Source organism: Brevibacillus fulvus, assembly GCF_016908525.1.
GTDB lineage: Bacteria > Bacillota > Bacilli > Brevibacillales > Brevibacillaceae > Brevibacillus_G > Brevibacillus_G fulvus.
Map to the genome: position 1 here is coordinate 1 of NZ_JAFBEB010000014.1, position 57,535 is coordinate 57,535.

Consider the following 57,535-nt stretch of genomic DNA (forward strand, 5'->3'; position numbering starts at 1 on the left):
TGGCAAGGGAGCGAATGCGAGGCAGGAGCGCCAGCGGGAAGCACCCTTTCAGGGCACTGCAGATCTGGCTTGGCAAGGGAGCGAATGCGAGGCAGAAGCGCCAGCGGGAAGCACCCTTTCAGGGCACTGCAGATCTGGCTTGGCAAGGGAGCGAATGCGAGGCAGAAGCGCCAGCGGGAAGGAGGGACGGTATGCTTGGAGCCAATCAGGAGCGGAAAGTGTATGAAGGAATTTTGTTGCAAATCAACGAAATCGTAAGTCAGCAAAATTTGCGTGCAGGTGATAAATTGCCTTCGGAACGAGAACTGTCTGAACAACTCGGTGTTGGCCGTTCCTCCGTCCGGGAGGCGTTGCGGGCATTGGAACTTCTCGGATTGATCGAGACGCGGCGGGGGGAAGGGACCTTTCTCAAACATTACCGGCATAATCGGCTGATCGATATTCTTGGCTATTTCCTTTTGCGAGATTTCAAAACAAAAAAAGATGTGCTGGAGATGCGCAAAATTTTGGAACTGGAGGCCGTACGCCTGGCCTGCAAACGTGCGACCCCGAAATATTTGGAAGAAATGGAGCGGAATTTGCAGCAAACGGCAGAACGGCTTAACCGCGGAGAGTATCCGTGGGAAGAAGATTACCAGTTCCATCGAATCGTTTGTCGAGCCAGCCGCAACTCCATTTTGCACAGAATTTGGACTCCGCTCATGGAGTTTGGCGAAGGAGTTCGCAAAGAAATTGGCGAAGAAGCAGAGCAAGGCCGAAAGCTGTTGGCGGAGCACACGAAAATTGCTGAGGCGATTATCAGCAAAAATGAGATCGCTGCTGTCGAATATATGAAAAACCATCTGGAAAATAGCAACGATTAACGGTTTGCGGCGGTCGATAGGGCTGTGGTATGATGATGCAGGTTAGATACCGTGTGTGAGGTAAGGAGGAAACAGCATGTGGACCGTCATCTACATCGCTCCTAGTGCAAGAATCGCCGAACGGATACAGCAACGATTAACAGAAGAAGGATTTCTTGTCAAAGTTCGTGAGGCTAGGGTGTCAAAGCAATACGAAATCCTTGTGCCGGAAAGCGAGCTAAGCGAGGTGCAGGAGGTACTTAGCACGATCCTTCACTGAATGAATTGTGAGGTGTTACTGTGCTTAAAGATCTATTTGGCAAAAAGCGGAAGTTTGCAACCGTCCCGACGACTTCGATTGAACGGACACAAACGACTGAGCCAAAGGAAGTTCCCGAGGGATTGATGCATAAATGTCCGCATTGCGGAACGATCCAGTATTCCAAGGAATTGGAGAAGAATCTGCGGGTATGCAAAGGCTGTCAGTATCATTTTACAATGTCAGCCCCCGAACGATTGGTTTCCATTTTGGATGACATTGACCAGTTTGAAGAGTTCGACAAAGACTTGATCTCGGTCAATCCGCTGGAGTTCCCCGGCTATATGGAAAAGTTGGACAAAGACAAACAAAATACCAATCTGAACGAAGCGGTCGTTACCGGCCAGGGAACCTTGTCCGGAAATCCGATTGTTATCGGTGTGATGGACTCGCGCTTCCGAATGGGCAGCATGGGCTCAGTGGTTGGGGAAAAAATCACCAGGGCAATCGAACGAGCAATCGAACGGAGATTGCCATTTATTCTGTTTTCCGCTTCCGGTGGAGCGCGGATGCAGGAGGGCGTGCTCAGTTTGATGCAAATGGCCAAAACGAGTGCGGCTTTGGCGCGTTTGGCTAACGAGCGCTTGCTCTTTATCTCCGTCTTTACCAATCCGACGACGGGCGGTGTCTCGGCCAGTTTCGCTTCACTCGGAGATTACAATATTGCCGAACCGGGAGCGCTGATTGGCTTTGCCGGACGTCGTGTAATTGAGCAAACGATCAGGCAAGAACTCCCCAAAGACTTCCAGACTGCCGAGTTTCTGTTGGAACATGGTCAACTGGACATGGTCGTGCATCGCAAGGATATGCGCCAGACACTTGCCAAGCTGGTTGAGATGCACACGATTCAGGAGGGAGTGTAACGATGGCAAGTGATTTATCTTTTGAAAAACCGTTGGTGGAACTGCAGGATAAGATCAAGGAACTTCGCAAGTTTACCGAAGAAAAAGGGATTGATTTTTCCGATGAAGTGAGCCGGCTGGAACAAAAAGCGCGGGATCTGGCTCAACAAATTTACGGGAATTTGACTCCCTGGCAGCGGGTACAGTTGGCTCGCCATGCGGAGAGACCGACAACGCTTGATTTTATTCAACACATATTTAGCGATTTCCTGGAAGTGCACGGCGACCGCCTCTTTGGCGATGACCTGTCGATTGTCGGGGGAATTGCCAAATTGGACGGGCGACCGGTAACGGTGCTCGGACATCAAAAAGGAAAAGATACAAAAGAGAACATCAAACGGAATTTTGGGATGGCTCATCCGGAAGGCTACCGGAAAGCGCTCCGCATCATGCAGCAGGCTGACAAGTTTCGCCGCCCGATTATTTGCTTTATCAATACGGCCGGCGCTTATCCCGGAAAGGCAGCGGAAGAGCGCGGACAAAGTGAAGCAATCGCTCGCAATCTGCGGGAAATGGCCGGTTTTGGCGTGCCGATCATTTGCATCGTCATCGGCGAAGGCGGAAGCGGCGGGGCCTTGGCGATCGGTGTGGGCAACCGCGTTTACATGCTGGAAAACACCTATTATTCTGTGATCGCTCCGGAAAGCGCCGCGGCGATCCTGTGGAAAGATTCCAGCCTGGGGATGCGAGCCGCGGAATCCATGAAGATCACTGCTCCTGACTTGCTGCGCCTTGGTGTGATTGACGGGATTATCGAAGAACCGTTTGGCGGTGCTCATCGGGACATCACGGCTCAAGTGCAGTTGGTGAAAAATCAGATTGTCGAAGGATTGCGGGAACTTGATTCCTTGACTCCGGAACAACTGATACAGGATCGTTATGAAAAATTTAAACAGATTGGAAAATACACCTCCCTTTCATAAAGGGGGTGTTTTTTTTCGCTTTTTTGATCCCTTGAAATCTGCTACAATTTGATTGATTCGAGGGAATTCCTAAGATTTGTAAAAAGTATGACAGAAAAAGTAAAAGTGTATAACAGAATGAGGATTTAAAGTATAACAGCATGTATTAAAACTGGTTTGATACATACTGATCAGTTTCGCAGACATGCTAGTAAGTGGAAGAATGGAGTGTGGACCAGAGCGATGAAAAAAATTGCAGTGTTAACCAGCGGCGGAGACGCGCCGGGAATGAATGCGGCCATTCGGGCAGCAGTCCGGCGGGCAGTTTATCATGGAATGCAAATTTTTGGCGTTTATCACGGCTATGACGGTTTAATCCAGGGTGACATTCAGGAGATGAGCCTCGGCTCAGTCGGTGATATTATCCATCGTGGCGGCACCATTCTTTATTCCGCGCGCAGCCAGGAGTTTCGTACCGATGAAGGGCAGCAAAAAGCGGTAGAACAACTGCGCAAGCACGGAATTGAGGGATTGATTGTCATCGGTGGCGACGGTTCGTTTCGCGGCGCCCAAAAGCTGACGCAAAAAGGATTTCCAACCATTGGCATTCCCGGCACGATTGATAACGATATTCCTTGCACCGATTTTACGATTGGCTTTGATACCGCGTTGAATACGATTGTGGAGGCGATCGATAAAATTCGCGATACGGCCACCTCGCATGAACGGACTTATATTATTGAGGTAATGGGCCGAGATGCCGGAGATCTCGCATTGTGGGCAGGACTCGCCGCAGGTGCCGAATCAATCATTATTCCGGAAGAAGAACAAGATATGGATGATATTATCGAACGGTTGCATGCGGGGTACCGCCGGGGCAAAAAACATTCTATTATTATTGTGGCAGAAGGTGTGGGAAGCGCTTCCGTCTATGCGGATAAAATTAAAGAACGGACCGGCTGGGAGACGAGAGTGACGGTACTGGGTCACATCCAGCGCGGCGGATCGCCCACGGCATTTGACCGTATGCTGGCCAGCAGGATGGGGGCGGCAGCTGTCGATCTGTTATTGGAAGGAAAGGCGGATCGAATGGTAGGCATCCAGAATAACCAGATCGTTGATATCGATTTTGACGAGGCGTTGTCGCAAAAACATCAGCTCGATCTTTCTATCTATCAGTTGGCACGTTCGCTTTCCATTTAAAGCAAAGCGATAGATTTTTATAAATCACGGGAGGAATCACCCATGTTACGCAAAGCCAAAATCATTTGTACCATTGGACCGGCCAGCGAGTCGGTCGAAACGTTGAAGAAATTAATCGAAGCTGGCATGAATGTAGCGCGGCTTAACTTTTCCCATGGTTCCCATGAGGAACATGAAGCCAGAATCAAAAATATTCGCCAGGCTGCACGGGAAACAGGCAAACAGGTTGCCATCCTCCTCGATACAAAAGGACCGGAGATCCGGACAGGAACGTTGGCCGTGGATGCTGTGGAATTGGTAGAAGGCAACCGCATTACTTTGACGACCGAGGAAGTAGCGGGAACAGCAGAACGGGTATCCATCACATACGAAAATTTGCCGGAAGATGTCGAGATTGGCAGCACGATCTTGATTGATGATGGATTGATCGGGCTGACCGTTGAAGAGATTCGCGGCAGCGAGATTGTTTGTTTGATTAAAAACGGAGGCGTTCTAAAAAGCAAGAAAGGTGTTAACGTACCAGGCGTGAAAATCAAGCTGCCGGGAATTACAGCCAAGGATGCGCAGGATATCGAATTTGGCATTCGGCAAAACGTCGATTTTATCGCCGCCTCGTTTGTACGGAAAGCGTCAGACATCTTGGAGATTCGCGAGATCTTGGAACGTCACGAAGCGGTAATCGATATTATCGCCAAGATTGAAAACCAGGAAGGCGTGGACAATGTCGATGAAATTTTGGCCGTCGCCGATGGCATCATGGTCGCGCGTGGCGATTTGGGAGTGGAAATTCCGGCGGAAGAAGTTCCGCTCGTTCAAAAAATGCTGATCAAAAAATGCAACGAATTGGGAAAACCGGTCATCACAGCGACGCAAATGCTCGACTCCATGCAGCGTAATCCTCGTCCGACCCGGGCCGAAGCAAGCGATGTAGCCAATGCGATTTTTGACGGTTCCGATGCGATTATGTTGTCAGGGGAAACGGCGGCGGGAAAATATCCGGTCGAATCGGTGGAGACAATGAACCGCATTGCGCTGCGGACCGAAGCAGAGCTGAATTACCGGGAGATCCTGCATCAGCAGTCTTTTAAGAAACAAGTGACGATTACCGATGCTTTGAGCCAGGCAGTGGCCAATGCGGCTCTTGACTTGTCGGCAGCGGCAATTATTACGGCGACAGAGAGCGGCCATACCGCTCGGATGGTCTCCAAATACCGGCCGAAAGCGCCGATTGTGGCCGTAACACCCAATGAAGGAGTCGTGCGCCGCTTGTCTATTGTCAATGGTGTCTATCCGTTGCTGGGCGAGGTCGTCAACACAACGGATGAGATGCTGGAGCTATCTGTCAGCAAGGCGTTGGAAGCGGAATATGTCCGCCATGGCGACTTGGTGGTGATTACGGCCGGCGTTCCTGTGCGTGAGGTGGGGACAACCAATTTGATGAAAATCCATGTCATTGGCGATATTATCGCCAAAGGGCAAGGCATCGGGCGCAAAGTGGTCACCGGAAAAGTCATAATCGCCAACAGCGCGCAGGAAGCAGCGCAAAAAATGGAGGATGGCGCCATTTTGGTGACAATCGGCACCGATTCCGATATGATCGAGACGTTCAAACGGGCGACCGCCGTAATTACGACCGAAGGCGGATTGACGTCTCATGCGGCGATCGTCGGACTCAATCTGAACGTGCCGGTGATTGTCGGTGTGCAAAATGCGATGGAAGTATTGCATGATGGCAAAATTGTTACGGTCGATTCCGGTCGCGGCCATATTTATACCGGTCAAGCACGCATTTTGTAGGGGAATGAGAGGGAGGGGGATGTTCTGATGAACGGGACATCCCCTTGTTCGCGTTGAATTATCTGACGTATGGGAGATAACTGTGCGCCGCCAATGCAAGCGGTCTCTTTCGTCTTGGCGGAAAAGATGAGGAAAGCTGTTTTTGCCAATTTTCCTGCGCTATAATTGAAGAGAGAACTTCTTGAAGGGAAAAAGGGAGCTGAGCATTGTGGACAATTTGAAGTATCGAACGGCACAAATTCGGGTGAGATACAGTGAGACCGACCAGATGGGCGTCGTTTATCATGCCAATTATTTGAGCTGGTTTGAGGTGGGGAGGACCGACTTTCTTCGCGCTTCCGGGTTAAGCTATTTTGAACTGGAGCAAAAAGGGGTGCTCTTGCCGGTGATTGATGCCGAACTCAGTTTCAAAAAACCGGCCAAATATGATGATGTGGTGGAGATTCGTACAAGCATTGCCGAACTGACGCCGGTTCGCCTCCAGTTTCGCTATGAGATTTACCGGGCGGCCGACGAAACGCTGCTGGTTACCGGTATCACCAAACATGTATTTGCCAACCGTGAGTTTAAACCGCTCCGCTTGCCCAAGCTGCTCCCCGAAGTATATCAGTGGCTTGAGGAACAGCTGAGCATCTGACCAAGAAAGGAATGTGATCGATGCTGTTTCGCATTCTCGTAACGTTGTTTATCGTCCTGCCGTTGATCGAAATCGCCGGTCTGTTCTTCATTGGCAGCAAGATCGGCGGTTGGACGACGGTCGGCCTGGTGCTTTTGACGGGAATTCTCGGGGCATGGTTGGCCAAACGGGAAGGACTGCAAGTATTGCGGCTTGTTCAATTGCAGTTGTCCCGCGGCCAAATGCCAACGGATGCTTTGATCGATGGCTTGCTTGTCTTGATAGGAGGGATTTTGCTGTTGGCCCCGGGATTTATCACCGACCTGCTCGGCATCGTTCTGCTGATTCCTTATACCCGAGGCATCATTCGCTATTTGCTGAAAAAATGGCTGCTCATGATGATTTCATCCGGACGAATCCATCTCATTTTCCGACGGTAGTCGGTTTTCCTTTGATATAGAGCCAAATATCGCGGAGGACGTCTGCCCTGATCAACGCATTGATAATGACAAGGCTGACCGGTCCGATGATCAGGCCGAGTACGCCAAACAGCTTCAAGCCGACGAACAGTGCAACGAGCGTAAGCAGAGGATCGAGGCCTACGTTTTCCGCAACTACCTTTGGTTCGATAATCTGCCGGAAGATGACGACGACCCCGTACAGGATAGCCAAACCGATTACCAGCCCATAATTGCCTTTGACATACATGTAAATGATCCAGGGGATAAAAACTGTCCCTGTTCCCAGGTATGGCAAAAGATCAACCAGTCCGGTCAAAAGTCCGATGGTGATCGCATACTCGACTCGCAAGATCAAAAGCCCGATGATGACCAGCGCTGCGGTTAAGGAGATCAGGGTGAGCTGTGCTTTCAGGAAGCCGAACAGGGCATGGCGCAAATCGAGCAAGATTTGGTCCAGGCGGCGGTTGACACCTTTGGGCAAGAGGCGGCGAAAGCGGTCCTCCCAGCGATGAAACTCGTTGGTGATAAAGAAGGCTCCCAGCAAAGAAATAACCAGTACGGTGGCGAGATTGGGCAGGGAAAGCAGGAAGTTCTTTAGTCCGTTCAGCGTATTGAGGAGAAAGACCTGAACAGCGGTGGAAAACGTCGTTACCGCCTTGCCGACCGTCGAATCGATATTTTGCTGATAACTGGGATCAAGCTGAGAATATAAAAAGGCGAAACGTTCATACAGGCTGCGCAAAAAATCTTCCGAAATAACGGTTTGCAAATAGAGCGTCGCTTCGGTAATCAGCGGGGGCAGCTTCGTGATCAAATCTCCGAGTTCCATTACCGTTTGGGTGATGATCAGCGTGACAAGCCCGGACAGCACGAGCAATAACAGCAGCATGACCAGCAAGACCGACAGCCAGCGGGGCAATCTGGCTTTTTTGCTTAGAAAGGCCACGGGCCGTTTGATCACCAGTGCAATGAGTAAGGAGATTAAAAAAGGGTAAAGTAATGGTGTTGCAAATACTATTATCTTATAAGTGATGTAAATAACCAGGCATACCCATACGAGACGGATGATTTGGAACAATCTTGTTACCCAATTTTCCAGTGTCAAGGTCATACTCCTTTCACATAGCCCTATGTCCATATTATGCAGTAGGTCTGCGCCAACTAGCAAGTTTTCCCACATTTTAAACAGATTTATGAACACTTTGTACTTTTCTCATTCACAAACTTGGAAATAAGTTTTATAATGTTGTCGAAATTAGACAATTGAATAGTAACCATTTTGACGAGAAAAGGAGAGAAATTTCATGACAGCTACTACAAGAGGTCTGGAAGGAGTTGTGGCAGCACAATCGTCGATCTGTTCGATTGTAGACGGTGTACTTAGCTATGCTGGCATCAATATTGACGAATTGGCTGAAAACGCTATCTTTGAAGAAGTTGTATATTTGCTCTGGCATGGAGCGTTACCGAAGCGCGATCAGCTGGAAGCTTTACAAAAGCAATTAGGCGAAAATGCAGCTATCCCGCAAGAAGTAATCGATAGCATTCGTTCTTATCCGAAGGGCGTTCATCCGATGGCCGCATTGCGCACAGCTGTCTCTTCGCTAGCGCTCTACGATGAAGAAGCACAAGATATGTCTCCTGAAGCAAATTACCGGAAATCGATTCGTCTAATGGCTCAAACACCAACGATCATTGCAGCCTTTGCCCGGATTCGGCAGGGATTGGAACCGATTTCACCCAACCCTTCCTATGGCTTGGCGAAAAACTTTTTATACATGCTGACCGGCAAAGAGCCGAGCGAAACCGCTGTCAAGGCTTTTGACGTCGCGCTGATTTTGCATGCTGACCATGAATTTAACGCTTCCACGTTCGCTGCTCGCGTCACGGTGGCAACGCTGACCGATATATATTCCGGAATCGTCTCCGCAATCGGCACCTTGAAAGGTCCGCTGCATGGCGGCGCAAACGAACAAGTAGCTGCCATGCTTACGGAAGTTGGCAGCCTTGATAACGTGGAGCCTTATATTCGCAAGGCATTGGACAACAAGCAAAAAATCATGGGCTTTGGCCATCGCGTCTACAAAAACGGCGATCCGCGCGCCAAATGGCTGCGTCAAATGTCCAAAGAATTGACCGCACAAATCGGACGTCCTGAACTATACGAAATGTCGGTGAAAATCGAAGAGATGGTCACTTCGGAAAAAGGCTTGAAGCCAAACGTAGATTTCTATTCCGCTTCCGTCTACATTTCGCTTGGCTTGGAAACCGACCTGTTTACCCCGATCTTTGCGATCAGCCGGATGTCTGGTTGGACTGCGCACATCATGGAACAATATGAGAACAACCGCCTGATCCGTCCGCGCGCCGATTACACAGGCCCAGTCAATCAGCACTATGTACCAATCGATCAACGTTAAATTTTTTATTTGAGAAACAGGTGCTGCAAGAAGTACAATACAACTATGAAGTTTGTGGAGAGCTTGCCACTATTTGCAAGGGCGGCGATCCACGCTTACATTTTTATAGTTCATTTGAATGGATGATAAACGGAGGGGATTTTTGTGTTTAAAAACCTGTCTCAGCCCACAGCTGGCGAAAAGATCACGGTTGATAACGGAAAACTGGTTGTGCCAAATAATCCGATCGTTCCTTTTATTGAGGGTGACGGTACAGGTCGAGATATTTGGAAGGCGTCTGTCCGCGTTTTGGATGCCGCTGTAGAGAAAGCTTACAACGGCGAGAAAAAAATTGCCTGGTTTGAAGTGTACGCTGGTGAAAAAGCGTTTAACAAATTTGGCGAATGGTTGCCTGAGGATACGTTGACCGCGATCCGCGAGTATCTGATTGCGATCAAGGGCCCTTTGACCACTCCGGTTGGCGGCGGCATCCGCTCCATCAACGTGGCGCTGCGCCAGGAGCTTGATCTGTACGCATGCGTTCGTCCTGTACAATATTTTGACGGCGTACCTTCTCCGGTTAAACGTCCGGAACTGACCAATATGGTGATCTTCCGTGAAAACACCGAAGACATTTATGCCGGTGTGGAATGGGCGGAAGGAACTCCGGAAGTGAAAAAAGTAATCGAGTTCTTGCAAAAAGAGATGGGCGTGAAAAAAATCCGTTTCCCGGAAACGTCGGCAATCGGGATCAAACCGGTTTCCAAAGAGGGAACAGAACGTCTCGTTCGCGCTGCGATCAACTATGCGCTGGCTAACAACCGCAAATCGGTTACCTTGGTACACAAAGGCAATATCATGAAATTTACCGAAGGCGCCTTTAAAAACTGGGGTTATGAATTGGCGGAAGCTGAATTCGGCGACAAAGTATTTACATGGGCACAGTATGATCGTATCAAGGCTGAAGGCGGCGACGCAGACAAGGCTCAAAAAGAAGCGGAAGCAGCTGGCAAATTGATTATCAAAGACGTGATTGCTGACGCCTTCTTGCAACAAATTTTGACGCGCCCGGCTGAATATGACGTGGTTGCTACGCTGAACCTGAACGGCGACTACATATCGGACGCATTGGCAGCGCAAGTAGGCGGGATTGGAATCGCGCCGGGAGCCAACATCAACTACCTGACCGGGCATGCCGTATTTGAGGCGACCCACGGTACTGCTCCGAAATACGCCGACCTTGACAAAGTGAATCCTTCGTCCGTCATTCTTTCCGGCGAAATGATGCTTCGCCATCTCGGCTGGAACGAAGCCGCTGATTTGTTAATCAAATCGATGGAAAAAACGATTTCGGCCAAAACGGTAACCTATGACTTCGCTCGTTTGATGGAAGGCGCAACCGAGCTGAAATGCTCCGAGTTTGGTGACGCTTTGATCAAAAACATGTAAAAAACGATCAACCATAACTCTTACAAATACTTTGGAGGGGACCTGCTATGGGATTCCAACGTAAAAAAATTGCTGTCATCGGTAGCGGATTTACTGGTGCCACAACCGCTTTCATCCTTGGGCAAAAGGAATTGGGCGATGTGGTGCTGGTTGATATTCCACAACTGGAAAACCCGACGAAAGGGAAAGCCCTGGATATGATGGAATCTTCTCCGGTACTTGGTTTTGATGCAAACATTACCGGTACGGCCGACTATGCCGATATTCAAGATGCCGATCTGGTTATCATTACGGCTGGAATCGCCCGCAAGCCAGGAATGTCTCGCGATGATCTGGTCAATACAAATGCCGGAATCATGCGTTCGGTAGCGGAACAAGTCAAAACGTATGCACCAAATGCGGTCGTCATCGTATTGTCCAACCCGGTTGATGCGATGACCTACACGTTCTACAAAACTTCCGGTTTTCCGAAAGAGCGCGTCATCGGACAATCCGGAGTGCTTGACAGCGCCCGTTTCCGGACATTTGTTGCCCAGGAACTGAATGTGTCGGTGGAAGATGTAAACGGATTTGTGCTGGGCGGTCACGGTGACGATATGGTGCCGCTCGTCCGCTACTCCTATGCCGGTGGCATTCCGCTGGAAAAATTGCTTCCACAAGATCGGCTGGATGCGATTGTCGAACGTACCCGCAAAGGCGGCGGCGAGATCGTCAACTTGCTGGGCAATGGGTCCGCCTATTATGCACCTGCGGCGTCGCTGGTGCAAATGGCTGAAGCGATCATTAAAGACAAAAAACGCATCTTGCCGTCGATTGCTTACCTCCAAGGTGAATATGGCTATCACGATCTGTACCTCGGTGTGCCGACTTTGCTGGGCGGCTCCGGTATCGAAAAGATATTTGAACTGGAATTGACTGCTGAAGAAAAGGCCGCTTTGGACAAATCGGCCGACTCTGTACGCAATGTCTTGAAAGTATTGGCGTAACAGACTGTTCCTGTCTAAATCTCCCGCAGGAGATCGAACAAAACGCTTCCGTTTGCTCTGTGAACGGAAGCGTTTCTTTTTTGGGAGGTCTTGGCACGGCTGATCCTCATTACTCAATCTTTACATAAAAATTACTTGTTTAAGCGAAAGCTATCTGGCAGACTGAAAAAGTAGCACGTTAGGGGGGGAACCAGGTGACAAAAGTATTGGTCGTCGACGACGAAGTATCGATCGTAAAGTTGTTGCAATTTAACCTGGAGAAAGCAGGATTTGACGTGGTCACAGCTTATGATGGGCTCCAGGCATTGGAAATGGCCCATACGGAGCAGCCTGATTTTATGATTCTCGATTTGATGCTGCCCAAGCTGGATGGAATGGATGTGTGCAAAACTCTGCGCCAAGAGCGAAATAATACACCGATTTTAATTCTTACGGCAAAGGACGATGAATTGGACAAGATTCTCGGTCTGGAACTGGGAGCGGATGATTATTTGACGAAACCGTTCAGTCCGCGCGAAGTAATTGCTCGGGTAAAAGCGATCATGCGCCGTTCCCAAACAACTAAGGATGCGGTCAGCGGCAAGGACGAGGTGGTGTTACGTTTTGGCGATATCGCCATCTACCCGGAAAAATATGAGGTATATCGAAAAGCAGAAAAGGTGGAGTTAACCCCGAAAGAATTTGAACTGCTGCATTATCTGGCCAGTCATCAAGGGCGCGTATTGACTCGGGACCAGTTGCTGAATGCAGTTTGGAACTATGACTTTATCGGGGATTCCCGCATTGTCGACGTACATGTCAGTCATTTGCGAGAGAAGCTGGAGGAGGACACGAAGAGCCCGCGGTATATCAAAACCGTGCGCGGATTAGGTTACAAATTGGAAGGTTAGCGGGAGGAGAGTAGCCGTGACGCGTTTTCGCCTGAAACTGAGCATGACGATTCTCGTACTGATCTCGATCGTTTTGGTCATGCTTGGCACCTATTTTGCAAAGGTACTGGAGCAATCGTATATGGAAACGCTGCACGATCTGTTGCAAAGGGAGTCGCGACTGATCGCCCAGGCAGTCCATCTTCCGGAAATATTGAACTCTCCCCGTGCGCTTGCGGATGTGGTCAATGATTTTGCTCCCGAGACGGATGTGCGCGTCACAGTGATTGATGGGAACGGTACCGTTCTTTTCGATTCGGAATCGGAACCGGCTCAGATGGAAAATCATTTGCACCGGCCGGAATTTCAGCAGGCATTGCAGGGAAAGTTGGGATTATCGACACGGTTCAGCGAAACGCTTGGTTTTGACATGGTCTATGTCGCGGTTCCGATCGTCCAGAATGAACAGACGATCGGCGCGGTTCGTTCAGCGATGTCGATGGAACAGATTCACCAGACGATCCACAATATGTGGTACAGCTTATTGACTGGCTTGTTGGTTACTCTGCTGATCGGTTTTTTCGTTGTTTCCCGAATTTCGCAAAATATTACCAAGCCGATCGAAGAGATTACCCGCGTGGCACGCAATATTACACAAAGGGAATATGAAAGCAGGGTCAGGATTAAGGCACAAGACGAGATCGGCCAATTGGCGGGAGCGATTAACTTCATGGCCTCAAGCCTGGAGCAGCAGATGTACGAGATATCGGAAAACCAGCAGCGCTTAATGGGCGTTCTGACCAATATGACGAGCGGGGTCATGTTTGTCACCGAAAACCGGCGAATTATGCTGGTCAATCCGGCTGTCGAAAAAATGCTGGGGATGTCCAGCAGAGAATTGGTGGGCAAATTGCACATCGAGGCGAGTAAAAACTTTGGCTTGAGTCAGTATATCGATCGCTGTATCGACACGAAACAGAAATTCCGTCAAGAGGTGCATACGTATTATCCGGATGAACGGATTTTGGATGTCAATTTTGCGCCCTACATCAATTTTAAAGGCGAAGCGCGCGGCGTGGTGGTCGTGCTCCACGACATTACGGAGATTCGCCGTCTGGAAAAAATGCGCAGCGAATTTGTCGCCAACGTGTCACACGAGCTGCGCACGCCGATTACTTCCATTAAAGGCTTTACGGAAACGTTGCTCGATGGCGCCTTGCAAGACGAAGAAGTATGCCGCAACTTCCTGCAAATCATCTATGAAGAAAGCGAACGCCTGAACCGGATGATTCATGAAATTCTGGACCTGTCGAAAATTGAACAGAAGCGGATCACGCTTTCGCTGGAACGGCATAACGTCGGCGATTTAATCGGCAATACGATCTCCGTGCTGCAAGAACAGTTGCTCCGCAAACAACTAAGCTTGCAGGTAGAGATCGAGGAAGAGATTTGGCTAACGACTGACAAAGACTGCTTCCATCAGATTTTATTAAATCTCGTAAGCAATGCGATTGCCTATACCCCCGAGGGAGGCTCTATAACGATCGGCGCCAAGCGAGCGAAAAACATGCTGGCCATTCAGGTCGCGGATTCCGGAATTGGCATACCGGAAAAAGATATCCCGCGCATTTTTGAGAGATTCTACCGAGTTGACAAGGCAAGATCGAGAGATTCAGGCGGGACCGGTCTTGGTTTGGCGATTGTCAAACATTTGGTGGAAAATTTGGGCGGGGATATTCAGGTGAACAGTCGGGAAGGTGTGGGCACAACCTTTACCGTTTGCCTCCCGTTCCAATTCCACACGCCAACGGCAAACGCACCCCAGAAAAATTAACAAAAAAAATACGCTTTATTCATCGGCGCTCTACATGTACTGCTTACGATTATCCTGTCAAAGCTGGGGGAGGCGAACGGAATGTCCAGACAAAATTTCGAAGAACAATTGGATGGTTTGCATCGGCAATTAATGTCAATGGGAACTCTGGTGGAAGAAGCGATTCATAAGGCGATCAAAAGTCTGGTTGAACGCGATCGGGAACTGGCGATGGAAGTGATGAAAAATGATCAGCTGATCAATCAAATGGAACATGAGATTGAGAGTGGTTGTTTTCGGACGATCGCGCTGCAGCAACCGGTTGGCGGGGACTTGCGCCGGTTGGGTACGATGTTGAAAATTGTCACCGATTTGGAACGAATGGGCGATCATGCGGTGGCCATTGCCAAAACAACCACCCGACTGATGGCAGAACCATATGTAAAGCCGCTGATTGATATTCCGCTGATGGCCGATCACGTGAAAGCGATGGTCCGCGACTCATTGAATGCCTATATTGCCAAAGATGATCAGGCGGCCGGGCGCATCGCCGCTCAGGACGATGTCGTTGATAAGCTGTATGCCAAAATCTTTCGCGACTTGATCGAAGTGATGTCCAAGCAGGAGCATACGATCAATCAGGGTACCCATTTGTTGCTGGTGGCGCAATACTTGGAGAGGATTGCCGATCATGTGACGAATATTTGTGAATGGGTCATTTACATGACATCGGGACAAAAAACCGATTTGAACAAGTAAGGCGGTATGAAAAATCAGTTGTTACTCTTTTGCGGCGGGGACGTTTCCCGCCTTTTTGCGTTCTGCCAAAAATGTAATCGTTTCCATAATTTGATTTGCTTTTTAACGGTGTTTTCTAAAAGAACTTTTTTGAAAAAAAATATTTTAATTTGTTTTTAATCGTGATATTATTTGTTTCGTGTACAAATATTTCGCAGACGAAACAAATGAGGAAGGAGGGCAAGATGGATAAATCGCTGATAATCCGGGATCTGCTGAGGAGATTAAATAAAAGGATATCAACGAACATGACCAAGGAATTAGCTACATATGGAATCACGATACCACAGTGGATGGTAATCAAGCAAATTTCCGAGGAACCCAAGTCCATTGGTCAGATTAGCAAATGCATCAACTTGTCTTACTCGACGATATCCGGCATAATAGACCGTCTCGAACGTGAACAGTATGTTGAACGAATTCGCGATCAAACCGATCGCCGTGTCATTTGGATCAAAGGAACACCTCAACTAGAACAGTTTTTGCAAAACACCGAAATCACATCTGGCCGTTTTTACAGTCAGCTATTTGCAGGGTTATCGGAAGAAAACTTAGATGGCATTATTCATTCATTACAAATGCTAATCAATAAAATTGAAGAAAAGGTTGAGGAGAAACCATGAAGAAAAAGTTTATTTTGTATTTAATTATTCTTCTGATCGTTGTTGCTGGTGGCGGGATCGGCTACTGGTACTGGTATCAGAGTGAACATTATGTAACTTCTGAAGATGCCCGGCTGAGTGCAGACATTTATCGCGTCATGCCAAGAATTACCGCCAAGCTTACCTCCTTGCAAATCAAGGAAGGGGACAGCGTGGTCGCCGATCAAGTCGTTGGTCTGCAAGACACGGCCAATTTGAGCAACAATTTGCTGGACAACGCGGCCTTGCGTGCGCCAATTACGGGAACCGTGATTAAAACTTTGGCCAAAGAAGGTGAGGTTGTCACCACCGGTCAGGCTGTAGCGCAAATTATTGATGAAAGCAAATTGTACGTTTCCGCCAATATTGAAGAAACCGATATCGGAAAAGTAAAATTGGGGCAAAAAGTGGAATTCACCATTGATGCGTTCCCAGGCAAGACCTTTACGGGGAAAGTCTTTGAAATTGGTGAAGCGACAAACTCAACATTTTCCTTGTTGCCTGCTACAAATACCAGCGGGAACTTTACCAAAGTGACCCAACGGATTCCAATTAAAATTTCCATTGATGATATGCAAGGCTTGAAATTGTCCGCAGGGCTGAACACATACATCAAAATTTTTGTGAAATAGGGTGAGCAGGATGATAAAAGGAAAATTGCAAATAAAGATGATTTCCCTCGTTTCGGTATTGGCATTACTGGCGGTTGGCTGCAGCAATGCGGAGTCTTCGACGACTGCAAGCAGCGTTCCGGTGGTAAAAGTCATCAAGATTGGCCAATCAGCCAAGACTGGCTTGTTAGCCAGCGGGAAAGTGGCTGCAGACCAAGAAGTGCAGGTCGTTTCCAAATTTTCCGGAAAAGTGGCCAGAGTGAATGCGGATGAAGGCTCCGTCGTAAAGCAAGGCGATGTGCTCGTTCAATTGGATTCCACTGATTACCTGCAACAAGTAAGACAATCGGAGTCTGCTTTACGCACGGCTGAAGCCAAACTGGCGGATACAAAAGCCGGAGCCAGATCGCAAGAAGTCGAACAGTTGGAAAGCAGTTTGGAGCAAATGAAAGTGCTTTACGATCAAAAGCAAACCAACTACAACCGGATTAAACAACTGTTTGAAACCGGTGCGGTCGCAAAGGCAGAGCTGGACAATGCGACGGCTGATTTGAACGTAGCGCGGACCAATTATGAAAAAGTGAAGGCGCAGCTCGATTTGACCAAAGCGGGTGCGACAACCAATACGTTGGCCGCTCTGCAAGCAGAAGTCGATCGCTTGAGAGCGTCGCTCGATTTGGCGAAAAGCAATCTGGAAAATGTAAATGTCACGGCGCCAATTTCCGGGGTCATTTCTTCTCGCAATATCGATCCGGGTGAAATGGCGCAAGCCGGGGCTTCCTTGTTGACCGTTGTCAAAATGGATGAAGTGAAAGTGGAAGCAAGCGTGTCGCAAGATCAGATCAACCAAATCAAAGTAGGGCAACCAATTGAGGTGCATGTTCAAGGGATCGCCGACAAAACGTTCAACGGTACTGTTGAATTTGTCAGCCCTGTATCCGACGCAACCAGCAGCACGTTCCCAATCAAAGTAAAAGTCGACAACAAAGAGGGATTGCTGCGTGCCGGGATGCTGGCGGAATTGTATTTGAGCGGGCAAACGAGCAGTGAAATCCAAGTGCCGACATCCGCTGTCTTGCATAAAGACGATAAAATGTACGTGTATAAAGTAGATGGCGATGTGGTGCATCAAGTTGAAATTACCGGAAGCGAGAAAGACAGCAATTGGATTATTGTCAGCAACGGAGTTTCGGAAAATGAGCAAATCGTCTTGAACCCAAGCGATGCATTGACGGATGGCAGCAAGGTTCAGGTTGACTAGGAGGGGATTCCGTGGCTGAGACAGTTGAACAGGCCCCGAAGAAGAGGGAGGACGGTGCCGGCAATGCCTGGATCGCATTGATCGCCATCGTTCTCGGGACATTCGTAACCGTATTGAACAACAGTTTTATTAACGTCGCGTTGCCGAAGCTGGTGAACATCTTCGGCTCAACAACGCAGGATATGCAATGGGTATTGACCGGTTATATGCTCGCTTCCGCGGTAGTCATCCCGATGAGCGGGACGATTGGCGATAAATTTGGCTACAAAAAAACATTCGTGATCGCTTTGTCGTTCTTTACCATCATGTCGCTGTTATGCGGGTTGGCATGGGGAACATCCAGTCTGATCGCCTTCCGGATTTTTCAAGGGGTCAGCGGCGGGTTCATCATGCCGGTCGGGATGTCGATGATTTATATGATTATGCCGCGTGAGAAAATCGGGATGGCGCTCGGGCTGTGGGGGGTAGCGGCAATGGCTGCACCGGCGGTCGGTCCAACCTTGAGCGGTTATTTGATTGAGTACTTCAGCTGGAGAATCCTGTTTTTTATCAATATTCCGGTTGGGATTTTTGCGGTGGTCTCCGCGTTCTTCCTGTTGAAGGAAACGCCGACCAAGCAGGTCAAGTTTGATTATGCCGGAGCAATCCTGTCCGTCCTTTGCTTTGGCTCGCTGCTTTGGGCTTTGAGTAAAGGGCCTTCGGAAGGCTGGGATTCCCTGTACATTGTAAGTTTGTTGTATATCGCGATCTCCTGCTTTATTTTGCTGCTTTATGTCGAGTTGACAAAAGATCAGCCTTTGTTGGACTTTCGCGTGTTCAAAATCCCCGTATTTACGATCAGCGTATTCTCATCCGGCTTGGTGATGATGGGGATGTTTGGTGGGGTTTTCCTTACGCCGCTCTATTTGCAAAATGTGCAAATGCTTACTCCGGTTGATGCCGGGCTGGTCATGATGCCGCAATCGATTGCGATGGCTGTGATGATGCCGATCAGCGGACGCTTGTTTGACAAGGTCGGAGCATTGCCGTTGGCATTGGTCGGGTTGACGCTGATGGGCACGACCACTTATGAATTGCATCGCCTGACGTTAAGTACGCCAAATACTTGGCTGGATACTGTTTTGACAATTCGCGGACTTGGCATGGGGTTATGTATGATGCCGCTGTCGACGGTTGGGATGAATGCAGTTCCCCGGGAAATAATCGGGAAAGCTTCCTCTGTGTCGAACTTGACCCGGCAAGTGATGGGCTCGATGGCCATCGCGATTTTGACAGCGATTATGAATAATCGCGCGACTTTTCATGCCGCGCAAATTTCCGAGTCTGTTACGACAGGTTCTGACGTTGTCAACAGTGCGATCAGCTCAATCGCCGGCTATTATACGGCGGGCGGTGTCGATGCGGCCACTGCTTCGGGTGGTGCAACGTCTTATATCGCCAGCATGATTCAGATGGAAGCGATGGTCAGATCGATTGGCGATACGTTCCTGATTTCAGCGATTCCGATGTTTGTCGTGATTCCGTTTGTCTGGTTCTTGCGGAAAAGACGGCAGCCAAAAGCCGCGCCAGCTGCACCGGTGGCTGAAAAGCCCGCAGCGGCAGCGACGAAAGAACAAACGGACGCAGCGAGTCTGAAAAAAGAGCCAGAGCCACAGCCCGTTTCATAAAACAGGCCCATGTAAAACAGGCAGATTCACACCCTCTTCCAGAAGAGTTGCGGTGCGGATCTGCCTGTTATTTTGTTACGCTCCGTTCCGTCGGGCCAAAGGCGCCCGGTCGGACAATAACGCTGCCAAGCCAAACGGCCGCCCGATTGAACGGCAGCCGTTTACTGAATGCTGGACTTTTTATATCTTCGGATTATTTTTCGTGATTCTTGCAGTTCTTTGATCAATCGATAGGGCTTGCTGACGACGCGGATAGGCAGACGCGCCAGGAAATGGCTTAAATCTTCTCTGTATTCTTGGGAGATGCGGTTCGGCTTTGTCGAGATGCGATTGTAAAATTCTTTGTACAACTCTTGCATGATATCGATTTCCAAACCGACAGCGTTTTGGCATTCCTTGCAGCCGATTTTTTTAATTTCGTCATTCAAATACGTGATCACATGAGGGGTTTCCGTGCGACAATGAATGCAATATAAATCAGATTCCATTTCTGAAAGCTTCATCTGATTTTCACCTTACTTCGCATTATTTTACGGTTAGCAGATGCAATGGCTGATTCATGCCAGGAGCAGAAGCGTATATTCGACGACGATTGCAACGATTGATAACCCCATCTTACCAGTTTTTTCTCCATCTCTAAAGCCCCAGATTCCACTTTGCAGCTATATTGTTCATGTTATGGCAACTGTTTATACAAAAGAGCAACACTGCAACACTCCACTTTTCGCCTCAGGCAAACAGGTGATCTTGCAAGTTTCTCAACTTCCACACAGTCGTATTGGGGTCCAGTTCGACATCGTCGTGCGTGAGAAACTGGCCCGGTTGAATTGTACGCTTGGCAATGACTTGACCACTGATCAAGCCGATCGGAATATGGCCGTTTTGCTGCATTTCCGCATGAGTCTCCAAGACGCCTCTGACCGAATAGCCGCCGATTCCATCCAGTTTTTCACCCGCTTTGATCTCCCGCTTCGACACCGCCACGGTTTCGGATACAGGGGCACCCAATGGATGAATCGTCGACTCCTGCTCCAAAACTGCTTTGGCAATGGAGATCGGGGTTTCCAAGCTGGCCAGGTGGAACGGACGATACAACGTATAATGCGGGCCGTTGCCTACCTTGAGATAGCGCAGTTCATCATCGACAGGTTCAAGCTCGCTTTTGACGATGACAAATACACCCGGCGCCAGCCCGTTTACATATTCTACGGTTCCGAAGCGGCTGAGCACGCCGCCGTTCTCCTGCAGATCCAGTTTTTCCGCTACTGTGTGAATATCGGCGGATACGCCGTGCATCCCGGTGACATCGGGCAGCAAACCGGTGGCGTTGCTGAGCAAGTTCATTTCCGCCATCGTTTTGGTGCCATCCTGGAAAGAGGCCAGCATATGCGGGCTCATCCGCTTTTGCTTGGCTTCCGCCGCACATGTATCGGGAGTAGCATCGGGCAGAAACGGATTGTTTTTCCCTTTCCCGGCCACTAACACCTCCAAGCCCATCGTCTTGGCAAACTCGTACAATTCCAGCGTAGCGGCAGGTTCATCGCCTGCCGAACCGCTGTAAACAATACCGGCCGAACGAAACAATTGGTGCATGATCGAACCGATCGTAATGTCTACTTCTACATTCAACAGCACGAGGTGCTTTTTGGAACGGAGCGCCTCCAATGCAATATTGGCGCCTACTTCCGGTACGCCGGTCGCATCGACGACGATTTCCACTTGCGGCGATTGAATGACTTCACGAAAGTCCACGCTGACGAGGAGGGGATGGTTGAAGGACGAATTTGCGGAATAAAAGCGCCCGGCTCGCTCCGCTGCGTCGCGGTTCACATCGCAAATGCCGGCCACGATCATTCCGGGAATGCGGGAAATTTGCGAAATAAGCCCAAAGCCCATCTGGCCAGCCCCGATGACCCCTACACGAATCGGTTGGCCGGATTGTTCGCGTTGCAGCAATTTTCGGTAAATGGACATAACTGACAACTCCTTTAGATTTATCATTTTGGTTACATATGTGTACTCATTGAACATTTGTAAATGATGAATCCATTCTAAAATGGCTGAAAAATTCTGTCAACTATTTTTATAACCGCTTTCATTTCAATTAATTTTATTAATAAGGCAAAATTAAAATTGTAAAAACCACTTGACGTAAATTTCTGAAAAATTTATGATTCTTACAAAGGTCATAAACAAGAACAAATGTAAGGTGTGGTGAGAATGTTGGAAACTTTAAAGATTCCGGCTCCTATCAGCGAAGAAAAGCTGGTTTCTCTCTATAAGCAAATGTGGCTGATTCGCTATTTTGATGAAAAGGTCGACCAGTTTTTTGCCAAAGGCCTGATCCATGGTACTACCCACCTCTGTGTCGGCCAGGAAGCATCTGCCGCCGGAGCGATTGCTGTCATTCGGGATACCGACAAAATTACCAGCACGCACCGTGGACACGGGCATTGTATCGCCAAAGGGGCGGATGTGAACAAGATGATGGCCGAATTGTTCGGGCGTGCTACCGGCTATTGCAAAGGCAAAGGCGGCTCGATGCATATCGCTGACCTGGACAAAGGGAATCTGGGCGCGAATGGCATCGTCGGCGGCGGAATTCCGCTGGCGGTTGGTGCAGCCCTTACTTCGAAAATGAAAAAACTGGGCTACGTTGTGCTTTGCTTTTTTGGCGATGGCGCTTCCAATGAAGGAAGTTTTCACGAATCGCTCAATCTCGCATCGATTTGGCAACTGCCGGTTGTGTTCATTTGTGAAAACAACCAATACGGGATGTCAGGTTCGGTTAAAGAGATGACCCGTGTGGAAAATATCGCCGATCGCGCCGTCGCTTACGGCATTCCCGGCCAGGTGATCGACGGCAACGATATGCTCGAAGTGATGAATGCGGTCTATGCAGCGGCAGAGCATGCGCGGGCAGGAAAAGGTCCCGTACTGATCGAGGCCAAAACCTATCGTTGGAAAGGGCATTCCAAAAGCGATGCGAAAAAATACCGCACGCGCGAAGAGGAGGAAGAATGGCGCAAGCGCGATCCGATCAAACGGTTCAAAAACGTTTTGATTGAAGCCAAAGTGTTGACGGAAGAACAGGCTGATCTGCTGCAAGAGGAAGCGCGACTGGAAATCGAGCAGGCGGTGGAATTTGCGGAGACAAGTCCGCAACCGCCCATTGACAGTTTGCTGGAAGATGTTTACGCCTGAGGGAGGAGGATTGGCATGAGAGAAATCACATATTTGGAAGCGGTACGGGAAGCGATGAGCCAGGAGATGCGGCAAAACGATGATGTGTTTCTTCTGGGCGAAGACATTGGCGTCTATGGAGGTGCGTTTGGCGTAACCCGGGGAATGATCGAAGAATTCGGACCGGAGCGAATTCGCAATACACCGATCTCGGAAGCGGCGATTGCCGGAGGTGCGGTTGGGGCGGCGGTCACCGGGATGCGCCCGATTGTGGAACTGCAGTTTTCCGACTTTATCACCATCGCGATGGATCAGCTGGTCAACCAGGCGGCCAAACTGCGCTATATGTTTGGCGGCAAGGGCAAAGTGCCGCTGGTGGTGCGCACGCCAGCCGGTTCGGGAACAGGGGCTGCTGCCCAGCACTCCCAAAGCCTCGAAGCCTGGATGGCGCACATTCCGGGGCTGAAGGTGGTCCAGCCTTCGACGGCCTACGATGTGAAGGGATTGTTGAAAGCGGCGATCGATGACGACAACCCGGTGATCTTTTACGAACACAAATTGCTCTATAAAACAAAATGCCATGTCCCGGAAGAACTCTACTCCATTCCGCTGGGCAAAGCCGATATTAAACGCGCCGGGAAAGACGTGACGATTGTCGCCACAGCGATCATGGTGCACCGGGCGCTGGAAGCGGCCGCAGAGTTGGCAAAGGAAGGAATCGAGGCAGAGGTAGTGGACCCGCGCACGTTGGTGCCGCTGGATGAGGAGACAATTGTGCAGTCGGTCAAAAAAACCGGCCGTGTCGTGATTGTCCATGAAGCGGTCAAACGAGGCGGTTTCGGCGGAGAAATTGCCAGCATTATCGCGGAGAGCGAGGCATTCGATTATCTGGATGCGCCGATCAAGCGGCTGGGCGGACTGCCTGTGCCGATTCCGTACAACCCGCTGTTGGAAAAAGCGGCAGTCCCGCAAGTAGCTGACATCATCGCAGCTGTAAAGGACACGTTACGTTTTCGATAAGGAGGAAACCGCGTTGGCTAAGGAAATTTTCATGCCCAAGCTCAGCAGTACGATGGAAACGGGGACGCTCCTGCAATGGCTGAAGGCAGAAGGGGAGCCGGTGGAGGTCGGCGATCCGCTGTTTGAGATTATGACCGACAAGATCAATATCGAAGTGGAAGCCTACGAGCGGGGCATCTTGTTAAAACAATATTTTCAGGCGGATGCGCAAATTCCCGTCAACCAGGTGATTGGTTATATCGGGGAAGCCGGTGAGCACGTTCCCGAGCAGGCGCCTGGTTTGCAGACTGAACCGGCGGCCACGCCAAAAAAGGCTGGTACGGAAGAAACAGCACTCGCAAATACCGAGCAACAATCGGCGGATGAGAGAGTGCGGGCCACTCCTGCGGCAAGGCGTGTCGCTCGCGAGCGGCAAGTGCAGTTGACAGCTGTGAATGGAAGCGGTCCCAATGGCCGGATTCAATTGCGGGATCTCGACAACTACACACAGACCGGACAACAAGCGGAGGTGCGCATGACGCCGCTGGCCCGAAAAATGGCAGCGGATGCCGGTGTGGAGCCGTCCGCGCTTAGCGGCAGCGGAGTCAACGGCAAGATCGTCAAAGCGGATGTAATTGCCGCCAACTCTGTGGGCAACTCGTTTTCCGCCGCAAAACCCCTACGGAAAAAAATCAGCGGCATGCGCAAAGTTATTGCCGAACGGATGGCCCACAGCGCTTTCACGGCACCGCATGTAACCTTGACGACGGAGATCGACATGTCGCAAACGGCAGAACTTCGCACACGCTTGTTGCCGGTCATTGAAAGACAAACCGGACTGCGCCTCTCCTATACCGAGCTGATCATCAAGGCGACAGCGGAAGCGTTGATTCGCTACCCAGCGGTGAACGCAGCGATGGAACGCGATGAGCTGATCTACCATGAAGCGGTCCATATCGGGGTGGCTGTCGCTGTTCCCGACGGCTTGGTTGTCCCCGTGCTCAAACACGCCGATCAAAAGCGGTTGAGCGAGTTGACCAAAGAAACGAAGGAAATCAGCAAGCGGGCGCGGGAGCAAAAATTGCTGCCGGATCAGCTCAAAGGCTCGACTTTTACGATCAGCAATTTGGGCATGTATGCGATCGATGCGTTTACCCCGATCATCAACGCGCCGGAAACAGCGATTCTCGGCATTGGGAGAATTGCCGAAAAGCCGGTTGCTGTGGACGGCGCAGTCGTCATTCGCCCGATGATGACCGCGAGCCTCTCTTTTGATCATCGCGCGATCGACGGTGCGCCGGCAGCGGAATTTTTGACGGAAGTGAAGCGAATTTTGGAAAACCCGTGGGAACTTTTGGTCTAGGAGGTGAGCGGAACATGCATTATGACATTGCGGTGATCGGCGGTGGGCCGGGCGGTTATGTCGCTGCCTTGCATGCAGCCCGGCTGGGAAAAACCGTTGCTTTGATCGAAGCGAAAGATTTAGGCGGGACCTGTCTCAATAGAGGTTGTATTCCTTCCAAAACGTGGTTGAAACACGCGGAAATCATTGAATCAATAGAAAAAGCGCACGAATGGGGCATCGAAACCGGAACGCTCGCTTTTTCGCTAGCCAAGATGAAACAGCGCAAGGACTCGGTGATTATGCGGCTGCGCCAAGGGATCGCCGGATTGTTGCGGCAGGAAAAGATCGCCCTGTTTCAAGGATATGGCCAAGTGCTGCCAGATGGACATACGGTCGAGATTGTCGCTGACGGAAAAGCAGAGCGCATAACAGCGGAACGGATGATCGTTGCCACCGGTTCCACTCCGGTTATCCCGCCGATCGAGGGGCTGGACAGCGTCCATTATGAGACGAGCGACACGATCTTTGATCTGGCCGAAATCCCGGCTTCGCTTACGATTATCGGCGGCGGTGTGATCGGGGTGGAGTTGGCTTGTATTTTTGCCGCGTTGAAAACAGAGGTGACGGTCATCGAAATGGCCAATCAGATCATTCCGAGTGAAGATGCCGAAGCAGCCGGCGTTTTGCGAAAACAGCTGCAAATGAAAGGCATTCGTTTTGCGACAGGGAGCAAAGTCGACCATGTTGCGCAAACCGGAAAGATGATTACGGTCAAAGGTACAGATGCGAATGGCCATGCTTTTGCCCTGGAGACAGCTTCCTTGTTGGTATGTGTCGGGCGCAAGCCAAACACCTCGGCGGTCAGCCAATTGCCATTGGCCAAAAACGGGCCGTTTATCGCTGTCAACGACAGGATGGAGACAAGTGTTCCTTCTGTTTATGCGATCGGTGATGTCATCGGCGGCTACCAGTTGGCACACGTCGCCAGTGCGGAAGCGATTGTCGCAGCAGCCAACGCCTCCGGTCTGGCGAAAACGATTGGCTGCCGGGTTGTTCCGCGCTGTATTTATACGTTGCCGGAAGTCGCCAGTGTCGGTATTAGCGAACAAGAGGCTGTAAAACAAGGCTTGTCGGTCAAGACCGCCCGATTCGATCTCATCGGCAACGGCAAAGCGATTTCTGCCGATGAATTTGCCGGTTTCGTCAAGATTGTCTATGAGGAGCGGTTTGGAGAGATCTTGGGTGTGACGATGGTCGGCCCGCATGTAACAGAGATGATCTCGTCGGCTTCCGCCTATATGTTTCTCGAAGGCACTGTCGAAGAACTGGCGGAAATGATCCATCCGCATCCGACCGTTTCCGAATCGCTCGGCGAACTTGCCCAACATATCTTGACCAGACTCAAGCGCAAGCAACCGGTCTTGGAAGCAGTCAACTGATGAAGCGGGAGGGCTGACCAATGTGGGGAATGCTGATCGTTTTGTTTATCGCCTGCTGGCTGCTGCAAATTTTGCTCTCTGTCCTGCAAATGAAGCATTATCAAAAAACGGTGGCCCGATTGAGCAATCGCCCCTCGGGCTATCTGGGGGTTGGCGTGGAGAAAAAGCGGCTTGGCATCGGCACCGTGATGGTAATCGTGACCGATACCGACGGGACAATTGTCGATTGCGAAGTGATGTCAGGCGTCACCGTGTTTTCCAGATTCCGCAAATGTAAGCGTTTTATTGGAGCCGACCTGTTCCAGCTGACGCTCACTTCCGAAGAGCAAAAATACTTGCCGTCCTTTGCGGGGGCAAGGGCCAACATTGAACGACAGATGAATGTTGCCACTCAATGACAAGGAGGGATGAAACATGGAATGGTTCGTCAAAATCGCCGAAGGATTCATCGGGATGTTTCAAAAGGGGGGAGAACAGTTTGTCGGCATGCTGACCGGCATCGTCCCCACCTTGATCTGCTTGATTACCGCCGTGAACGCGTTGATCAAAATGATCGGAGAAGAGCGGATTTACGGTTTCGCGCAAAAATGCACAAAAAACATTATCTTGCGCTACACGCTGTTTCCCGTACTGGCTGTCTTTTTTCTGACCAATCCAATGGCCTATACATTCGGCAAATTTTTACCCGAGAAACAAAAACCAGCTTTTTACGATTCAGCGGTCTCATTTGTCCATCCGGTTACCGGTTTGTTTCCCCATGCCAATCCGGCTGAGCTGTTTGTCTATATGGGGATCGCCCAAGGAATTACCCAGTTGGGCTTGTCTTTGGGGCCGCTCGCCATCCGGTTTTTTATCGTGGGGATTATCGTCATCTTGATTCGCGGGATTGTGACGGAGAAAATTACGCAAAGCATGATGAAAAATAAAGAAGCAAAAGCAGAGCGAACGGCAGCGATGCAAGCATAAAGGAACAGGGGGATGTGTATGAGCCAATATCAAGCGGTGAAAATCGTCAAAGGACCGGGCGGTTGGGGCGGACCGTTGATCATCCAGCCCGAGGCAGGCAAAAAGTATATCGTTTCGGTTACGGGCGGCGGAATCCATCCGGTGGCGCAAAAAATCGCCGAACTGACCGGGGGAGAAGCAGTCGACGGGTTTACGACCTCGATCGAAAAAGAACAAATGGCTTGTGTCGTCATCGACTGCGGGGGGACGGCCCGCTGCGGAGTTTATCCGAAAATGGGAGTATTGACGGTGAATCTGACGGCAACTTCCCCGTCTGGACCGTTGATGAAATTTATTCAAGAGGACAATTTTGTGTCCGGCGTGCGGGAAGAACACATTTTGGTCAGCGAGAATCAGCCGGCAGCCGGTACGGTGTCGCCAACATCTGCCGTCGATCCGCAAAAACTGAAAGAGGAAGCCAAGCAAAAAGCCGCGCAATATATGGGCACGGTCAAGCAAAATCGCAAGCAATCGATAATTGAGAAAGTGGGCCGCGGCATGGGCAGTGTGGTCAGTGTGTTTTATCAGGCCGGCCGGGAAACGATTGAGCAAGTGATCAAAAATATTTTGCCTTTTATGGCCTTCGTCAGCACGATTATCGGCATTATCCTTTATACCGGGATTGGCGACTGGATTGCCAAAATTGTTACCCCCTTGGCGGGGAACTTGATTGGTTTGTTGATCTTGTCACTGTTGTGCGCGCTGCCGATTTTGTCTCCGCTGTTGGGACCAGGCGCGGTCATCGCCCAGGTGGTCGGCGTCTTGATCGGCGTAGAAATCGGCCGCGGCAATATCCCGCCCAGTTTGGCTTTGCCGGCGTTGTTTGCGATCAATCCGCAGGTTGGCTGCGACTTTGTTCCGGTCGGCTTGACGCTCGGTGAAGCCAAGCCGGAAACGATTGAAGTCGGAGTTCCCGCTGTATTGATGTCGCGCTTTATCACCGGACCGATCGCGGTGGTGATCGCATATTTGTTCAGTTTTGGGCTGTATGAATAAAAACGGATGGAGGAGCAGAGATGAAAACCATTTTTGCGGCAAAAGTTGTTGAAGTCGGCGCGGAAGTGCAATTGTTTCTGGAAGAAAAAATGATGGTCCTGTTTGATCAGACAGCGCCAGCCGATCTGAGGGACATTGCGGTTGTTCATCAGGGCGGGGTATTGCGAGAAGAGATAGAAGCGGGTGACGAATTGGTGATCAACGGCGAGGGGTATCGCATCCATTTTGTCGGCAGCAAAGCAAACCAGACGATCCGCGAATTGGGCCATGCAACGATCGCCTTTAACGGGATGGACAATTCAGACATGCCAGGCACGATCTGCGTAGAGGATAAGCTGCTGCCAACCATCGACATTTCTGCGGAAATTTTGTTTCGCAAGCGAAACGGCAGTTGAGCGGCAAAACAGACAGCCGCAATGAATTTGCAAAATTGCGCCGATTTAAACGGAATGGAGCTGAGCGATATGGAGCAGTTGATCGAATTGGATGAACGGGCAGTTCAGTTAGGGATCGAGGGCGGTTCGGACAAAGATGTCATCGTCCAAATGTATCGGAGACTCCGCGAGTTGGACTATGTGGAAGAATCGTATTTAGCGGCTGTGTTGGAGCGGGAGCAGGTCTATCCGACGGGCCTGCCTCTTGCCGATCAGCTGGGGGTAGCCATTCCTCATACGGATGCGATCCATGTCCGCAAGCCTGCCATCGGCGTCGGCCAGTTGCGAACCCCTGTTGCTTTTCAGGTGATGGGCAGCCCCGGACAGACGATAGATACGCATCTCGTCTTTATGCTGGCGGTCAAAGACCCGCAGCAGCAGATTACGATGCTGGAGCGGTTAATGGGCATGTTTCAGCAACGAGCGGTCATGGCTCAACTGAAAAACGCCGCGGCCTCCGCTGACGTTATTCGGCTGATGCAGGAACAGCTCAATCTCGCCTGAAACATGGCGGACAGCTGCAAACATAAATGAAAGCGCTTTAATTTTATGGGGAGGTGTGCGGTATGATCAAGCAAGCGGTGGATTATATTCTTGATTTGGGTCCATCCATTATGTTGCCGATTATTATGACCATCTTCGGAATGATTTTGCGGCAAGGCTTCAAAAAATCATTTCGCGCCGGCTTAACGATTGGGGTCGGCTTTGTCGGCATCAATCTGGTGATCGAGCTGTTGACCGGGGCGCTTGGCCCTGCGGCACAGTCGATGGTGCAAAATTTGGGCTTGCAATTGGATATTCTCGATGTCGGGTGGCCAATCGGCGCGGCGATCTCTTTTGGCACACCCGTAGCTCCCCTGATGATTCCTTTGGTCCTGATATTAAACGTGATTCTGCTTTCCGCCAATTTTACGAAAACGCTCAATCTGGACATCTGGAACTTCTGGCACCTGATCTTCGCGGCCTCGGTAACCTACTATGCTTTTGACAGTATGTGGCTGGCCATCGCCGTTGGCCTGGTGGTCACCGCCATCACGCTCAAGCTGGCTGATTGGACGGCACCGGCGATCGAACATCACTTCGGCTTGAAAGGGGTCGTGCTTCCCCACTCCGAAACGGTCAACTTTGCCCCGATCATGTACGCATTGAACAAGATCGAAGACAAGATTCCCGGTTTCAACAAACTGAACGCCAACCCCGAAACGTTGAGCCGACGTCTGGGGATTTTCGGCGAACCGCTGGTGATGGGACTTGTTCTGGGGATCATTATCGGCTTGCTTGGCGGATATGATGTAAAAGGAATTTTAACGCTTGGCGTCAAGATGGCCGCTGTGCTGATTTTGATGCCGCGGATGGTCTCGCTTTTGATGGAGGGGCTGATCCCGATTTCCGAAGGAGCGCGAGAGTTTATTTCCCGACGGTTCCCGGGGAAACACGTCTATATCGGTCTCGACGCGGCGATTGTCATCGGGAATCCCGCCAACATGGCCGTGGCATTGCTGATGGTGCCAATCACGATCTTGCTGGCGGTCATCCTGCCTTACAACGGGATGCTCCCGTTTGCTGACTTGTCCGTGCTGCCATTTACGGTCATTTGGGCGGTTGCCGCTTCGCGGGGCAACATCATCAGAGGGTTGCTCAACAGCATTGTTTCGCTGATGATCGTCTTCTTTATCGCGACCAATTTGTCCGACTTGGCCACGACGATGGGAAAAGCGGTCGGCTTCAGTTTTCCGGAAGGGGCAACGCGCATTTCCGGCATTGATCTTGGCTCGCACATCATTCCCTGGATGATTGTCCGCCTGCTCGATCCTGCCAATCCGTACTTCTACGCGGCGATCCTGGCAATCATTGTCTATGCGCTGTTGTGGTACTGGGTCCGCCATGATATTCGCAAGCAGTACGCCAAGGAAATCGGAGCGGAAGCGGCCAAGACAGAGAAAACGGTTTCGGGGTAATTCCGGGCGCGGTATTTTGTGAATGAAGAAGGAGGAAACAAAAATGGCAAAAAAAATTTTGGTGGCATGCGGTACAGCAATCGCAACATCGACGGTAGTGGCCAGAAAAGTGGAAGAACTGCTCAAAGCGAAAGGCTACGATGTGATCGTCGAGCAATGCAAAGCGGCAGAAGCGCCAGCGAAAGCCTCGCAATATGATCTGATCATTGCGACGACGCCTGTCAGCGGAGTGGGCAACACGCCGGTCATTCAAACGATTTCGTTTTTGACCGGGATGGGGATTGAAGATGACATGAAAAAAATAATCGAATATTTGGGCTAGATCGCAAAACATCCCATTTGGCAAAAGCTGCGGCGCTGCCAAATGGGTATTTTACAAAAAGGGGGATCTAAAGTGAAAGCGGCTGTGTATTACGATAAAGGGGACATCCGTTATGAGGAAGTGGCGCTGCCTATGATCGGCCCGGATGAAATTTTGCTAAAAGTAAAAGCGTGCGGCTTGTGCGGCACGGACATCCACAAAGCTCTCGATCGGTTGGTCTCGCCTGGAACGGTACTGGGACACGAAATCGCCGGCGAGATCGTCGAGGTGGGGCGCGAGGTCAAAGGGTACGCCGCAGGAGACCGGATTTACGCGGCCCATCATGTACCCTGCTTTACTTGCCATCACTGCCGGCGCGGCGCCTACTCGTTATGTCCGCAATTCAAGCGGACGAATGTGGAACCGGGCGGATTTGCCGAGTACATTCGGATTCCCGCTTTGCATGTGCAGCACACGATCGGCAAACTTCCCGCCCAGGTGAGCGACGAACAGGGAGCGATGGTCGAGCCGGTTGCCTGCTGTCTGCACGGCTTTGAGAAGATCGATTTTCGGCCAGGCGCTTCCGTTCTGATCATGGGAGCGGGGCAGATTGGCTGCATACAGATCCAGTTGGCCCGCCACTTTCTGGCATCGCAGATCATCGTCAGTGATCTCAATCCTTTTCGTTTGCAAAAGGCGTTGGAATTCGGCGCCGATTATGCCGTCAACAGCGCGACGCACGATCTGGAAACGGAAGTGATGGAAATTACCGCTGGCGCCGGCGTTGATGTCGTCATCATTTCCGCTGGTGTGGATGCGCTGCTGCCGCAAGCGATCAACGTGCTGAACAGAGGGGGGACGGTGCTCGTCTTTGCTCCCTTTTCCGGACGGCAAGTTTCGATTCCCGCCGCTCGCTTCTTTCAGGATGAAGTGAAGATCGTGGGCGCGTATTCGTCCAATCCTTACCATTACCCGACCGCCTTGCAGCTGCTGAGCAGCCGGATTGTCGACGCAGAGAAAATGATCACCCATCGTTTTTCCCTGGCGGAGCTGCCGACGGCGATTGCGTGTGCCCATCATCCGTCCGGACAGGTCATCAAAGTGATGATCAAGCCTGAGCAGGAGGAGGGGAATGCAGTTGGAACTGTTTCCGCTGGCGAATAAGGTGGCACTCGTGACCAATGGATTTGGACCAGTTGGCGAGGAAATATGCCGCCGCTTGGCTGGGGCGGGGGCGAATGTCTGGCTGCATGGCCAAGTCGAGGAAGGCTGCGAGCTGTCGGACACGATGGCCGCGGAATGGACGGCGTTGGGCGTTCATCTGTCCCCGGTGCGGGGAACGGCTGCGGATCGGCAGACGATTGCGCAGTTGGTCGCCACGATCCTTGAACAGTGCGGCAAAATTGATCTGTTGGTCAACAATTGTCAGGCCGGCCAGCGCCGCTCCTTTCATCAACTCACCCCGGCAGACTGGCTAACAACGATGCAACTCAATCTGGATCGTCCGTTTTTGTTCTGTCAGCAAGTGCTGCCGGCAATGCTTGGGGCGGGCGGCGGCACGATTGTCCATGTTTCCTCGACGGCTGCGCTCACGGGACAGATCAGCCCGGATTTTGCCGCTTCGCAAAGCGCTGTCCAATCGCTGACAAAAGGATTGTGGCACGAATTTCACGGGAAGGGGATTCAGGTCATCGGTCTCGCCCCCGAAGCCAAGGAAGCAGGTGCAGAGCAAAGCGGGCAGCTCGCCAAGGCCATCGGCGAGATGGTGTTGCTGCTGGGCACCGGCTATGGTGTCTATTTGAACGGAGAGATACTGACCGTGCATGGAGGGATTCCAAATGGCTGATCCGACAGTCAAGCGAAACATCGTCGTCGTTGGCGGAGCAGCCGGCATCGGCCGGGAGATCGCGCGGCAGTTTGCGCGAAGCGGCGACAGGGTGGCGGTTGCTGATATTAACAAACAGGCGATCGAGGAATTGACCGCAGACAGCGAAGGGTCCATATTTGGGTATTACGTTGATGTCAGTTCCTGGGAGAGCGTCTGTCATTGGGCGGACGACCTCATCCGTCGATTTCCCGCCATTGATTCATTTATTTACTCAGCGGGAATCACGAACCGCCGCCCGTTTTTGGAGATTGACTGGCCTGCCTGGCAAAAAACAATGGCGGTTAATTTGCACGGGTTGTTTTATTGTCTGAAAGCGGTGCTTCCGCTCATGCGGCAACAGCAGGGGGCCAGTGTTGTCATCATCGGCTCGGGCTCGGCGATCACCGGGACGGGGGGCGGTGTTCATTATGCTGCTTCCAAAGGCGGTGCTTTTGGTTTGCTGAGAGCGTTGGTTGCGGAGCTGGGACGGAAAGGAATTCATTGCAACGTAGTGGCCCCGCGTGTCATCCAATCGGAGATGCTTGATCGCTTGTATCCTGATCCTGACGACAAGCAAAAACTGATTGACCAAATCCCGATCGGCCGGTTGGGGCAGCCTGCCGACATCGCGGCGCTGGTGCGATTTTTGAGTCAACAGGAAGCGCAATATATCCACGGGCAGATTATTTTGGCCGATGGCGGGCGAACCTTTCAGGCCGACTGAACCGGCAAGCGGAGGTTTGCTGCCGTTTGCGGCAAAGAAAGGTTTGCATGACGCCGACAGTTGTTATAATAAAGGAAGTGTGAGCAGGAGGAAAAGGTGGTACGTTCATGTTAAGTTGGGAAGAAAGGCGGCAGATCGTCAAGACTGCCAATTTGTACTATATGGATGGATGGACGCAGGAGCAGATTGCCAAAAAAATGGGCGTCTCTCGTCCGGTGATCTCCAAATTGTTGCAAAAAGCCAAAGAGTTGGGCATTGTCGAAGTATATATTAAAGACGAAAGCGTCCATACGGTTGAGCTGGAGCAAAAGCTGGAAAAAAAATTCGGTCTCAAAGATGCCGTGGTTGTTTCCACCGTCGGATATACTCCGGAAATGGTCAAACAGGCGGTTGGCCAGGCCAGCGCCCATTATTTGTCCAAAAATATGAAACAGGTCAAAAAGCTGGGCATTTCCTGGGGGTCAACGCTGGCGGAATTGGTCCGGCAATACCCTTATGAACGGCGGGAAGATTTGAAAGTGATTCCATTAGTCGGCGGTATGGGCACGCAAAATGTGGAAATTCATGCCAACCAACTCGCCTATGAGCTGGCCAAGAAAATGAAGTGCAAGTGCTCGTATTTATATGCTCCGGCGATTGTGGAAACCGTGGAATTGAAAGAGCATCTCGTCGCAATGAGGGACATCGCCGACGTTTTGGAAGAAGGAAAAGAGGTAGACGTCGCGCTTGTCGGTATCGGCAGCCCATACAAAGGTTCGACGATGCGGGCGATCGGCTATTTGCAGGAGGAGGATCTCCAGCATCTTCGCAAGATGCAAGCGATTGGCGATATCTGCTCGCGGTTTTTTGATGAACAGGGACAGCCGGTCAAACATCCGATCAATGACAAAGTGATCGGCTTAACGCTGGAGGATTTAAAAGAGATTGAAACGGTCATTGGCGTGGTGGAAGGAAGCCACAAGCTGGAAAGCGTCCACGCGGTGCTGCAAGGAAACTACCTGGATGTGCTGGTGATCGATGAACTGACAGCCTCGGCGTTGGTCGAAGAGCGTTAAAGCGTTAAAAAAGGGGAGGACTGGTGAACAGCTCTCCCCTTTCTATGTAAAGCTATTGCCAGCCGGTTTACAACCTGGAAATCCAGTAAACGATTCGCCCGACAATGTAACCGAGCACAATGACCCAGACAACTTTTGCCCAGACACTTAATCCTTTGATATATTCCAGCAAATTTCTATTTCGATTCGGAAATTGGCTCATCAGTTTGCACTCCTTTGTCCAACGGTTTCTGATAGCGAATAAAGAGAAAAATGCCCAGCAACATAACGGCTCCGCCTATAGATTGGGCAATGGTAATGTTTTCACCAAGGATCAAATAAGCAAGGATGGCGGTACCGACGGGTTCTCCCAAAATACTCATCGAGATCGTCGTGGTATTCAGCCACTTGATTACCCAGTTCAGCAAGGAATGGCCGAGCAGCGTAGGAATAAAAGCAAGCGAAAAAAACCAAAGCCAGTCTGCTGAACGGTATCCGGTCAACGGAATGCCTAAACAAAGATCGTAAAGAAACAAAAGCAAGGCGGTTACGGTATAGACGACAAAGGTATAGGCGGGCAAGGATAGCGACTGACGAATATATTGCCCGATCAGCCAGTAACCGGTGACAGTGGCGGCTCCGAGCAGTGCCAATACATCTCCCCACAGCGCGATACCGCCTATTTGAAAATCTCCCCAACCGATCACAAAGCTTCCCAGCAATGCCAGCAGGCAACCAGCCAGGGGCAAAGCGCTGATTCGCTCGCGAAATAAAAAAAAGCCGCCGATAAAGGCAAATAAAGGCTGCAGCGTAACGAGAACGGTTGAGCTCGCCACCGAGGTGAAGCGAAGCGATTCAAACCAGAGCAAAAAATGGACTGCCAGAAATCCGCCGGCCAAGACGATAGCCAGCATCTGTTTGCCGGTCAGATGCAACAGTTCTTTGAGCGTATTTCGCTGGATCAAGACAAATGGCAAAGTCAACAGCGCAGAAAAAGCAAGTCGATACGTGGCGATGATCGCGGGTGGAGCAGACGCCAACTTGACGAAGATCGCCGAGGTGGACAGCGCAACAACGCCGATGACCAGAACAAGATACGGGTGAACAGAAGGTTTTTCCATATACAATTCCTTTTTAGATGGGTTAAAAGTATTTTTGGCAGGCTACAGGTACTATTCCCTATTGTACTCAGAGTCGGGCTGCTAGACAATGGGACTCTTTGAAAAGAGGAAGAAGATGCGGAGAATGACCGTACAATCCGCATGAATGAGATGGGGCAGCAGATCAAAAACTATGCCTAGCAATGAACTTCAGTCAAATTTGAGGTAGACGATGCATAGAAAGATTGTCGCTGTTTCCCTGTGTCTGTTGCTGCTGTCCTTGATCGCACACCCTTGCCTGGTCAGCGCCAAACAAAACGATCTATACATTTATATCAATCTGTGGCACAACCGGCTTGAACTGAAAACGAGCAGCGGAACGGTGGTCAAATCGTTTCGCGTCGCACCCGGCGCCAAGGAAACTCCTTCGCCAATCGGCAAATTTCGGATTATCCAAAAATCGAGAGACTGGGGCGGGGGGTTTGGCACACGCTGGCTCGGCTTGAATGTCAGCTGGGGGATATACGGCATACACGGTACCAACCGTCCGGAAGCGATTGGGCGATACGTCAGCCATGGTTGTATTCGCATGAAGAATCGCGACGTTGAACAATTGTTCCCCTATGTCTCTGTCGGGACTCCCGTCATAATCGACGGGCCGATCATGGGACATGAATCGTTAACGTATCGCGATCTAGTACCCGGCTCGCGCGGAGCGCTGGTTCAGCTCGTGCAAAATCGGCTGAAGGCCGCCGGCTATTACTGGGGAAGCGCGAACGGCATCTACGATCGGGGAACGGAACTGGCTGTGATCCGGTTTCAGAAGAAGGAAAAGTTGAAGGTGACAGGCCAGATACACCTTGCCGATCTGCAATATTTGGGTATCGTCGAATAGTTACGATCTCTGTCGGTTTCTTATTTTGCCAGTGTTGTCGGGCCTATGGTAAGATGGTGGGTAATGAGATGTGAAGAGAGGGGTCGGACCGGATTGAGTCATTTTGTGTTAATTGATGGAAACAGCATCGCCAACAGGGCTTTTTATGCCCTGCCGTTGCTGTCCACATCTAACGGACTCCATACCAATGCGGTATTGGGCTTTACGACGATGCTGCTAAAGGTGCTGGAGGAAATGAAACCAACCCACATTATGGTTGCGTTTGATGCTGGCAAAGTAGTATTTCGACACAGTGAATTTACTGATTACAAAGCAGGCAGAAGCAAAACGCCGACAGAATTGTCGGAACAGTTTCCGCTGATCCGCGAGCTGCTCGATGCTTTTTCCATCAAGCGATTCGAGCTGGAAGGGTACGAGGCGGATGATATTATTGGCACTTTGACGTTGCGGGCTGACCAGAACAATTGGAAGACGACGGTGATCACAGGCGACAAAGACATGCTGCAATTGGTCTCCGATCATGTTTCCGTTGCTTTGACTCGCAAGGGTGTCAGCGAGCTGGAAGTTTATACGACAGCGGAAATTGAGCAAAAGTATGGATTAAAGCCTCAGCAAATCATCGATTTGAAGGGGTTGATGGGCGATGCTTCCGACAATATTCCGGGCGTTCCGGGAGTCGGCGAGAAAACCGCGTTGAAATTGCTGCACCAGTACGGAACGGTAGAAGAGGTGCTGAACCATATTGACGAAATTTCCGGTAAAAAGCTGCAGGAAAATTTGCGGGGCAATGTGGAACAGGCCAAAATGAGCAAATCGCTGGCGACGATCCTGCGGGAAGCTCCGGTCGATCTGGAGCTTGACCAGGTCGGCTACAGCGGGTACGATCCCGGTAAATTGCTGGAGTTTTTCAAACGGATGGAATTCAAATCATTGATTCCCAAGATCAAGGGAATTTCCGCTACGAGCGGCTACAATGCGGAAGCCGGCGAAGCGGATGAGACTGCCGGCAAGTCTGTTCCCTTTTCTTACTTGATTGCCGATCGCGGCTCGCTCGCCGAGTTGGCCGAAAAACTGACTTCGCCGATGGGGTTGTTCGTGGAAATGGACGGGGATAATTATCACCACGCGCCTATCGTGGGCTTTGGCCTGGCGGCGGAAGATTTTGCCTTGTATCTTCCGATGGAGCTCGCGCTGGAGTGGGAAGCGTTTCGGCAATGGCTGGCGGACGAAACCAAACAGAAATGGGTGTTTGACGGGAAACGGGATACGGTTGGCTTGGCTTGGAACGGTTTGCAGCTGAACGGTATCCAGTTTGACATGTATTTGGCGACGTATCTGTTAAATGCGACCGAAAGCAATCCGATACTGGCTGACGCCGCGTTGCAATATGCTGCGGTGGCGATCGCTTCCGACGAGAGCGTATATGGCAAAGGAGCCAAGCGGGAATTGCCTGAACTGGCGACCTTGAGCGAGCACGTTGCCCGGAAGGCGACTGCGATCTGGCAAGCGGTTCCGGCCATCCGGAGGGAACTGGAACAGCAGGAACTGAGCGAACTGTTGACGAAGCTGGAAGGTCCGCTTAGCCTCGTGCTGGCCGAGATGGAACGAACGGGTGTGAAGCTGGATGCGGAACGGTTGGTGCAGATGGGTCAAGAGCTCGATCGCAAGCTGGACGAGCTGACGAATAAAATTTACGATTTGGCGGGAGAACCGTTCAACATCAACTCGCCGAAGCAATTGGGCGAAATCTTGTTTGACAGGCTGCAGCTTCCGGTGCTGAAAAAAACAAAGACCGGTCCGTCAACAAGCGCTGATGTATTGGAGAAACTGGCGCCCTATCATCCGATTATTGACGAAATCCTGTTGTTCCGCCAATTGGGTAAGCTGCGTTCTACCTATATTGAAGGGCTTTTGAAGGAGATCAACAGCAAAACCGGGAAAATCCATACCTTGTTCAATCAGGCGACCACGGCTACAGGCCGATTGAGCAGTACGGAACCGAACTTGCAAAACATCCCGATCCGCCTGGAAGAAGGACGGAAAATTCGCGAGGCGTTTGTTCCTTCGGAAGCGGGCTGGTACATGCTTGCCGCCGACTATTCGCAGATTGAACTGCGGGTATTGGCTCATATTTCCCGTGACCAAAATTTGATCGATGCGTTCCGGAAAGGAATGGATATCCACACGCGGACAGCGATGGATGTTTTTGGTGTGTCTGAGGACGAAGTCACTTCAATGATGCGCCGTCAGGCCAAGGCGGTCAATTTTGGTATCGTCTACGGCATCAGCGATTATGGCCTGTCGCAAAATTTAAATATCACCCGCAAGGAAGCGGCAGAATTTATTGATCGTTATTTCGCTGTTTTCCAAGGGGTAAAGCAATATATGGAAGACATTGTCGAGCAGGCCAAGCAGGACGGATATGTAACAACGTTGCTGCAGCGCAGGCGCTATTTGCCTGACATTCGCAACAAAAATTTCAACCTGCGTTCTTTTGCCGAACGTACCGCGATGAACACGCCGATACAAGGAACAGCCGCCGATATTATCAAACTGGCGATGATTCGCATGCAGGAGAGCTTGCGGCAACAAGGCTTGCGCAGCCGGATGCTGCTGCAAGTGCATGACGAACTGGTTTTTGAAGTGCCTCAGGACGAGCTGGAGACAATGAAAACGCTGGTAGCCGATGTGATGGAAAACGCCTTGCCATTGGACGTGCCTTTGAAGGTGGATGTTCATTACGGTCCAACATGGAATGATACGAAATAAATTTGTGTTACCACAAGCAATGGGAGGAGAGAGCGGTGCCAGAACTGCCCGAGGTAGAAACCGTCGTGCGGACGTTGCGCAGATTGGTCATTGGCAAAACGATCGAGCGAGTGACTGTTTTGCTGGCGAGAATTATTCGCTATCCGGATGACGTCGAACAGTTTAAAGCAGAATTGGTTGGACAAACCATCCATCAGATCCAGCGCCGCGCCAAGTTTATCCAATTTAAATTGGACCGCGATGTTCTGATCTCCCATCTGAGGATGGAGGGCCGATACGGGCTTTATTCATCAAACGATGAGGTTGAGAAACATACGCATGTCATTTTTCATTTCACCGACGGAACCGAGTTGCGCTATCGGGACGTTCGCCAATTTGGCACGATGGATCTCTATCCGTTAGGAATGGAAACGCAAGCGGGGCCACTGGTCAAATTGGGGCCGGAACCGCTGGAGCCAGCGTTCACCGAAGAGACGTTTCGTCGGATGTTGAAGGAGAGATCCACCAAAATCAAGCCGCTGTTGCTGAATCAGGAATTTTTGGTAGGGCTGGGGAATATTTATGTGGACGAGGCCCTGTTTCGCGCGGGTATCCATCCGGAACGGACAGCTTCCGGCTTGACCCGCAAGGAAGTAGCAGCGCTGCATCAAAGCATCAGGGAAACGCTTGCGGAAGCGGTGGAGCAAGGGGGAAGCTCGATCAAGTCGTATGTAAACGGACAAGGTGAGATGGGGATGTTTCAGCAATCTCTGCGCGTATATGGCAGGAAAGGTGAGCCTTGTACGGTTTGTCTCACGCCGATTGAACGGTTGGTAGTGGGGGGACGCGGCACGCACATTTGTCCCAAATGCCAAAAGTGAGCAGCTTGCAGTTACAGTACGTGAATCTTTCCTGAACAATGGTTGCGGTTCATCATCAAAAAAGGGGAGAAGCGCATGATACTTGGTCTTACCGGAGGAATTGCGACCGGAAAAAGCACCGTTACCGCCATGCTCCGTGAGCGAGGCATTCCTGTCATCGATGCGGATCAAATCGCCCGGGAAGTCGTCGAACCGGGAAAACCGGCCTATGAAGCGATCGTCGAGCATTTTGGCAAAGGCATTTTGCTGCCAAATGGCCAGATCCATCGCCGGTTGCTGGGGGAGATTGTCTTTTCCGATGAAGGGCAGCGGCAGAAACTGAATTCCATCGTTCATCCCGAGGTGCGCAAAGTGATGCGGGAGCAGGCGGAAGAAGCGGAACAATCCGGGGCGCCGATCGTTTTTATGGACATTCCGCTGTTATTTGAAAGCAAGCTGCAACATATGGTGGACAAGATTGTCGTCGTCTATGCGCCGGAATCCCAGCAATTGTCGCGCATGCTGGAGCGGGATGAACTGAATGAAGAGCAGGCCATAAAGCGACTGCGGGCACAATGGCCGATCGAACAGAAAAAACAGCTTGCTGATTTCCTGATCGACAATCAGGGAAGCAGAGCGGAGACGGAGACGCAGGTTGATCAAATGTTACAGAAAATAAAGGCGGAGTTGGCACGATGACCAAAAAGCAGCAAGCCAGCGTATTACTTATCTTTTTGTTCGCTGTTTTCATACTTATTAATACGCCGCTTGTATGGAAGTGGATGTATCCGATTAAATACGAGCAAGAAATTTTAACAGCCGCCAAGCAATATCAGGTAAGCCCGTATTTGATTCTCGCGATTATTCGTTCGGAGAGCGCCTTTGATTACGATCGGGTGTCGAAAAAAGGGGCAGTCGGTTTGATGCAGGTGATGCCCGATACGGCACAATGGGTGATCGAACAAGCAAACTTGGCGAAGAACGAGCAAGTACCTTTGACAGAGCCCGGGCTGAATATCTCGATCGGAACGTGGTATATGGCTTTTTTGCTGGAACGATTCGACGGCGATCTCGTCAAGGCGGTCGCTGCCTACAATGCAGGGCCAAGCAATGTGAATGCCTGGTTGGAAAAGTCGCAGTGGGATGGAACGATCGAGCGCGTACAGGACATACCGGTCGGGGAGACGCGGCACTATGTGCAACGCGTTTTCTATTTTCAAGATCGCTATCAAAAAATTTATTCGGATTTGCTGCAATAAGCGCTTGCTGTCGAGAAGAGAGCAAAGCGCTTTTTTTTATCATCGGTATGAAATCACCATTTTGATGATATAGATTGTCAAATGTGTCATACTTATTATAAGATATTGAATAATATAGTATGACTCAATAAGTGAAAGGGGATTCATAATGTCTATTAAAATAGGTATTAATGGTTTTGGCCGAATCGGACGCATGGTATTTCGCCGTGCTGTTCAAGATCCCAACATCGAGATTGTTGCGGTAAATGCAAGTTATCCCCCTGAAACATTGGCCCATTTGTTACAATACGATTCGATTCACGGGAAGTTTAATCATAAAGTGGAAGCAAAGGACAATGCGATTTTCGTTGACGGAAAACCGACCGTTGTGCTGTCTGACCGCGATCCGCGCCGATTGCCTTGGGGCGAGTTGGGGGTGGAAATCGTCGTCGAGGCGACCGGAAAATTTAAGGATCGCGAAAGCGCGGGAGAACACTTGCGCAGCGGAGCGAAAAAGGTGGTCATTACCGCTCCGGCAAAAGAAGAAGATGTGACGATTGTCATGGGCGTGAATGAAGAAATGTACGACCATGACAACCACCATATTGTGTCCAACGCTTCCTGCACGACCAACTGTCTGGCGCCGGTGGCCAAAGTGCTGCATCGCGCGTTCGGGATTGAGCAAGGGCTGATGACAACGATTCATTCCTACACCAATGACCAGGTGAACATTGATAACCCTCACAAGGATCTGCGCCGTGCGCGTGCCTGCGGGCAATCGATTATCCCGACCACAACCGGGGCTGCACGCGCTGTCGGCAAAGTATTGCCTGAATTGAACGGCAAATTAAACGGCTTTTCCTTGCGGGTGCCGACGCCCAATGTGTCCGTGGTCGATTTGGTCGCGACGGTAAAGCAACCGGTGAGCGTAGAAGAAGTGAACCGTGTCTTGCGGGAAGCAAGTGAAAGAGACATGAAGGGATACCTGGCCTTTTCCGATCTGCCGCTGGTCTCCATTGATTTTAACGGAGATGACCACTCGGCGATCGTTGACGGATTATCGACAATGGTCATGGGCGGCAATCAGGTGAAAGTGTTGGCTTGGTATGACAATGAGTGGGGATACTCCTGCAGGGTGGTCGATTTGGTACGCCATGTTTCGGAGTGGAAACAGCTCGGCGTGAAGCGGGAAACAGTTGTGCGATAACACGAAAAAACCTTTCGCGGCGGTACGAACGTGCCGTCGGAAAGGTTTTTTGTTTGTTCATGCGGCAGCTGCTCAAGTCGTTTCCATGTGAAACAGCTCGTCATCATCAAAACCAACGATAAATTTGGTCAATTCTTCCTTCAAATCAACTTCATACGGCATTCGGACATCGTTGCCGCGGCCGTCTTTCATGACGCGGACGGTGGGGCGCTGGCAATATTTCGGATCGACTCTGCAGACAACGCCTGTTTCCCCCGTATTCAGCACTACGCCGCTCCCGACCGGAAAAATGGCGATATGGTCGCGGAACGCCTGAACCAGCCGATGCTCAAACAAATAGCCGCCGCTGCCCAACAGGTATTCCAGGGCATCCTGCGGCATATACCGTTTGCGCCAAGGCTTGGGCGAGGTAAGAGAATCGTAAATGTCACAAATCGCAACGATTTGCGCATATTCATGGATTTTTTTGCCGGACAGCCCTTGCGGATAGCCGCTGCCATCGAGACGTTCATGGTGCTGCAAGGCGATATGGGCGGACAGCAAAGAAATATCGTGCTGTTTTCGCAAAATATTGAAGCCGTGGATCGTATGCTGTTTGGCAATTTCCATTTCTTCCTCTGTCCAACGTGTTTCCTTTTTCAGCAATTCCGGCGGCAGCTCAATTTTCCCGATATCATGGAGCATCGCTCCGATCCCGAGATCGAGCAGTTGGTTGCGATTATAGCCAAGCGACATCCCTACCGCTGTGGCCAATACGGAAACGTTCACCGCATGGTAATACATCGAACCGGAAAAGGTGGAAATATTGGCAAGATGGACGAGAATTTGCGGATTGCCCATCAAATCGCTCAATATCGCCTGAAATGCCTGCTGAAAGTGCAGCCCCATATCTTTGACGGAAACGCGCCGCGCCAGTTTGTTGGAATTCATCAATTGCTTGACCGTTTTTTGAATCGTATCGGCAGCCAATCGCCGCGTCTCCGGCCGGATCAAGTCTTCTACCACGATATCTTCCGTTTGCGGATCGTCGATATAAATGGCATCAATCCCGGAACGTACCAGACCGTCTATCAGCCGGTCGGTCAAGATCATCCCATTGCCGAGTAAAACCTTCCCGTCTCCCGTAAAAATTGTCTTGCCCACCTTCATGCCTGGACGGGCTTGTTTTAGGGAAAGGAGTCGCATAGTAAACCTCCTTTTTTGTCGAACCATGTACTCAATCTATTTTAGGCATTTTTGTGAATGAATGAAATAGGTAGAATGATTTGAACTTGACTTTTGTCCATGAATTGAGGGACACTACTAGTAAGTATCGTCAAATCTGGAGTTGATCAATAATGCGCTGCCCATTTTGCGAGTACAATGGGACAAGGGTCCTAGATTCACGTCCTTTTAACAATAATAAATCGATTCGGCGCCGACGTGAATGTGAACAATGCGAACGGCGGTTTACCACATTTGAAGTTGTCGAAGAAACACCGTTGTTGATCGTGAAAAAGGACGGAACGCGCGAGGAATTCAATCGGGATAAAATATTGCGCGGTTTGGTGCGTGCCTGTGAGAAAAGGCCGGTTTCACTGGAATCGTTGGAAACTATCGTGAACGAAATTGAAAAAGAATTGCGAAGCAGCGCACTTAGTGAGATTCCCAGTCAAGATGTGGGCGAAAAGGTGATGGAGCGGCTTTATCATGTCGACGAGGTGGCCTACGTTCGGTTTGCCTCCGTCTATCGCCAGTTTAAAGACATCAGCGTATTTATGAGAGAGCTGGAAGACTTGTTGACACAAGCGCGAAACAGCCGCCAGAAAAGAGACGCGGACGAAACGAAGACGGACGTGTAAGCTGCCTGTTCGCCAAGAGTGAGCAAAAGGCTGCCGATCGGGTAGATCGGCAGCCTTCTTTGTCTCTTCCAACAGACTTCCCTACTTATTCCGGAACGGAAATGATATAATAAGGAACAAAAACATGCGGCTCGGTCTGCCTTGCCGATCAATGGGTAACATACAATCATAATTGGGAAGGGTTATTTGGTATGCGCCTAATTTGGAATGAGTTGACACCGAAGGACCGCTATCTCGTACGGGTGACCAGACCGTTAAGCTTTGCGGATGCTGGATTTCTCACGCAGCTGTACTTGCCGATCATTGGTGTTGAGGCATTTGCGCTCTACCAATCGCTGGTGCATGAAGTAAACGAACGAAGCGGGGCGGCTGCAGAGCATACGCATCGCGGCTTGATGCTGATGACATCGCTTCCGCTCAATCGGCTGCTGACGGCCCGAGAGCGTCTGGAAGCAATGGGATTGCTGGAGGTAAGACGCCGGGAGAACAGCCATGGCGATTACTTCTACGAATATTTGGTCAAGCCTCCGCTGACGCCAGCCGAGTTTTTTCAAGATCAACTTTTCTCCTTGATGTTATTAAATCAAATCGAAAATATAAGGTATCAGCAGTTGCGTTCACGCTATGCCGATCCGTATGGCGCGGAGCTGGAGCGGGAATTTGAGCAGAGCGAAAATATAACGAAAAGTTTCCACGAGGTCTTCTATTCGCTGAAACCGTCCGAGTTTGAGGTGGAACAAGGGTCAGAACGGGAGTTGTTTCTGGCCGAAATCGAGCGGAATTATCCTCCCGCGAAATTGCAATCACAACCTGCTCCAGCGGCCAATCCTCAGTTAAGCATCACTTCGCTGCGGGTAAATTTGCCCGACAATGCCAATCCGACAGAGGTCCTCTCCAACGACAATATCCAGATCTTTTACAAACTGCTGCACTTTTACCAGTTGGACAGCTGGAGTTTGGGTTACGAGCTGAGCGACTGGACTTTGTACAAAGAGGATGGCAGTCTCGATCTGGAAGCGCTGCGCAAACGTCTGCAGCAAAAGTATGTAGAGGATAAATTGAACCGGCAAGTAGCCGTCTCCGATGATGAGGAGATGACACAGGGAAAGCTGCCTGAACCGAACGGCGGCACGTATGCCCGAATTTGCCGGCAATTGTCGCCATTGGCGCTATTGGAAATTGTGGTGGGCGGTCGGATCAGCCGGCCTTTCCTCGAGCGGGCGGAAGCCTTGATCTTTACCGACGGAATGCCCGCTGAAGTGGTCAATGTCCTGTTGTTGCACACGCTGCAAAGCAAAAATATGGAACTGCCGCGCAACTACATCGAAACGGTGCGGGACAGCTGGAAAGCGAAACAGATCTCCACGGTTGATGAAGCGATCAAGCTGATCATGGATCGGGCGGCTGCGCGCAATCAAGCGGTGGAACGGACGGAAAAAAGCAAAAAGCCGGCGGAGTTTTTCCCGCGCCGCGCAGGGAAACCGGCGGTCATGCAGGACAAGCTGCCAGCTTCGATTCAGCGGCAGCTGGAACGGGAACAGGACAAGGGAGAGGCGCCAGAACGGCCAATTGACGAAAAGGGCAAAACGGTCATGGACGATCCGGAATTGAAAGCATTATTGGAACAATTGAGAAGACGCCAAAAGGGAGTGTAGGGAGAGATGATGGAACAGATCGGTATGTTTATGGAAGAATTGGCGAAGCGAACCCCGCGTCAGTTGCTGAGCCCGGAGCAGCAATTGGATAAAATGCTCCGTTCTTCCCCGTATCTGAAACAATTTCAACAAAAACATCCGGATTTGACGCGTGACGATTATCTTCGTTCCTTGTCGATGGTCTATACGGCGGTTAAAGAGCAATACTGGTGCCAAAATTGCCCCGGACTGGACAAATGCCCCAATATCGTGAAAGGGCACGCGAGCGTACTGGACGCGGACAATCGGACAGTGATCAGCGCGATTGCCCCGTGCGACAAGCAGCTGGCCTTCGAGGAACAGCAGCGGACGCGGAAGTTGATGCGCAGTTACTATATTTCCGAGGAGACGCTTGCCGCCAGTTTCGAAAAGATGGAGATTGATCAGGCCAACAGATTGGCTGTGATGGCGGCGATGCAGTTCTGTGAAGAGTTTGCGGTGGGCAAAAAATTGAAAGGACTGTATATTCACGGCCCGTTTGGCGTGGGCAAAAGCTATTTGATGGGAGCGGTCGCACGCGAACTTTCGCAGCGCAATATCGCCTCCCTGATGGTCTTTGTTCCGGACTTTGTACGGGAGATCAAAGACTCGATCGCGGATCAATCGTATATCGGAAAAATTGAATTGTTAAAAGAAGTGCCGGTACTCATTCTCGATGACATCGGAGCGGAGAATTTGACCCCCTGGATTCGCGACGAGGTGCTGGGCGTAATCTTGCATCAGCGGGCCAATAACCATCTGCCGACTTTGTATACCTCCAATTACTCGCTGGAAGAACTGGAGGAGCATTTGTCGATCAGCAACGGCAACCGGATTGAAGTGACCAAGGCGCGGCGAATTATGGAGCGCATCCGCCACTTTGTCGGCGACTACCTGATCGACGGCGACAACCGCCGGATCATCGGCTGATCGGCAAAAAGTGAGAAAGCTTCCATTTGGAAAACGAGACGATTTCCTGGCATTTGTTCAGCCATTCCAGCATCACCTGACTGTGCACGCCAACCGGATAGGCCGCGATCTGCAAGGAAGCGGCCATGTCCATGGCGCGGGCCAAATGATAATCATGGCTGATCAGCAGGGCGGTCGACAACTGGTGCTGCTCCATGATCTCCTTGCTGTACGCCAGATTTTGGTAGGTTGAGCGGGCCTGGTTTTCCAGGAGAATATACTCCGCGGGAATGCCTTGCTGTACCAGATACCGCTGCATAACGGTTGCTTCGTCGATCTGTTTGCCATCGCCCAATCCGCCGCTGACGATCAAATAAGGGACGTACCCCTGGCGGTACAGTTCAGCCGCCAAGTCGAGCCGTTCCTTCAAGCTTGGACTGGGCTGGTCGCCCCAGACGGCCGCCCCCAGCACAATGCCCACGTCAGCCTGCCGGGGGTGGGCGGTTTTTTCCGTTTCCGCGATCAGGTGCAACACATATCCGCTCCACAGGATCGCCAGAAACAGAAGCAATACAATCAGGCGCAAAAAGCGATTTATCGTTCTCATCTGTTCCTCACCAAATTAAATAGTTGTCGTTTAGGAGAATGCTGTATTATCATACCATTGTTGGTTGGCATTAGCGTACCGGTTCTGTTGCCGTTATCGTTTTATTATGACGGATGCAATGGAAAGAGCGTTACAGGCGAAGCGGATGGAAGCTGCGCCAAGCTGACCGCGATGCCGACATTTCCAAAAAAAGAATGATATTTTTTGTTGCAGATACGTTAGTGATATGCTATACTAATAGTGTAAATGAGGAACAAGTTCCGGGGCATTAGCTCAGCTGGGAGAGCGCTACACTGGCAGTGTAGAGGTCAGCGGTTCGATCCCGCTATGCTCCACCATACATACGATTGTAAAACCCTTGAGAAATCAAGGGTTTTTTGCTGTTTATGAAAGACTACCCCCCACTCAACAGGTTGTTTGGGCGGGGGGGTGACACTAGTGACCTGCCAGACAAATGATTACTCCCATCTAAAGTCGTATTGATCTTTTAAAATATCGATTCTCTGGTCGGCGATTTCAATTGTGTGGTCATCCACCCATTTTGGTTCGGCAGGCGTATTTCCACCAATCCAAAAAACTTTCCGTCGTGTATGATGATCAAATTCAACTTCTCCGATGTAGCTGTAATCAGAATTTAGCAAAGCTCCCCCCATTACGTATATTTTTAACTTGTAGCTACTGTCTGGTGACGCAGTTTCGGACACCACATGAAGCTTAGTTGTATCAATACTTTCAAGACCGGGGTAGAACAGCGCTTTAACACGAGGCAGGATGACAACTATGATCGCGGCAACGACAATGATTAATTTCATTTTCATGTTACTCTCCTCCAGACCCCGATAATTATATACCAACCGATAAAATTCCCGAAACAGGCAAATTTCCCAATATCCAGCACAAAGTTGAGGCTTGCCTAAACGGCACTGCCTCAAATGGAAAAGGAAGACCCGTTACTGCTCCGACCAGAATGCTGGTAGTCAAAAAATTAATTTATCTCTAAAATAGGAGAAGAGAACAACCGAGCAAACAGCAGAAAAAGGCTTCGCCGTGACAAACGTGTTGAAAGCGAGTTTTCGTCATAGGCGAGAGATTGGAACAATCAACCTGAGTCGGCTGCAAAAATACTACGGAGAATGGAGAGGCATCGCATGGCATTTCAAGTTCCAATCACAATCAAGGAAGCAATCGAAAACATACATAGAAAAAAGTATCTGCTGCCGGCCATCCAGCGGGAATTCGTCTGGAATGAAGAGCAAATCGAATGGTTGTTCGATTCGCTGATGCGGGATTTCCCGGTCGGTTCTTTTCTCTTTTGGTATGTACAGAAGGAAAACAGCAAAGAATTCAAGTTTTACGAATTTCTGCGTGATTTTCACGAGAAAAATAACCGGCACAATATGGAAGCCGATATTAGCGGCGAAGAAGATCTTATCGCGATTCTTGACGGACAGCAACGACTGACTTCCCTTTATATTGGCTTGAAGGGAAGCTATGCCGCCAAGCTTCCCAACAAACGCAGGGACAGCGAGGCGTCTTATCCGAAAAAAGAGTTGTATGTAAACCTGCTGAAACCGTCGGAAGAAATCGATTGGGAATATCAGTTTGAATTTTTGACCGCTGACCAGGCAAAAGTGAGGAACGCCACGACGTTTTGGTTTCGGGTCGGCGATATTCTTGACATGAAGGAACATCACGAAGTCAACGACTTTTTGCTGGAAAATGAGCTGACTTTGTATGAAAAAGAAGCTGCCAAGTTTGCCAATCGGACGTTGTTCAAGCTCCATAAAGTCATCCATGAAACGCCATGCATCAATTTTTACCTGGAGAAAGGGAAGGAGCTCGACAAAGTCCTGCAAATCTTCATTCGCGTGAACAGCGGCGGGACTCCGCTCAGCTATTCCGACTTGTTGTTGTCGATTGCGACAGCCCAATGGAAAGAAAAGGACGCGCGGGAAACGATCACGGCTTTTGTCGATGAATTGAATGAGATCGGCGATACGTTTTATTTTGACAAAGACCTGATCTTAAAAACTTGCCTGGTCCTTTGCGACTTTACGGACATCGCTTTTAAAGTCGACAATTTTAATTCCAGCAACATGAAGAAGATTGAACAAGAATGGGATAAAATCGAACAATCGATCCGGCTTGCGGTCGAATTGGTTGCCAGCTTCGGGTTCAACTATAAAACGTTGACCGCGACTTATGTGATCATTCCCATTGCGTACTATTTGTATAAAAAAGACAATCCGAAAAACTATGTGAAATCGGTCAGCACAATCGAAGACAGGAGAAACATTCAAAAGTTTACGACCGTTGCCCTGTTGAAAAAATTGTTCGGCGGTCAACCGGATACTGTCTTGCGCCCGATTCGGGAAATCATCAAAAATCAGCATTCCGCCTTCCCGTTTGATCAGATCAAAGACGGTCTGCGGGTGACGAATAAATCGCTGAAGATGGACGAGGATGAAATAAACGACTTGCTGTATACCAAATATGGCAATAAATATGCGTTTTCCATACTATCGTTGCTTTATCCGACTTTGGACTATACGAATCACTTTCACCAGGATCACATCTATCCGCGAAGCTTGTTAAAATCCGGCGCAAAGCTGAAAAAGCGCGGGTTGGATGATGACGCCATTGCCTATTGCATGGAAAAATACGATTACATCGGGAACTTGCAGTTGATTGAGGGCGTACCCAACCAGCAGAAGTCCGACATGGATATCGATGCCTGGCTGGATACCGTTTGCAAGTCCGCTCAAGAGAAAGCGGACTATCGGAAAAAGCATCTGCTTCCCGATCTCCCCTTGACATTGGACAATTTTGAGCAATTTCTCGAAAAGCGGGAAGAGTTGATCGTCGAGCGGCTCAAAGAAGTTTTGTTGGGGTAGATATGATGAAGAGTTTCGGCAAGACAAATACGTTCAGGTTGGTGCATCAATTTGGAAACAGATAAAAGCAGTAATCATGCGAAAATTACCGGTGATTTCGCCGAACATTTGATTATGTATTGGTTGTCGAAGTACGGGTTCGAATGTGTGCATGTCACCCATACCGGCATCGATCTGATCGCAACGAGAAAATCAACTGGTCAGCGATTGGGGATTTCCGTTAAATCGCGGAGCAGAGAAACCGGCCAAACCGACTACGCTCTGACGATTCGCAATCCCGCTGACGAGCATAAAAAGGTAGACGCTGCTTGTGCCTATTTTGCTTGCGAACCGTACTTTGCCATTGTCATTGATCAGGCAAATTCCATTCGTGCCTATCTCACTTCCAAGGAGAACATCATCAGCAAGTTTGGAGTCAGCCATGCATCCACGCAAAACTGGAATTACAAAAAACTTGAAGCAGATGATCAGACGGTCATGTTTTCGCTTGATTATGGGAAGCAACGTTGGTTTCAATAAACCGTTCGTTTGCCAACCCTTGGGAAACCAGGGGTTTTTCATTTTGCGGCGAGATTGCTTCATGGAGGAGGACTTGTCCCAATGTTTAACATGATCGGTTGGTTGTTGATTCCCTATGTTATGCTTCCGTTTCGCTGGAAGAAGATGAGTTTTGCGAAGCGGATGATCGCGCTTGTCTGGATTGCGGCGATCGCCTTTGCCGTGATCGGGAGAACGGGGACGGAGACAGGGTCGCTCCCGTCTGCTGAGACATCGAGAGGACTGCCTGAGCAGAGCGCAGCGCAAAGCGATCGGGAGGCGCAAGCAGTTCCCCGACAAGCACCGACGGCGGATTCGCAGACGAAGCCCAACGATGCGGAGGAAACTCCAGCAGCGCCGACCGAGGCGAACACAGCGGCTGGTTCAGCAAGTAATACGGCCAATCGGGGCGATTACGACACGGTGATTCATTTTCCGGTGAGCCAATACCCGCAAACGGCAGCTCACATCCAGTCAGCGATTCAGAAGGGGGAGTCGCCGATCTGCACGATTGATCGAAAAGGTGCAGAGGAAAACCGGGAAGAGTCTTTGGCGGGAATTCCGACCAAAACCGGATACGATCGCGATGAATGGCCTATGGCCATGTGTACGGAAGGGGGAGCCGATGCGGATATCGCCTATATTGCTCCTGCCGATAACCGGGGGGCGGGCTCGTGGGTAGGCAATCACTTGGAACACTTTCCAAACGGCACACGAGTCTTGTTCGTCATTGATGGCGGCAAGAGCGAAGCGGTTGCATCAGTGGTGCGAAGCGAGACAGAATCCGGCGTGGACAGTCAAGCGGCAACGCCTGCAGCTGCCGAACACCAGACATCGCCCGCAAAGTCTGTGAACGCCAATCCGCAGACAGTTCAGCAGACAACGCCGGTAGTTTATAAAAATTGCTCGGCCGTTCGAGCGGCCGGCGCGGCTCCACTGCGAGCAGGAGAGCCTGGTTACAGTCGCAAGCTGGACCGGGACGGGGATGGCATCGCCTGCGAATGAAGCTGAGCTGTCGTTTATTCATGGCGAGTGATGATCATGTGCTGCTCTCAAAAGCAGCTGATTGGATGCGTGTAGCGCTCTCTAATCTGGTACAATATAAGTTAATAACGTTGAAAGAGAGTGTAAACAGCATGAAAAACAAGAAACTGGATTTAGAGCAAGTCATGGAAGACTGGGGCAAAGACTTGCGGATGCGAAATGAGTTTTTTAATTATGTGTTGTATGATGGCGGCTATATTCCGAACGGACAAGAAGATTTATTGTATAAAGTGTTTTCGCCGGACACCTATAAAAAGTTTATCGCACCGCAACTCGGGAAAATGAAGATGGACCCGGGAATCGTTTTGCAAAATCCTTACATAAACCTTATCGAGCTGACCAATATCAAAAAAGGCGATTGGAAAATTGACGTGTTTCTGCGGGAACCTTTTCAGCTGCAGCTGGTAGATGCCAAACGGGACGGTCTGAAAATCAAGCCGCGGCTGGGCTACTTTGATATCCCTGTTCCCTACTATCGCTTGACCCGCAACGGAATTCCGTGGATGAGTATCTCCGCTTCGGAAATGCTGACGATGCGGGATGCGGTAGCCGGCGTTTCCGGTCATGTGCTCGTCGCCGGGATCGGGTTGGGTTACTTTCCGTTCATCACCAGTTTGAAAGAATCCGTCAAGAAGATCACTTTGGTGGAAATCGATGAAAATATCATTGAGATTTTTGAAACGAAGATTTTGCCGCAGTTTCCGCGAAAAGAGAAAATCGAAATCGTACACGCCGATGCGATCCAATACTTCCAGGAACACCATCAACAATTTGATTCGCATTTTATCGACATCTGGCAAGGAAGCGATTTTGAATCGGTTAAGCTGTATATGCAATTTAAAGCCGTTGAGCTGCGAGAGGGAACAAAAAATGTCTATCACTGGATTGAGGACAGTTTGCGGGACTTCATTTCCAATCAATTTATGAACTTCATTCGCTATCGTTATTTGAAACTGGACAACTATTACAGCAAACCGTATTTCTTCAAGGATGAGGATATGGAAAAAACGTTCGAGACGATGGGAATCGACAGCCCGACTTCGCAAAAAGCGGTGAGACAACTTATTGCTCATCCCGATCAGGTCATTGATGCGTACATTTTGGCAACCGTATAAACTATTTTTGGCGGTACGCGGCAACACAAGGCAGGTTCAACTATGAACCTGCCTTTTTACGTTCATCCCTGAAAATGGTGCCCGATTTGCCGGGCCAGCTGTTGAAACAGAGCCACTCTGGCTTGGTAGACAGAACGGTTTTCCGGCTGGGGCGTGACGATTCGTTTGCGCGGGATCTGCTGCTTGATCGCGGCCAATGCATCCACTTCGCCGCACGCATACAGTGCCAGCCAGGCTGCTCCCCATGCCGAACTTTGGTGGCTGACCGGCACTTCCACTTCTTGTTGAAACACATCGGCAACGATTTGCAGCCAGAGATCCGAGCGGGAGAAGCCGCCGCTCGCGACGATTTTTTGCGCCGGACCGGCCGCTTTTTCCAGGGATTGTCCGATCAGATAAAGATTGTAGATCACGCCTTCCAGGCAAGCGCGCACCAAGTGCTCGCGTCCATGGCGAATGGATAAACCAAAGAAGCTGCCTCTGGCATGGGGATTCCACAGCGGTGAGCGCTCGCCGTTGAGGTAAGGCAAGAACAGCAGTTCTTCCGCGCCCGGTTCCACTTTTTCAGCCAAGGCAACCAGCGAATCGATCGCTTCCGGCGTTGCCAAAATTTGCTTAAGCCACTGCAAGGTGATCGCCCCATTGTTGGTGGCGCCGCCGATCAAGTAAAGCTGTTCCGTAAAAGGATAGCAAAAAGTTTGCAGCTCGCTGTCCACTGCCGGCGCTGACACCATCTGGCGAATCGCGCCGCTCGTTCCGATCGTGATCGCGACTTCGCCCGGTTCGATCGCGCCAGTTCCCAAATTGGCCAAATGACCGTCGGAGGAGCCGATGACGAACCGGGTGTCTGGCAAAAGCCCTGTTTGTTCGACGATCCGTTTGCTTAAGCCGCTGACGGTTCGATGCGGAGGGACAGGTATCCCCAACTGATCGGCTGTTATGCCCACCAGCGCTAACGATTCCGGATGCCAGGCAAGGGTATGCAGATCAAACATCCCGCTGGAGGCGGCAATCGAGTAATCGACGAGATCGCTGCCCAGCCAACGCGTTAGGAGAAATTCTTTAATGGATAAAAACTTGCTCGCTCGCAAAAAAGGTTCATATCGCTGTTCCTTCATCCACAGCAGCTTGCAGAAGGGCGTCATCGGATGAAGCGGGGTGCCGGTTTGGCGGTACCAATCGATCTTGGGCATTGCCTTCAGCCGCTGAGCTTGCGGGGCGCTTCGCGTATCAGCCCAAGTAAGGGAAGGAGATAACGGCTGTCCAGATTGATCCACGCAGATGAGCGAGTGCATGGCAGACGAGACTCCTACCGCAAGCAGCTGCTTCGGGTCAAGGCGATGCTGATTCAATACATGGCGCAAAGCAAGGATGGCCGCTTTTTCGATTTGCAGCGGGTCTTGCTCCGCCCAGCCCGGTTTTTCCGTAAACAACGGTACTTGCGCTTCCGCTTCGCTTATTACGAAACCTGCCCGATCAAAGGCGACGGCTTTTACGCTGGTGGTGCCAATATCCAGTCCGATTACAAAAGAATGCGACATCGCTCGCGCCTCCCTCTCTGTTCTGTTGCGCCAATCGGCGGACATGGCCGAATGTCTCCATGCTTTCCTCCTTAGCCAACAGTTTTCTTTTCTCCAGAATGGCAAAACAAAGTCCAGAACACAAGAGTGGGGCTAACGTTTTTTCAAGCGGATGCGGGCAATGAGGCTATCATTGACGAATCAGGCATTTTATTATATATACAAAGAACAGTAAGCTTCAATATAACGGCCGATTTGGCAATGGAGGTGTATTCAATGGCAAGCGTTTTCGGTTTGCCTGACACGGGCGCGACCCATGCAAAGCCTGACAGCGGAAAGGCGTACTTTGCGTGGGGCGGACTTTTCATTTGATACGCCTGAGTAACAGCTGCCTTGTTCACTGTTTGGCTTTGCACCTTATTTGAGACTGTAAAAAATAAGGGGCGTGGCAAACGTGAAATACAGGAAAGCAACTGCGGTGTTGCCGGAAAAGCTGATCGCAGAAATCCAGAAATACGTGCAAGGCGAAACGATTTATATCCCCAAACCGGATACTTCCCACGAAAGATGGGGGACTCGTTCCGGTGCCAGAAAACAGCTGGACGAGCGAAATGCCGCGATCCGGCAAGCGTTCAAGCAGGGCAGGTCGATTGGGGAATTGGCCGAACATCATTTTCTATCCGTGGAAACGATAAAAAAAATCGTCTACTCAAAATAAACAATCAGGCAAGCGCCGCTGCGATCAAGCGAGAGCAACGGTGCTTTTTGCTTTTATGGCGAAAACGGTTCTGAAACGATTTCGGCCTATCCGCAAGCGAACGAAACAGATATGCTGAAGGCGTACGATGTTTTTCAATCTAATCCGTTTGGAGGAAATCCGCTTATGGAGCCGTTTATCCGCAACCATCAATATAACTTTATCCGTCAGCAAGTTCGCCACATTCTGGATGCGCTCCGGACTGTGTCCGATCCAAAAGTTCGCGAGGCGGTCAGGTCGAGTGCAGAAGCAAAAGTGGTTGCGGCATTCCCCTGTGCAAGCGGTGAGGAGAAGCAGTGGATCGAGCGAATTTTTTCCCTGAAAAGCGAGGCAGAGTACGAGGAATATCTCGCCGACTTGCTGCCGTATGTCGTCAAATTTCCGCCGGTCTCGGACAAACAGGTCAAAAAGCTGTTTCCAAAAGCCAAAAAGCTGAAAATCCCCAATTGGGAGACACTCGATTTTCGCACCGTGACATATCTTAGCTGGATGGATATCGCGACCCATAAACTTTATCTGATTTATGCGGGAGACGGCGGACTGGTCGGAGTGGAAGGTAACTATACAATGACTCATAAGAAAAATATGTGCTCCTTGTGCAAAGGGTATGGAGAAGTCGCTTTGGTCACGGCAATCACCAAAGCCAAGCCAGCCCACTTGCCTGACTATTACAAAGCGGTGGGAAACTACATGTGTATCGATCATCGGGAATGCAACCGCAGGATAACCGATGTCAGCTATTTGGAGGAGTTTATGCAAAGCGTGCTGAAAAAGTAAACTCTGCCTGCTGATGACTGTCATCAGCGGCTGTTTCTTGCAGAACAGCGAAACCTTTCGTCTGTCAGCCGAGCCTGTCCGCAAACAAGCGGTGCAGGCTTTTCGGTTTGGCATATGCAATGCTGGGAAGGCGTCGTCTCAATCTTCCTATCCAGAACAGAATTTGCTACAATCATAGAGTGCTGTCTTCTGTCAATCTTTTTAAAGCAGGACGTTATACTTAAACGAATTCAGGCAAAATAGACTCTGGCGCCAATCCAGCCAGTCAGAGTGTTGAAAGTGAGTGAACATGAATGGGACGTAAGTGGAACAATATTAAAGAAAAGAAAGCGTCAAAAGACGCCAGCACAAGTCGCATATACGCGAAGTTTGGTAAAGAGATTTATGTGGCCGCCAAGCAAGGTGAACCGGATCCGGAATCCAACCGAGCTCTGAAGGTGGTGCTGGAGCGGGCCAAAACGTACAGCGTGCCGAAAGCGATTATCGATCGGGCGATTGAAAAGGCAAAGGGCGGCGCGGATGAAATGTACGAGGAACTGCGTTATGAAGGTTTCGGTCCAAACGGGTCGATGATCATCGTCGATGCGTTGACCAACAATGTCAACCGGACCGCTTCGGAAGTCCGCGCTGCCTTCAATAAAAACGGCGGAAACATGGGCGTCAGCGGATCGGTTTCCTATATGTTCGACGCTACCGCCGTCATCGGTTTGGAAGGCAAAACTGCGGATGAGGTGCTGGAAATTTTGATGGAAGCAGACGTGGAAGTGCGGGACATCCTGGAAGAAGAGGATGCCGTCATCGTCTATGCCGAACCGGACCAATTCCACGCTGTGCAAGAAGCGTTTAAAAATGTCGGCATTACCGACTTTACCGTTGCGGAAATCACCATGCTGGCGCAAAACGAAGTGACTCTTCCGGAGGATGCGCAAGCACAGTTTGAAAAACTGATCGATGCGCTGGAAGACCTGGATGATGTCCAGCAAGTGTACCAC

Annotated in this window: 58 protein-coding genes and 1 tRNA gene (1 of these 59 cut by a window edge); 50 read left to right on the forward strand and 9 right to left on the reverse strand. The window is 50.4% G+C overall.

Features of this window, described 5'->3' with window-relative positions:
* Window positions 1-191 precede the first annotated feature (191 nt).
* From JOD01_RS16220 to JOD01_RS16255, 8 genes are all read left to right on the forward strand, one after another.
* The gene (locus JOD01_RS16220; RefSeq protein ID WP_204519363.1) at window positions 192-863 is read left to right on the forward strand and encodes a FadR/GntR family transcriptional regulator; all 672 of its coding nucleotides are present in this window, start codon (window positions 192-194) and stop codon (window positions 861-863) included.
* A 76-nt stretch (window positions 864-939) separates the two neighbouring features.
* Entirely contained in the window at window positions 940-1,122 is a 183-nt protein-coding gene (locus JOD01_RS16225; RefSeq protein ID WP_204519364.1) for a glutamate decarboxylase, read from the forward strand.
* Window positions 1,123-1,142: 20 nt separating this feature from the next.
* Entirely contained in the window at window positions 1,143-2,024 is an 882-nt protein-coding gene (accD, locus tag JOD01_RS16230) for an acetyl-CoA carboxylase, carboxyltransferase subunit beta (protein ID WP_204519365.1), read from the forward strand.
* 2 nt (window positions 2,025-2,026) lie between these two features.
* Complete coding sequence (gene accA / locus JOD01_RS16235; protein WP_204519366.1) at window positions 2,027-2,986, forward strand: acetyl-CoA carboxylase carboxyl transferase subunit alpha; 960 nt, start codon at window positions 2,027-2,029, stop codon at window positions 2,984-2,986.
* A 222-nt stretch (window positions 2,987-3,208) separates the two neighbouring features.
* Entirely contained in the window at window positions 3,209-4,168 is a 960-nt protein-coding gene (pfkA, locus tag JOD01_RS16240; protein ID WP_204519367.1) for a 6-phosphofructokinase, read from the forward strand.
* Between the two features lie 42 nt (window positions 4,169-4,210).
* Complete coding sequence (pyk, locus tag JOD01_RS16245; protein ID WP_204519368.1) at window positions 4,211-5,965, forward strand: pyruvate kinase; 1,755 nt, start codon at window positions 4,211-4,213, stop codon at window positions 5,963-5,965.
* Between the two features lie 208 nt (window positions 5,966-6,173).
* Window positions 6,174-6,602 (forward strand): acyl-CoA thioesterase, encoded by a 429-nt coding sequence (locus JOD01_RS16250; protein WP_338028575.1) that lies wholly within the window; start codon window positions 6,174-6,176, stop codon window positions 6,600-6,602.
* 20 nt (window positions 6,603-6,622) lie between these two features.
* The gene (locus tag JOD01_RS16255; protein ID WP_204519369.1) at window positions 6,623-7,021 is read left to right on the forward strand and encodes an FxsA family protein; all 399 of its coding nucleotides are present in this window, start codon (window positions 6,623-6,625) and stop codon (window positions 7,019-7,021) included.
* Here JOD01_RS16255 and ytvI read toward each other — a convergent pair.
* Entirely contained in the window at window positions 7,005-8,147 is a 1,143-nt protein-coding gene (ytvI, locus tag JOD01_RS16260) for a sporulation integral membrane protein YtvI (RefSeq protein WP_204519370.1), read from the reverse strand. The genes JOD01_RS16255 and ytvI overlap by 17 nt on opposite strands.
* A gap of 199 nt (window positions 8,148-8,346) precedes the next feature.
* Here ytvI and citZ point away from each other — a divergent pair, with 199 nt between their 5' ends.
* The 10 genes from citZ (at window position 8,347) to JOD01_RS16310 (ending at window position 19,536) form a co-directional block, all read left to right on the forward strand.
* Window positions 8,347-9,462, forward strand: coding sequence for a citrate synthase (citZ, locus tag JOD01_RS16265; RefSeq protein WP_204519371.1), 1,116 nt, complete (start codon window positions 8,347-8,349; stop codon window positions 9,460-9,462).
* 144 nt (window positions 9,463-9,606) lie between these two features.
* A complete protein-coding gene (icd, locus tag JOD01_RS16270) occupies window positions 9,607-10,890 on the forward strand; it encodes an NADP-dependent isocitrate dehydrogenase (RefSeq protein ID WP_204519372.1) in 1,284 nt (427 codons plus the stop codon).
* Window positions 10,891-10,937: 47 nt separating this feature from the next.
* Window positions 10,938-11,876 carry a malate dehydrogenase gene (gene mdh / locus JOD01_RS16275; RefSeq protein WP_204519373.1) on the forward strand — a complete coding sequence of 313 codons (939 nt, stop codon included), beginning with the start codon at window positions 10,938-10,940 and terminating at the stop codon, window positions 11,874-11,876.
* Window positions 11,877-12,070: 194 nt separating this feature from the next.
* A complete protein-coding gene (locus JOD01_RS16280) occupies window positions 12,071-12,766 on the forward strand; it encodes a winged helix-turn-helix domain-containing protein (protein WP_204519374.1) in 696 nt (231 codons plus the stop codon).
* Window positions 12,767-12,782: 16 nt separating this feature from the next.
* Window positions 12,783-14,579 (forward strand): two-component system histidine kinase PnpS, encoded by a 1,797-nt coding sequence (gene pnpS / locus JOD01_RS16285; RefSeq protein WP_204519375.1) that lies wholly within the window; start codon window positions 12,783-12,785, stop codon window positions 14,577-14,579.
* An 81-nt stretch (window positions 14,580-14,660) separates the two neighbouring features.
* Entirely contained in the window at window positions 14,661-15,317 is a 657-nt protein-coding gene (phoU, locus tag JOD01_RS16290; protein WP_204519376.1) for a phosphate signaling complex protein PhoU, read from the forward strand.
* 224 nt (window positions 15,318-15,541) lie between these two features.
* Window positions 15,542-15,979, forward strand: coding sequence for a MarR family winged helix-turn-helix transcriptional regulator (locus JOD01_RS16295; RefSeq protein ID WP_204519377.1), 438 nt, complete (start codon window positions 15,542-15,544; stop codon window positions 15,977-15,979).
* Window positions 15,976-16,629, forward strand: coding sequence for an HlyD family efflux transporter periplasmic adaptor subunit (locus tag JOD01_RS16300; protein ID WP_204519378.1), 654 nt, complete (start codon window positions 15,976-15,978; stop codon window positions 16,627-16,629). Before JOD01_RS16295 ends, JOD01_RS16300 begins: the two co-directional genes overlap by 4 nt.
* A 10-nt stretch (window positions 16,630-16,639) precedes the next feature.
* Window positions 16,640-17,869, forward strand: a complete 1,230-nt coding sequence (locus JOD01_RS16305; RefSeq protein ID WP_239565523.1) for an efflux RND transporter periplasmic adaptor subunit — start codon at window positions 16,640-16,642, stop codon at window positions 17,867-17,869.
* Window positions 17,870-17,880: 11 nt separating this feature from the next.
* Entirely contained in the window at window positions 17,881-19,536 is a 1,656-nt protein-coding gene (locus JOD01_RS16310) for a DHA2 family efflux MFS transporter permease subunit (RefSeq protein ID WP_204519379.1), read from the forward strand.
* Window positions 19,537-19,697: 161 nt separating this feature from the next.
* Here JOD01_RS16310 and JOD01_RS16315 read toward each other — a convergent pair whose 3' ends face one another.
* Window positions 19,698-20,039, reverse strand: coding sequence for a bh protein (locus JOD01_RS16315; RefSeq protein WP_204519380.1), 342 nt, complete (start codon window positions 20,037-20,039; stop codon window positions 19,698-19,700).
* Between the two features lie 226 nt (window positions 20,040-20,265).
* Window positions 20,266-21,510, reverse strand: coding sequence for an NAD(P)H-dependent oxidoreductase (locus tag JOD01_RS16320; RefSeq protein WP_204519381.1), 1,245 nt, complete (start codon window positions 21,508-21,510; stop codon window positions 20,266-20,268).
* Window positions 21,511-21,756: 246 nt separating this feature from the next.
* Between JOD01_RS16320 and pdhA the strand changes: the two genes are divergently transcribed.
* The 15 genes from pdhA to JOD01_RS16395 all read left to right on the forward strand — a co-directional run bounded on the left by pdhA (window position 21,757) and on the right by JOD01_RS16395 (window position 34,842).
* Window positions 21,757-22,740, forward strand: a complete 984-nt coding sequence (gene pdhA, locus JOD01_RS16325) for a pyruvate dehydrogenase (acetyl-transferring) E1 component subunit alpha (protein ID WP_204519382.1) — start codon at window positions 21,757-21,759, stop codon at window positions 22,738-22,740.
* 15 nt (window positions 22,741-22,755) lie between these two features.
* Window positions 22,756-23,739: an alpha-ketoacid dehydrogenase subunit beta gene (locus JOD01_RS16330; protein ID WP_204519383.1), complete on the forward strand. Its 984-nt coding sequence runs from the start codon at window positions 22,756-22,758 to the stop codon at window positions 23,737-23,739.
* Between the two features lie 13 nt (window positions 23,740-23,752).
* Window positions 23,753-25,081 (forward strand): dihydrolipoamide acetyltransferase family protein, encoded by a 1,329-nt coding sequence (locus tag JOD01_RS16335; protein ID WP_204519384.1) that lies wholly within the window; start codon window positions 23,753-23,755, stop codon window positions 25,079-25,081.
* A 14-nt stretch (window positions 25,082-25,095) separates the two neighbouring features.
* Window positions 25,096-26,502, forward strand: a complete 1,407-nt coding sequence (gene lpdA, locus JOD01_RS16340) for a dihydrolipoyl dehydrogenase (protein WP_204519385.1) — start codon at window positions 25,096-25,098, stop codon at window positions 26,500-26,502.
* Between the two features lie 20 nt (window positions 26,503-26,522).
* Window positions 26,523-26,900, forward strand: a complete 378-nt coding sequence (locus tag JOD01_RS16345; protein WP_204519386.1) for a transcriptional regulator GutM — start codon at window positions 26,523-26,525, stop codon at window positions 26,898-26,900.
* Window positions 26,901-26,916: 16 nt separating this feature from the next.
* Complete coding sequence (srlA, locus tag JOD01_RS16350; RefSeq protein WP_204519387.1) at window positions 26,917-27,468, forward strand: PTS glucitol/sorbitol transporter subunit IIC; 552 nt, start codon at window positions 26,917-26,919, stop codon at window positions 27,466-27,468.
* An 18-nt stretch (window positions 27,469-27,486) separates the two neighbouring features.
* On the forward strand, window positions 27,487-28,503 hold the full coding sequence (gene srlE / locus JOD01_RS16355; RefSeq protein ID WP_204519388.1) for a PTS glucitol/sorbitol transporter subunit IIB: 1,017 nt from the start codon (window positions 27,487-27,489) through the stop codon (window positions 28,501-28,503).
* A 20-nt stretch (window positions 28,504-28,523) separates the two neighbouring features.
* Window positions 28,524-28,898 carry a PTS glucitol/sorbitol transporter subunit IIA gene (locus tag JOD01_RS16360; protein ID WP_204519389.1) on the forward strand — a complete coding sequence of 125 codons (375 nt, stop codon included), beginning with the start codon at window positions 28,524-28,526 and terminating at the stop codon, window positions 28,896-28,898.
* Between the two features lie 21 nt (window positions 28,899-28,919).
* Window positions 28,920-29,441 (forward strand): PTS sugar transporter subunit IIA, encoded by a 522-nt coding sequence (locus JOD01_RS16365; protein ID WP_204519390.1) that lies wholly within the window; start codon window positions 28,920-28,922, stop codon window positions 29,439-29,441.
* Window positions 29,442-29,503: 62 nt separating this feature from the next.
* Window positions 29,504-30,895: a PTS galactitol transporter subunit IIC gene (locus tag JOD01_RS16370; protein WP_204519391.1), complete on the forward strand. Its 1,392-nt coding sequence runs from the start codon at window positions 29,504-29,506 to the stop codon at window positions 30,893-30,895.
* Between the two features lie 43 nt (window positions 30,896-30,938).
* The gene (locus JOD01_RS16375; RefSeq protein WP_204519392.1) at window positions 30,939-31,217 is read left to right on the forward strand and encodes a PTS sugar transporter subunit IIB; all 279 of its coding nucleotides are present in this window, start codon (window positions 30,939-30,941) and stop codon (window positions 31,215-31,217) included.
* Between the two features lie 72 nt (window positions 31,218-31,289).
* Window positions 31,290-32,360, forward strand: a complete 1,071-nt coding sequence (locus JOD01_RS16380) for a zinc-binding dehydrogenase (protein WP_204519393.1) — start codon at window positions 31,290-31,292, stop codon at window positions 32,358-32,360.
* The gene (locus JOD01_RS16385) at window positions 32,329-33,042 is read left to right on the forward strand and encodes an SDR family NAD(P)-dependent oxidoreductase (protein ID WP_204519394.1); all 714 of its coding nucleotides are present in this window, start codon (window positions 32,329-32,331) and stop codon (window positions 33,040-33,042) included. Before JOD01_RS16380 ends, JOD01_RS16385 begins: the two co-directional genes overlap by 32 nt.
* Window positions 33,035-33,787, forward strand: coding sequence for an SDR family NAD(P)-dependent oxidoreductase (locus tag JOD01_RS16390; RefSeq protein ID WP_204519395.1), 753 nt, complete (start codon window positions 33,035-33,037; stop codon window positions 33,785-33,787). Before JOD01_RS16385 ends, JOD01_RS16390 begins: the two co-directional genes overlap by 8 nt.
* Before the next feature lie 107 nt (window positions 33,788-33,894).
* Window positions 33,895-34,842: a sugar-binding transcriptional regulator gene (locus tag JOD01_RS16395; protein ID WP_204519396.1), complete on the forward strand. Its 948-nt coding sequence runs from the start codon at window positions 33,895-33,897 to the stop codon at window positions 34,840-34,842.
* Between the two features lie 67 nt (window positions 34,843-34,909).
* On the opposite strand, the gene JOD01_RS19915 is transcribed toward JOD01_RS16395, so the two are convergent.
* Both JOD01_RS19915 and JOD01_RS16400 read right to left on the reverse strand, forming a co-directional pair.
* Window positions 34,910-35,044: a hypothetical protein gene (locus tag JOD01_RS19915; protein WP_275581969.1), complete on the reverse strand. Its 135-nt coding sequence runs from the start codon at window positions 35,042-35,044 to the stop codon at window positions 34,910-34,912.
* Window positions 35,019-35,942, reverse strand: a complete 924-nt coding sequence (locus JOD01_RS16400; RefSeq protein ID WP_204519397.1) for a DMT family transporter — start codon at window positions 35,940-35,942, stop codon at window positions 35,019-35,021. Before JOD01_RS16400 ends, JOD01_RS19915 begins: the two co-directional genes overlap by 26 nt.
* A gap of 211 nt (window positions 35,943-36,153) precedes the next feature.
* Between JOD01_RS16400 and JOD01_RS16405 the strand changes: the two genes are divergently transcribed.
* From JOD01_RS16405 to JOD01_RS16430, 6 genes are all read left to right on the forward strand, one after another.
* On the forward strand, window positions 36,154-36,816 hold the full coding sequence (locus JOD01_RS16405) for a L,D-transpeptidase family protein (RefSeq protein ID WP_204519398.1): 663 nt from the start codon (window positions 36,154-36,156) through the stop codon (window positions 36,814-36,816).
* Window positions 36,817-36,909: 93 nt separating this feature from the next.
* Window positions 36,910-39,585: a DNA polymerase I gene (gene polA / locus JOD01_RS16410; protein ID WP_204519399.1), complete on the forward strand. Its 2,676-nt coding sequence runs from the start codon at window positions 36,910-36,912 to the stop codon at window positions 39,583-39,585.
* Between the two features lie 35 nt (window positions 39,586-39,620).
* Window positions 39,621-40,445, forward strand: coding sequence for a DNA-formamidopyrimidine glycosylase (mutM, locus tag JOD01_RS16415; RefSeq protein ID WP_204519400.1), 825 nt, complete (start codon window positions 39,621-39,623; stop codon window positions 40,443-40,445).
* Window positions 40,446-40,520: 75 nt separating this feature from the next.
* Complete coding sequence (gene coaE, locus JOD01_RS16420; RefSeq protein WP_204519401.1) at window positions 40,521-41,123, forward strand: dephospho-CoA kinase; 603 nt, start codon at window positions 40,521-40,523, stop codon at window positions 41,121-41,123.
* A complete protein-coding gene (locus JOD01_RS16425) occupies window positions 41,120-41,683 on the forward strand; it encodes a lytic transglycosylase domain-containing protein (protein ID WP_204519402.1) in 564 nt (187 codons plus the stop codon). Before coaE ends, JOD01_RS16425 begins: the two co-directional genes overlap by 4 nt.
* 148 nt (window positions 41,684-41,831) lie before the next feature.
* Complete coding sequence (locus JOD01_RS16430; RefSeq protein WP_204519403.1) at window positions 41,832-42,869, forward strand: glyceraldehyde-3-phosphate dehydrogenase; 1,038 nt, start codon at window positions 41,832-41,834, stop codon at window positions 42,867-42,869.
* A 72-nt stretch (window positions 42,870-42,941) separates the two neighbouring features.
* On the opposite strand, the gene JOD01_RS16435 is transcribed toward JOD01_RS16430, so the two are convergent.
* Entirely contained in the window at window positions 42,942-44,054 is a 1,113-nt protein-coding gene (locus tag JOD01_RS16435; protein WP_204519404.1) for an HD-GYP domain-containing protein, read from the reverse strand.
* A gap of 152 nt (window positions 44,055-44,206) precedes the next feature.
* Between JOD01_RS16435 and nrdR the strand changes: the two genes are divergently transcribed.
* The 3 genes from nrdR to dnaI all read left to right on the forward strand — a co-directional run bounded on the left by nrdR (window position 44,207) and on the right by dnaI (window position 47,313).
* A complete protein-coding gene (gene nrdR, locus JOD01_RS16440) occupies window positions 44,207-44,710 on the forward strand; it encodes a transcriptional regulator NrdR (protein ID WP_204519405.1) in 504 nt (167 codons plus the stop codon).
* Between the two features lie 191 nt (window positions 44,711-44,901).
* Complete coding sequence (locus tag JOD01_RS16445) at window positions 44,902-46,365, forward strand: replication initiation and membrane attachment family protein (protein ID WP_204519406.1); 1,464 nt, start codon at window positions 44,902-44,904, stop codon at window positions 46,363-46,365.
* Window positions 46,366-46,374: 9 nt separating this feature from the next.
* Window positions 46,375-47,313, forward strand: coding sequence for a primosomal protein DnaI (gene dnaI / locus JOD01_RS16450; RefSeq protein ID WP_204519443.1), 939 nt, complete (start codon window positions 46,375-46,377; stop codon window positions 47,311-47,313).
* On the opposite strand, the gene JOD01_RS16455 is transcribed toward dnaI, so the two are convergent.
* Window positions 47,303-47,899 carry a YdcF family protein gene (locus tag JOD01_RS16455; RefSeq protein ID WP_204519407.1) on the reverse strand — a complete coding sequence of 199 codons (597 nt, stop codon included), beginning with the start codon at window positions 47,897-47,899 and terminating at the stop codon, window positions 47,303-47,305. The genes dnaI and JOD01_RS16455 overlap by 11 nt on opposite strands.
* A gap of 262 nt (window positions 47,900-48,161) precedes the next feature.
* Between JOD01_RS16455 and JOD01_RS16460 the strand changes: the two genes are divergently transcribed.
* Window positions 48,162-48,237, forward strand: a tRNA-Ala gene (locus JOD01_RS16460).
* A 120-nt stretch (window positions 48,238-48,357) separates the two neighbouring features.
* Here the strand turns inward: JOD01_RS16460 and JOD01_RS16465 are convergent.
* Window positions 48,358-48,717, reverse strand: coding sequence for a DUF5412 family protein (locus JOD01_RS16465; RefSeq protein ID WP_204519408.1), 360 nt, complete (start codon window positions 48,715-48,717; stop codon window positions 48,358-48,360).
* 330 nt (window positions 48,718-49,047) lie between these two features.
* Here JOD01_RS16465 and JOD01_RS16470 point away from each other — a divergent pair, with 330 nt between their 5' ends.
* From JOD01_RS16470 to JOD01_RS16485, 4 genes are all read left to right on the forward strand, one after another.
* Complete coding sequence (locus JOD01_RS16470) at window positions 49,048-50,793, forward strand: DUF262 domain-containing protein (RefSeq protein ID WP_204519409.1); 1,746 nt, start codon at window positions 49,048-49,050, stop codon at window positions 50,791-50,793.
* Between the two features lie 51 nt (window positions 50,794-50,844).
* Window positions 50,845-51,312: a hypothetical protein gene (locus JOD01_RS16475; protein ID WP_204519410.1), complete on the forward strand. Its 468-nt coding sequence runs from the start codon at window positions 50,845-50,847 to the stop codon at window positions 51,310-51,312.
* A gap of 81 nt (window positions 51,313-51,393) precedes the next feature.
* Window positions 51,394-52,335 carry an excalibur calcium-binding domain-containing protein gene (locus JOD01_RS20010; RefSeq protein WP_338028576.1) on the forward strand — a complete coding sequence of 314 codons (942 nt, stop codon included), beginning with the start codon at window positions 51,394-51,396 and terminating at the stop codon, window positions 52,333-52,335.
* Between the two features lie 131 nt (window positions 52,336-52,466).
* Window positions 52,467-53,489 carry a spermine/spermidine synthase domain-containing protein gene (locus JOD01_RS16485; RefSeq protein WP_204519411.1) on the forward strand — a complete coding sequence of 341 codons (1,023 nt, stop codon included), beginning with the start codon at window positions 52,467-52,469 and terminating at the stop codon, window positions 53,487-53,489.
* Window positions 53,490-53,551: 62 nt separating this feature from the next.
* On the opposite strand, the gene JOD01_RS16490 is transcribed toward JOD01_RS16485, so the two are convergent.
* Complete coding sequence (locus JOD01_RS16490; RefSeq protein WP_204519412.1) at window positions 53,552-55,030, reverse strand: gluconokinase; 1,479 nt, start codon at window positions 55,028-55,030, stop codon at window positions 53,552-53,554.
* A 433-nt stretch (window positions 55,031-55,463) separates the two neighbouring features.
* On the opposite strand from JOD01_RS16490, the gene JOD01_RS16495 reads away from it, so the two are divergent.
* The 3 genes from JOD01_RS16495 to JOD01_RS16505 form a co-directional block, all read left to right on the forward strand.
* Entirely contained in the window at window positions 55,464-55,727 is a 264-nt protein-coding gene (locus JOD01_RS16495; RefSeq protein WP_204519413.1) for a CD3324 family protein, read from the forward strand.
* A gap of 165 nt (window positions 55,728-55,892) precedes the next feature.
* A complete protein-coding gene (locus JOD01_RS16500; RefSeq protein ID WP_239565525.1) occupies window positions 55,893-56,543 on the forward strand; it encodes a FusB/FusC family EF-G-binding protein in 651 nt (216 codons plus the stop codon).
* A 293-nt stretch (window positions 56,544-56,836) separates the two neighbouring features.
* Window positions 56,837-57,535, forward strand: partial view of a YebC/PmpR family DNA-binding transcriptional regulator gene (locus JOD01_RS16505; RefSeq protein WP_204519415.1) — the 5' portion only. The gene runs 21 nt beyond the window's last position; only the first 699 of its 720 coding nucleotides appear in the window; its start codon is at window positions 56,837-56,839; the stop codon falls past the right edge of the window.

Excerpts from the sequence above, each read along its gene's own strand:
- JOD01_RS16220 (WP_204519363.1), top strand. The coding sequence starts at position 192 with ATGCTTGGAGCCAATCAGGAGCGGAAAGTGTATGAAGGAATTTTGTTG.
- JOD01_RS16225 (WP_204519364.1), top strand. The coding sequence starts at position 940 with ATGTGGACCGTCATCTACATCGCTCCTAGTGCAAGAATCGCCGAACGG.
- accA (WP_204519366.1), top strand. The coding sequence starts at position 2,027 with ATGGCAAGTGATTTATCTTTTGAAAAACCGTTGGTGGAACTGCAGGAT.
- pfkA (WP_204519367.1), top strand. The coding sequence starts at position 3,209 with ATGAAAAAAATTGCAGTGTTAACCAGCGGCGGAGACGCGCCGGGAATG.
- pyk (WP_204519368.1), top strand. The coding sequence starts at position 4,211 with ATGTTACGCAAAGCCAAAATCATTTGTACCATTGGACCGGCCAGCGAG.
- JOD01_RS16255 (WP_204519369.1), top strand. The coding sequence starts at position 6,623 with ATGCTGTTTCGCATTCTCGTAACGTTGTTTATCGTCCTGCCGTTGATC.
- citZ (WP_204519371.1), top strand. The coding sequence starts at position 8,347 with ATGACAGCTACTACAAGAGGTCTGGAAGGAGTTGTGGCAGCACAATCG.
- mdh (WP_204519373.1), top strand. The coding sequence starts at position 10,938 with ATGGGATTCCAACGTAAAAAAATTGCTGTCATCGGTAGCGGATTTACT.
- phoU (WP_204519376.1), top strand. The coding sequence starts at position 14,661 with ATGTCCAGACAAAATTTCGAAGAACAATTGGATGGTTTGCATCGGCAA.
- JOD01_RS16295 (WP_204519377.1), top strand. The coding sequence starts at position 15,542 with ATGGATAAATCGCTGATAATCCGGGATCTGCTGAGGAGATTAAATAAA.
- JOD01_RS16300 (WP_204519378.1), top strand. The coding sequence starts at position 15,976 with ATGAAGAAAAAGTTTATTTTGTATTTAATTATTCTTCTGATCGTTGTT.
- JOD01_RS16305 (WP_239565523.1), top strand. The coding sequence starts at position 16,640 with ATGATAAAAGGAAAATTGCAAATAAAGATGATTTCCCTCGTTTCGGTA.
- JOD01_RS16315 (WP_204519380.1), bottom strand. The coding sequence starts at position 20,039 with ATGAAGCTTTCAGAAATGGAATCTGATTTATATTGCATTCATTGTCGC.
- JOD01_RS16320 (WP_204519381.1), bottom strand. The coding sequence starts at position 21,510 with ATGTCCATTTACCGAAAATTGCTGCAACGCGAACAATCCGGCCAACCG.
- pdhA (WP_204519382.1), top strand. The coding sequence starts at position 21,757 with ATGTTGGAAACTTTAAAGATTCCGGCTCCTATCAGCGAAGAAAAGCTG.
- JOD01_RS16330 (WP_204519383.1), top strand. The coding sequence starts at position 22,756 with ATGAGAGAAATCACATATTTGGAAGCGGTACGGGAAGCGATGAGCCAG.
- lpdA (WP_204519385.1), top strand. The coding sequence starts at position 25,096 with ATGCATTATGACATTGCGGTGATCGGCGGTGGGCCGGGCGGTTATGTC.
- JOD01_RS16345 (WP_204519386.1), top strand. The coding sequence starts at position 26,523 with ATGTGGGGAATGCTGATCGTTTTGTTTATCGCCTGCTGGCTGCTGCAA.
- srlA (WP_204519387.1), top strand. The coding sequence starts at position 26,917 with ATGGAATGGTTCGTCAAAATCGCCGAAGGATTCATCGGGATGTTTCAA.
- srlE (WP_204519388.1), top strand. The coding sequence starts at position 27,487 with ATGAGCCAATATCAAGCGGTGAAAATCGTCAAAGGACCGGGCGGTTGG.
- JOD01_RS16360 (WP_204519389.1), top strand. The coding sequence starts at position 28,524 with ATGAAAACCATTTTTGCGGCAAAAGTTGTTGAAGTCGGCGCGGAAGTG.
- JOD01_RS16365 (WP_204519390.1), top strand. The coding sequence starts at position 28,920 with ATGAATTTGCAAAATTGCGCCGATTTAAACGGAATGGAGCTGAGCGAT.
- JOD01_RS16370 (WP_204519391.1), top strand. The coding sequence starts at position 29,504 with ATGATCAAGCAAGCGGTGGATTATATTCTTGATTTGGGTCCATCCATT.
- JOD01_RS16375 (WP_204519392.1), top strand. The coding sequence starts at position 30,939 with ATGGCAAAAAAAATTTTGGTGGCATGCGGTACAGCAATCGCAACATCG.
- JOD01_RS16385 (WP_204519394.1), top strand. The coding sequence starts at position 32,329 with ATGCAGTTGGAACTGTTTCCGCTGGCGAATAAGGTGGCACTCGTGACC.
- JOD01_RS16390 (WP_204519395.1), top strand. The coding sequence starts at position 33,035 with ATGGCTGATCCGACAGTCAAGCGAAACATCGTCGTCGTTGGCGGAGCA.
- JOD01_RS16395 (WP_204519396.1), top strand. The coding sequence starts at position 33,895 with ATGTTAAGTTGGGAAGAAAGGCGGCAGATCGTCAAGACTGCCAATTTG.
- JOD01_RS19915 (WP_275581969.1), bottom strand. The coding sequence starts at position 35,044 with ATGAGCCAATTTCCGAATCGAAATAGAAATTTGCTGGAATATATCAAA.
- JOD01_RS16400 (WP_204519397.1), bottom strand. The coding sequence starts at position 35,942 with ATGGAAAAACCTTCTGTTCACCCGTATCTTGTTCTGGTCATCGGCGTT.
- JOD01_RS16405 (WP_204519398.1), top strand. The coding sequence starts at position 36,154 with ATGCATAGAAAGATTGTCGCTGTTTCCCTGTGTCTGTTGCTGCTGTCC.
- coaE (WP_204519401.1), top strand. The coding sequence starts at position 40,521 with ATGATACTTGGTCTTACCGGAGGAATTGCGACCGGAAAAAGCACCGTT.
- JOD01_RS16425 (WP_204519402.1), top strand. The coding sequence starts at position 41,120 with ATGACCAAAAAGCAGCAAGCCAGCGTATTACTTATCTTTTTGTTCGCT.
- JOD01_RS16430 (WP_204519403.1), top strand. The coding sequence starts at position 41,832 with ATGTCTATTAAAATAGGTATTAATGGTTTTGGCCGAATCGGACGCATG.
- JOD01_RS16435 (WP_204519404.1), bottom strand. The coding sequence starts at position 44,054 with ATGCGACTCCTTTCCCTAAAACAAGCCCGTCCAGGCATGAAGGTGGGC.
- nrdR (WP_204519405.1), top strand. The coding sequence starts at position 44,207 with ATGCGCTGCCCATTTTGCGAGTACAATGGGACAAGGGTCCTAGATTCA.
- JOD01_RS16445 (WP_204519406.1), top strand. The coding sequence starts at position 44,902 with ATGCGCCTAATTTGGAATGAGTTGACACCGAAGGACCGCTATCTCGTA.
- dnaI (WP_204519443.1), top strand. The coding sequence starts at position 46,375 with ATGGAACAGATCGGTATGTTTATGGAAGAATTGGCGAAGCGAACCCCG.
- JOD01_RS16455 (WP_204519407.1), bottom strand. The coding sequence starts at position 47,899 with ATGAGAACGATAAATCGCTTTTTGCGCCTGATTGTATTGCTTCTGTTT.
- JOD01_RS16465 (WP_204519408.1), bottom strand. The coding sequence starts at position 48,717 with ATGAAAATGAAATTAATCATTGTCGTTGCCGCGATCATAGTTGTCATC.
- JOD01_RS16470 (WP_204519409.1), top strand. The coding sequence starts at position 49,048 with ATGGCATTTCAAGTTCCAATCACAATCAAGGAAGCAATCGAAAACATA.
- JOD01_RS20010 (WP_338028576.1), top strand. The coding sequence starts at position 51,394 with ATGTTTAACATGATCGGTTGGTTGTTGATTCCCTATGTTATGCTTCCG.
- JOD01_RS16485 (WP_204519411.1), top strand. The coding sequence starts at position 52,467 with ATGAAAAACAAGAAACTGGATTTAGAGCAAGTCATGGAAGACTGGGGC.
- JOD01_RS16490 (WP_204519412.1), bottom strand. The coding sequence starts at position 55,030 with ATGTCGCATTCTTTTGTAATCGGACTGGATATTGGCACCACCAGCGTA.
- JOD01_RS16500 (WP_239565525.1), top strand. The coding sequence starts at position 55,893 with ATGGAGCCGTTTATCCGCAACCATCAATATAACTTTATCCGTCAGCAA.